This window comes from Flavobacterium kayseriense (assembly GCF_014305095.1).
Lineage (GTDB): Bacteria > Bacteroidota > Bacteroidia > Flavobacteriales > Flavobacteriaceae > Flavobacterium > Flavobacterium kayseriense.
On sequence record NZ_JACRUI010000001.1, the window covers coordinates 1 to 57,671 of the forward strand.

Below are 57,671 nucleotides of genomic sequence, written 5' to 3' on the forward strand. Positions count from 1 at the left end.
TTGTTGCGGGTGCAAAAGTAGCGAGTCTTTACCGGTAAACAATACTTTACAACACACTTTTTTTAATCTTTTTTCAATCTTGGTTTTAACAGACTGAAAAACAATATTATTACAGTTGGCGGAAATTTGTTGTTGCGTACGTTTGTAAGAAAAAAGTGTTGATTGCTGTAAGGGTATCTAGATTTTTACTAGAGTTGTACCTGGATAATCGCATTATTAATAGGTATGGGCACGTAGATAATGCGTGTTTTGACAAATTAGTGGTTGTAGCAGATGTTGACGAAGTAAGTTGGCACGCAGATGATGCCGATTTTAGCAGATTAGCGGTGCCTAGTATGCTTATTGGATTCTACTAGATACAGTATTGAGACTGTATACCTATATAATGTATAATTATACTTTTGAATGAATGTTGATTTGGAATGATGTAGATAGAGAATAGTAAACATTTTGATACTATGCTGTTCTACCATATATATAATGTGGTCTTTTTCGAAGGTTTATGTATTATCAGCAAACGCAATCCTTTCTATTAATTTACTAACGAGACCCTATACTATATAATGAAGTAGATTGTTATTGCAACTTTAATCCAGCGTAACATCCTTTTTAAAATGGATTGCAAACAAGAAGTGTATAAAAGTACCACTCCCCTAGCCCTGATAGCATTGGAAATCCTTTTATGGGAATTCTTTCTCCCATAAAAGATTGAAACGAATAGCAGGAATAAGCTCCTGAAAAAAGTGCAGTACTATTTAGTTATAAAAAATATTGTCACTCTATTTAGTTAAAGTTTCAAATCACAAACATTTTACTAGTCAAAGCGAATTGCTTTTACAGGGGAAATCTTGGTTATTATAAAAGATGGAATTAGTAAAACTAAAAAACAAGTAACTATGGTGCCTAAATTTAAGAGAACAATATACCATAGATTAAAATATACCGGAGCTTGTGATACATAATAATTAGCTGGATCTAAAGTGACTACTCCAAAATATTTTTGAATTAATAAAATTGCAATCCCAATGAGATTACCCCAAAATAACCCACGAATTATAAGATACGAAGCATTGTACAAAAAAACTTTCCTAACTGTCCAGTTATTCGCTCCTAATGCTTTTAAAATACCAATCATTTGAGTTCGCTCTAAAATTAGCACTAGCAACGCTACAACCATGTTTATGGTCGCCACTACTATCATGACGATTAAAATGACAATTATATTAAAATCAAACAGTTGTAACCATTCAAAGATGTAGCTATACTTTTCTATAATAGTCTTAGAGTCTAGGGTAGACCCTGTTTCCTTATACACTTGTTCGCCTATAGCACTCAAAGCATCAAAATCATTAACAAAAACCTCAAAAGCTCCTACTTGATCCGGCTTCCATTTATTAATTCGCTGGATATGTCTTATATCCCCCAATACATAAGTTGCATCAAATTCTTGAAAACCACTGTTAAAAATACCTACTATCGTAAATCGTCTACTGTTAGGCAACTTATTCTGACCTTCCTTCATAAAAAAGGTATTGAACTTTTCCCCTACTTTTAGATTTAAGCGATTTGCAAGAAATTGCGAAATCAGAACATCTTCGTTTAATTTGTTTTTATAATCAGGAATAACACCCGCAACCAGATATTCTTTTATATTATCCCATTTATAATCTGGACCAACACCTTTATACATTATCCCTTCGAAGGCAGTCTCCGTCCTAATAATACCCGCTTTACTCGCAATCGCTTGGATATGGTTTACTGAGGGAACACTATTGAATTTTGGATAAAACTTTTGAGTTTTAGATATAGGACTTAAAGTAGCATCAGATTGATTACTGTCGAAATTCGAAATTACAATATGTCCATTGAATGCTGCTATTTTCTCCCTAATTTTCTCTTGTAAACCAATACCAGTAGCAACAGAAACTATCATCATGATCATTCCTATGGCAATCGCCGAAATTGCTATTTTAATTATAGGTGCTGAAATACTACTCTTGTAGTCTTTTGCCGTGATAAGTCTTTTTGCTATGAAATATTCTAAATTCAAGAAAAGTTTATTTAATTAAAAAATCCTTATGTGATTTTTTGAAGTTGGGCTCAAAATTACATTTAATACCTTAATATCGATTAATTATTTAGCAGAGATTTGTGAAATAAAAACATGAACCCCTATTCACACTAAGTCTCACCTTATCTAAGGGTATGAAGAATAAAAGCACTAATACTAACATCCTAATTAGGCATAAACAACAGTATGTATAAGTAAAACATAGACAGAAGCTATAAGGGCAATTTCTTTTTCATTTCTTCTACAATATTATACGCTGCTGGGCACACAGGAATATTCTTTAAAGTTATATCAGTAATTTGTTGAAATTTCTTTCTGTCTGTATGAGGAAATTCGCGGCATGCTTTAGGGCGAACATCATAAATAAAACAGCTATTATCTGTATCTAAAAAAGAACAAGGCACAGATTGTAAAACGTAATCCTGATCTTCATCAATACGCAGGTATTGTTCTATAAACTGTTGTGGCTTTTGGCGCAGGTGTTTTGAAATTCGTTCGATATCAGCATAAGTAAATAAAGGACCTGTAGTTTTACAACAATTAGCACATTCTAAACAATCTGTTCGTTTAAATTCTGCAGTATGTATGTCCTGCATCACGTAATCTAAATTTTTCGGGCTTTTCTTTTTTAGCTTATCAAAATACTTTTTATTCTCTAGTTGCTTATCTTTGGCTAATTTTCCGAGTTCGTTTAAGGAGGGCTTAAGCATTTTGAGCTATTATTTAGATTAATTTTTAAGATGTGTCAAAATTACTCAAATCAACCAAACAATTTACACATTACACAACAAACTATCATGAAAGACTTATTTGGCCGAGCCATACTAGATTATCAAACAAGTAATTCGCCCCAAGACCTTATCACAGAAACCACGATCTCCGAAGAAGACGAAATGAGCGTTGCCTATTTGTTTCGAGAATATGACTCGATGCCCTTAATAGAACAAAAAGCACTTACATTGAGTTACGGCAAAACCCTAGATGTTGGAGCAGGCGCCGGGAGTCATAGCTTGTATTTACAAAATGAAAAACATCTTGACGTAACCGCAATAGATATCTCGCAACAAGCTATACAAACTTGCGCATTGCGCGGTGTGAAGAATGCTGCTGTTGCCGACATTCTAACTTGGGATACTGAAAAGTTTGACACTATTTTGTTACTAATGAATGGCACGGGGATTTTTGGTACTCTCGAGAAAACATCCCGATTTTTAGAAAAGTTGCGTTCCCTACTAAAACCAAACGGACAAATACTAATTGACAGTTCTGACATTATCTATATGTTTGACCAAGATGAGGACGGATCATATTCAGTACCCGCAGATACATATTACGGTGAATTAGAATTTACTATAAGTTACAAAGGAGAAAAAGAAGAATCATTTCCTTGGTTATATCTTGATTACAACACCTTACAGAACATAGCAGTAGCTAATAATCTAGCATGTGAGTTGGTAGCTGAAGGCGAACACTATGACTATTTAGCCCGGTTGACTCTATTGCACTAAAATTAAAAAGCAAGCAACTAACGTGCTTCTCTAAGACTAAATTCAAGTAGTAAACATAAAAAAAGGCTAAACACTTTCTGTTTAGCCTTTTTTCATAATAAGTAAAACCTACTTTATGGTATATTAAGATACTTGTGTGTTTGTAGTGAAACTCTCCATTTTGGGTTGTTCATCACGTAATCAACAATAAGCGGAGTCATTTCCTCTTTTTTGCTCCACTCAGGTTGTAAAAACAATATTGCACCTTTATTGACTAGTTCTGCTTGCTCTTCAGCGAAGATAAAGTCGTGCTTGTTATGAATAATAACCTTTAACTCGTGCGCAGCATCATATACTGTTTCAGTTGGTAATTTATTTTTCTTTGGCGAAAGACAAATCCAATCCCAAGTTCCAGATAATGGATAAGCACCTGAAGTTTCGATATGAACTTTACGTCCAACATTTTTAAGATTCTGTGTTAACAGACTCATGTCCCACATTAAAGGTTCGCCACCAGTCACTACAACCGTCTCAGCGTACTTACTTGCATTCTCAACAATAACACTTACGGCAGTAGGAGGATGTAACTCTGCATTCCAACTTTCTTTGACATCACACCAATGGCAACCTACATCGCAACCACCAATTCGTATAAAATAAGCTGCGGTACCAGTATGATAACCCTCACCTTGAATGGTATAAAACTCTTCCATCAAAGGAAGCATTGCTCCTTTATTTACTTCTAATTGTATTTCTTTTGATAACATTATCTAAATTTAAAATGCAAAGATAGTTAATTTGAAAGGGACTTAATTCATAAAAAAAAATGCAGTTTCTCAACCAAAATATAAAAACAAAAAACCGATAGCTAAAAGCTACCGGTTTCTTTATAATATAGTATTACTATTATTATTTGATTGTCTTCAAAGATTGTGTTGCATAAGCATTAGTTGGATCAATCGCTAAAGTTTTAGTGAAATACTCTCTAGCTTTTGCTTTATCAAAATTAACATATCCTGCAGCCATTGTATTGTAAGCTTCAATCAATTTAGCTTTCACAGCTGGCTTAGCCATCTCTTCAGCACCTTTTTCAGTTACTTTGTCAACATACATTTGATAGTACTTGATCATAGCTTCATCATTATCCATTAACGTATTAGTTCTTGCACGATATACATATGCATCGATAGTTTCTGGTGAAGCCTCAACAACATTTCCAAAAGCAATGTCCGCTTTAGCCAAAGCTTCCATATCTTTTACCACATCTGCTTTTGCATTTTCAAAATAGATAGAGTTACCTAGGTAGAAATTGTCTAACAAATAACTTTTTGATTCTTTGTTTGTAGTTGCAATTTCAAATATAAACGCTGCTTCTTTATATAACCTTTGCTCATATAATGATTTACCTAAATCTCCTAATTGACCTGCAAAATAGATATCCATATCTACTGCTTTCTTAATAAAAGAAATTCCTTCTTTATATAAAACTGGTTCAATCGTTGTACCATCAGCACTTGTCGCTTTTTTAATTTTTGCTTGACCTAAGTAAAAATAATCTTGAGCAATAATTTTATTAGAAGGAACACTAATGTATTCAGTCAATGAGCTAATAGCACCATCAATATTACCGTTTTCATAAGCAGCATATCCTAAATATCTTAAAATTCTAGGATTTACCTTGTCTAATTCCTTCATTTTCATAGCTTCAGCCTCTAATGCTTTGTAATCTTTCGCTAGGATAAGAAAATCAGCATGACGCATACGTGAAGCAAGAGAATAATCCGTTAGTTCCATGTATTTTTCATAGTAAGAAAGTGCTTGTTTGATGTACTGATCGTATCTACCAGGAACATTATTTGCCCAATAGTAATACGTTTCAGCTAATTCGCGATATACAGGACCATAAGTAGGGCTAACTGCGATAACCTCTTCATAAGCAGCAACTGCCTCATTATAGGCTTTAGCACCTTTTAGCAAAACACCTAATTGCATTTTAGCTCTAATCAAAGAAGCGTCTGCTTGATAAGCATTTCTGTAAGCAGAGAAAGCAGAATTTTGATTTTTATCACCATAATAAGCATCTCCCATAGCTAACAAAACTTGTGGCTCCATTGCGCTTCTATCCTTTGCAAGTTCTAAAGTAGCAAGTGCGCTTTTATAATCTGGCTTATTAGCATTCATGTAAGCACGTGCGATATACACATACTCTTCAAAGTCTTTTTTACGCATGTCCTTCTTAGCTAACTCAAAATTAGATTTTGCAGCAGCAACATTATTGTTATCTAAGTCGAGTTGACCTAAACCAATATAATTTAAGTGTGACTCTTTTTTGGCATTTAGACCAGCTTTATAAGAGATAGCAGCTGAGTCAGCCACATTTTGAGCAAGATAAACATTTCCTAAAAGAAAGAAAGCAGCTCCATTTGAAGAGTCGTCTTTTACTATCGATTTTAAAGTTGTTTTAGCAGTCTGAAATTGTTCAGCGTCAATTGCTTTTTTTACTTGGTTGATATCCTGCGCTTGCACGGAGCATACTGAAGCCAAAAGGGCAACACTTAAAAATTTTACTTTGTTCATTGTAACTTTATTTGATTTATTCATTTTCTTTTTCTTTTTTCTTATTTGTAATAAAATTAACTTTTCGGCCAGGAGTCCTAATAGGTAGTAAACCTGACTTTAAAATTATTCGTTGTCCAATGTCTCCTGCTACGAATGAGGCGAAGCCCATACCTAAACCAGAGTATCCCTGACAATTTATTATATACAAATCACGTGCCAAAGGGTATGTTCCCTCTGCTAGGTTATTTTGACTAGGCGCAAAATAGTCATTTTTTCCACTATCTTTAACACTTAATACATTAATATTTTTCAAATTACTAGCAACAGCTTCTGTAGGCTGATACAAATAATTCAAACCTACAAATCCGATCATTCCTTCGTTTTCAGCAATGAATTTTACCACCTCCTTATTGGTCTTGAATGAATATACATTTTTTGCAGGCAGCGCAGTTAATCCAGCTAGTTCATTCATATATCTAACTGTACTAGAATTTGGATTATCAAAAACTAATCCCTTAATCCCTTTAATTTCGCTACCGCGCATAAAGCTGATAACATCTTGCAACGCGATCAAAGTATCTTTGTTGCTTCTATTAGAAATAAGAGCTATTGCATCTTTACCTATCGGCGTCACTTTAGGTTTAATCTTTAATTGCTCAAAATACTTATTCTCATTCGCAGACAACACTCTTGACAAAACCACTATTCTACTAGTATCCTTAAGAAAGGATTGAATCAATTCGTTTTCTGATTTACCTTGCACTGTGATGTCAGCCTTGTATTTACTTTGAAATACCGTAACCTGATCCTCTATCAAAGGCAAGAAAGTCTCATCAACCAAAATAGTTGTCTTTCCTTTTAAGATAGTCTCTTTACCATCATCCTTGTTAGTCTGTTTACATGAGTTAGCAAAAGCTACAATCACCGCAATCATGAATAAGTAACCTATTTTCAATACATTCTTTCTCATTTTCAATCTCTGTTTTCATTAATCAAACGTACACCTCGGAAGGCAGAATACACCATGAGGAGTAATCCAAAAGCCCACCTATACTCCGTTGCCATATTGAGTGGGAAGTTATCCATAAAGATAATCAATATCCCTAGAACGAAATAAAACATAAAAAACAAAAATGCTATAACGAGAAGAAATCGCTCTCTAAGCGATTTCTTCTGAATATTTCTATAAATATTATCCAACATTAATCCGCAGTTTGAATAGTTATCGGCAGTGAGTAAAGTACTCTAACCGGTTTTCCATTTTGAACTCCAGGATTCCATTTTGGACATTTTTGCAAAACTCTAATAGCTTCTTTACCTGTCCCATAACCAATATCTCTTAAAACTTTGATATCAGTTAATGAACCGTCTTTTTCTACTACGAAAGTTACATAAACTTTTCCTTTCAATCCTTCTTCTTCAGGAGCACGGTAATTTTTTGATACATAACCATAAAATTTATCCATACCACCTGGAAACTCAGGCTTAACTTCGATACCAGCATTGTTATAAATTTGGTTATCTTCTTCAACAACTTGTTGTTTTGGACCATTTCCAACTGGAGCAACACTTAATACAGCATCTGGATCACCTTTAATAGTCTCAGCACCTAATTTTTTCTCCTTGATTTCAACAATCTTTGGTGGTTCTTCTGTAACCTCTGCCGCTTTCGCCACAACCGGTTTCACAAACTTCACTTGATCAACCTTCGGAGGAGGTGGTGGTGGTGGTGGTACAAATTTTTTCACTTCCTCTTTTTTGGGAGGTAATTTTATTGCAGTGATTTTTACATCTCTAACAACATCATCTTCCTCGCCTTTGGGAATCAGGTCTAAAATAAGAGGCGCACCAACAGCTAAACTAAAAAACACAGCACCAATAACAAGGGCCTTAATTGTAGTACTTCTGTTCGTTTTTCTCAACTCATAAGCACCGTAAACTTTGTTACGGCCCTCAAAGACGATTTCCAACCACTGGTTTTTAATAATATCTAATTTCATATTTCTTAATTATTAGGTTATTAAGAAAACAAGACAAGTCTTATTTTCCTTCTAACAATTTTAGTTCCGCAGGAGTAATGTCGTTCACAATTGTGTAAGTAGGAACACCTGATATCGCCATTTCATCTAAAACATCAACTACATTTTTGTAATTTGATTTTTTACTTGGTTTAATAATGACAATCATACCCTGGTCCGGTTTACCTTTAGCAGTTGAATAAGCTAGAACTTCCTCTTTTCTTTTCAACAATTCTTTACGAAGTCCATCTCTGTCATAGGAGATATCTTTCGGTCCACCAATCGGAGCCTCTAACAATCCCATGTAAAATGTCAACTTGTTGTTATCACCCAGCAATAAAGTTACCGTACGGTTTTCATCAACTTTAATATCAACATTTTTGTCATCGTCATTTTTATCTGGCAATCCCAAGTTCATCGATTGGGGTTTAGACAACGTCGTGGTTAGCATGAAGAAAGTGATCAATAAAAACGCTAAATCAACCATGGCAGTTAAATCTACCTTCGCATTCGCTTTTTTAGCTCTTACTTTACCACCTTTTTCGCCACCGCTGTCGGTATTTAATTCAGCCATTGTAGTATATTTTTGTTAATTAAAAATCTTTACCTCTTAAACCAGTAACCAAACTAAAACTGTTGATTTTCTGATCTTGACAAATATCCATTACCTTTCTGATTGCTGGATAGTCTTCCTTTGCATCACCTTTGATAGCGATTTGCAATTCCTTATCATTAACCTCGATATTAGCAATACGCGCATTATAAATCCAATCTTTCAATTGGTTATCTGTCGAATCCGAAGGAATACCTGGCTGTCCAGCTTTACTTCTGTCCGGAGCTTTCATCTCGATGATTTGCTTTAGACTAGTCATAGGGACACCAAAATCATCCATTAAAGAAAACATAGTCTTATCTGCATCAGAAAAAGTTACACCATATTTATCACTCATTAACTCCAATGTCTTGATACGAACTTCACGTCCTTTTAAATCAAAGAAAACTTTTCCATCTCCTACAATTATTGTAGCTAGATCCGTTTCCGGCAATTTAGTTTGAACAGTTGAAGCAGGCGTATCGACAGGAAGAGCCTCAGGGATCTTAGCTGTTGAAGTCATTACAAAGAAGGTAAGCAAAAGGAATGCAACATCACACATGGCGGTCATATCAGTAGACCCCGGATTTTTCTTTATTTTTATTTTAGCCATTCTTTTTGTTTTTTAATTGATATAAATATCAATATAATTATTGCTTCAAACTTCCTCTGAATCTTCTGTAAGAATTTACAATTGATACAGCAGCCTCATCGATTGAGTATGTTAAATCATCAATTTTAGATGTAAAGAAGTTGTAAGAGATAATAGCTACCGCTGAAGTTCCAATACCTGTTGCAGTATTAATAAGTGCTTCAGAGATACCTGCTGCAAGTGCTGCTTGATCTGGAGTTCCAGCTGCTGCTAGTGCACCAAACGCTTTAATCATACCCGATACTGTTCCTAACAATCCAATAAGTGTTCCTAAAGAAACTAATGAAGAGATAATCGTCATGTTCTTTTGTAACATTGGCATTTCAAGTGAAGTAGCTTCTTCTATTTCTTTGTGAATAGTTTCTGCTGCTTCTTCGCTATTAAATCCTTCTTTCTTAACTGCTTGGTATTTCAACAATGCAGACTTAATTGCGTTAGCAACTGAACCTTGTTGTTTGTCACAAGTTGCAATAGCCTCATCAATTTCTCCTTGTTTAATGCTAGCTTGAATTTTAGTCATGAAAGTATCTAAATTAGTTTTTCCAGCTGCTTTAGAGATAACAAAATATCTTTCAATAGAAAAAACAAGAACCATTAACAACATTCCTAACAAAACTGGTACAACTGCACCACCGTGATATACTTGACCTAATGTATTCAATGGAGTACCTGTTTCTATATTTCCTCCTTCGAAATTATCAGGATTTCCCATGATGAATTTCCAAATTACAACACCAACACCAATACATGCAGCAATAATAAGCCCTGAAACCATTCCACCACCGTTTGAAGTGCTTTCTTTTTTAACGTTTGCCATTTTTTTAAATTTTAATAGTTTTAAATAATTTCTTTTAGTTATAATAAACTTGTAGTCCCGCAAATTTATATGTTTAGTTCAAATAAAAAAATTTTTTTTAATTTAATTATCATTAATTTCAATTGAAAAAAATTTAAATCTCTTAATTATTTTATATTTAATCAAGATGTTATCGAAAACGATATCTTTTTACATAAATAAATCACTTTTTTAAGATTAAATCATGTAATTTTTCAATAATTAGATACCTTAGATTTTAGTTGAATATTTAACATTTGGCAATAAAAAAGGAATAAAATTACAGTTTGTACCAATTTTAGTTCTTTTCAGAAAATTATAATATCTTGCATTAAAATACAATACAGTAGTTACCATGAATAGTAAAGATTTATTTAAAAAACACATAAACGAAGGATACACATCTAAAGGAGAGAGTATTACACTAGGAGGAGCTATACTGGAAGGTGAAGCTATGGCTGACACTTTGGTAAAAATCCCTTTGAAAACTTTAAACCGCCATGGTCTAATTGCTGGAGCTACAGGAACAGGAAAAACTAAAACAATTCAAGTTCTATGCGAGCAGCTTTCCTCATTTGGTATACCAACATTGATGATGGACATAAAAGGTGACTTTAGTGGTATTGCTAAGGAAGGTGTTGAAAAGTCGTTTATAACAGAGCGTCATGCTAAAATAAACCTTCCTTACAGCATCGCTAAGTTTCCTGTAGAATTACTAACATTATCAGAACAAGGCGGAGTAAGACTTCGTGCGACGGTTTCTGAATTTGGACCTGTTTTGTTTTCTAGAATTCTAGACTTAAATGACACCCAAGCGGGAGTAGTATCAATCATCTTCAAGTATTGTGATGACAACAAAATGCCTCTTCTTGACCTAAAAGATTTTAAAAAAGTCATTAATTACATCACTGAAGATGGAAAAGATGAAATAACGTCAGAATATGGTAGGATATCAACTTCGACTACGGGAATAATTTTGCGAAAAGTAATAGAGTTAGAACAACAAGGTGCCGATTTATTTTTTGGAGAAATGTCCTTTGAAATCGATGATTTAATGCGAATTGATTCAAACGGAAAAGGATATGTTAATATTCTGCGTTTAACAGACATTCAAGATAAGCCGAAATTATTCTCGACTTTCATGTTGAGTTTGCTAGCCGAAATTTACCAACAGATGCCTGAAAAAGGAGATGCTGAACAGCCCGAGCTTGTGATTTTTATAGATGAGGCACATCTTATTTTTAAAGAAGCAAGCAAGGCCCTACTTGAGCAAATTGAAACTATTGTAAAACTCATTAGGTCAAAAGGAATTGGAATATATTTTATTACACAAAACCCAATGGATGTCCCTAGTGGCGTTCTGGCTCAGCTAGGGTTAAAAATCCAACATGCATTAAGAGCCTTTACAGCCAAAGACCGACAATCAATCAAACAAACTGCTGATAACTACCCTACATCCGATTACTACGAAACTAGCGAAGTATTGACTAGTTTAGGAATTGGAGAAGCATTCGTTACGGCACTTAGCGAAAAAGGAACACCAACACCCTTAGTTGCAACGATGCTACGAGCACCAATGAGCAGAATGGATATCTTAAGTGAAAGTGAAATACAGGAAATAAATACTAATTCCAAGTTAGTAAAAAAATACAGCGAACTTATTGATCGAGAAAGTGCTTATGAACTACTTAATAAAAAAATTGCAGTAGCAGAATCAGAAGCCGCGAAAAAGGAACAAGAAATAGCACAAGAAAAGGCCGCTGTAAAAACAACTAAAACCACTACCAAACAGGGTCCGAGTACCACGGAAGTACTAGGTAAATCAGTTTTAAAAGTACTTACTAGCGCTACTTTTATTAGAGGAGCCTTGGGGATTTTGTCAAAAATGTTGAAAAGTAAATAACATGAAGAAATACAGTATTCAAAAAAGTCCTTTTGTGGTACCAACCACAGACGGCAAACTAATAGAAGAACACCACGGATTAGCAGCCACTGCAAACCCTGCTATATCAATCGCTCATATGGTAGCTCCTCCTAAATGGAGCGAACCTTATCAGACACCTGAATTTGAAGAGTACACTTATATAATTAGAGGCAAAAAACAATTTATAATTGAAGATGAGACCATAATTCTCGAGGCTGGCCAATCTATCAAAATTGAAAAAAACACACGTGTTCAATATTCAAACCCTTTTGATGATGAATGTGAATATATTGCCATTTGCACACCTGCTTTTGATTTCACTAAGGTTCATCGAGAGGACTAATTAAATAAAAAAAGCCAACTTACTCAAATGACTAAGTTGGCTTGTTTTGAGAAGGAAGTAGCGTTACCCCAACAGTTCCAAGATTTTGTTTTCAACCTCTTTACTATCCCATATTTGTTCTATATCTTTAGTCAATAAGACTTTTTGCATAATTTCATTTTGAAAATCACCAATAGCAAGTGCCTCACTATACGGACGATCGCTAAACGTAACTCTACTGTATAACGGAATCCATTTGTCAGGATGTCTATCTGAAAACACTTTCTCTATTTTTTTCTGCAATAAAAATTTATCATCAGCAGTTTTTGAACTCATTTCTAGAAAATTACGATACGAAAGTTCTGCAATTGCATCTGCATTAGGCTTACGTGATTTTTCATATTCAGAAAAAACCATCTCCCAATCTTCCCCGTACTTTTCCATCATCTCGTACAAGATCGAGATATCTTCAAAACCAGCATTCATTCCTTGTCCATAAAATGGCACAATAGCATGACACGCATCTCCTATTAACGCAACTTTATCTCCGTAGGTCCAAGGAAAGCATTTCATAGTTACTAACGTACTAGTCGGGTTTTTAAAGAAATCTTCAGCTAATTCCGGAATAACTTCGATAGAGTCTGGAAAATTAGTTTCGAAAAAAGAGACTACATCTTTTCTCTCTCTTAACAAGTCAAAAGAATTTTCTCCTTCGAAAGGCATAAAAAGTGTACAAGTAAAACTTCCGTCTAAATTAGGTAAAGCGATCAGCATATACTCTCCTCTTGGCCATATATGAAAGGAGTTTTTATCTAATTTATGAGAACCATCTGGGTTAGCAGGTATATTTAATTCTTTGTATCCAATATTTAAAAATTCCTGAGAATAATTAAACATACTTTGACGCTGCATCCTATGACGAATTCTCGAGAAAGCACCATCAGCCCCAAAAACCATATCATATTTTTTGTCTTCCCAGGCTCCTCTTTCCGTCTCCCCAATATGTAACGTGGCATCAGCTAAAGTCACATCCCATATTTTTTGCTCGAAAAAAAACTCAGCACCAGCTTCTTCGGCTAAATCAATCATCTTACGGTTTAAAATACCGCGAGAAATCGAATAGATGCTCTCCCCTTCCTGACCGTAGTTCTGAAAATTAAGTTTGTCTACAAGATGAATTGCTCTCTTATCCATAGGAATTGCAATTTCGCGAACAGCATCGCCTATTCCTACTCCATCTAATGCTTTCCAACCTCGGTTAGACATAGCCAAATTAATAGAGCGTCCAGAAAATTGTATTTGTCTAATATCAGGACTTCTGTCATAAATATGTACTGTATGTCCTGCCTTGCGTAAGTAAATAGCCAATAATGATCCTACTAATCCAGAACCAACTACCGCTATTTTTTTTAAAGTTTGCATTGTATTGTATAAAAGTTAGGCTAAAATAATGATTTAATATTGTAGCGAGTTTAAAAACCTTAGTTTTTAGTGGGTTTAAAAATTAATTTTGTTGAAGATTGAATAATTTCTTCCTTGTTCATTTTCATCTTTCGAAACTTTCCTGCATTATATAAATCTGCTTGATCTTTGTAATGCGAACTGAATGGGTTACCCGATTGCCCAGTTGGCAAGATACTCCAACTATTTTCTATATCCGAAAAATCAACTATTCTTCGTGTTGATGGACCACCTTTAACTTCATAATTTGATTTGTCACTAAAATCATAAAATTGATTATTAATAACCTCGTTAGCTCCAGCTACAGCAAAAGGACCTACATTAAATAAGTGACGAAAAACTGCAATTTTACCAATAGGATGTTGGTATTCTACTAAGTGTACTTTGTCCCAAGTCCAATTTTCAATAGAAGTACCTAATTGATTTTCTAATGAAGCTACAGCTTCTTTAAATGACTTCGTAATGATATCAGAGCGACTTTCTTTTTTGCTTTTTGTATTAATGTTATCCCACCATAGAGATTGCTCTTTAGTAATCTGATTCGCTACAATTTGCTTCATTAGATGTGTTTCTAAAAAATGTTTGAAGCCTTCAGCACCAAGTTCGTCTTCGAAAGTGTTTTTTAGATAAAAATAAATCCATTTGTTATAAATGGTAGGAGCAACATCATTTAAGTTATTTGTCCCTTGCCATTTTTGCATGACCCCGATCGCATTTAATTCATTTTCAGAAAACCCATCCTGGTTTATAGTTGTAATGAGCGCTTTAGTAACAACCGGAGAAACCAGCGATGTATTATCGACCATCATTTTACTTACAGCCTCTTTATCCCAATTGGATTTTGAGTCTAATAATTGTGTAATTCTTTTTGCTCGATCTTCTGGCAAATAATATCCAGGATATAGGAAACCATCTACGGCTTCTGGCTGATTATTTGCGGAATAAACGTAACCCCACTCTGGATTTTCGGCTGAGGGATTTTTGGAGAAATCCAAAAATTTTGTAATATCATCGTCACCAGATGCGCCATCTAAAATAAAGTTAGTATTAACTCCCTCATTGTGCTTGTATAATTTCCCAGTTGCCCACCATGCGACATTCCCTTTAGCATCACCATACATAACGTTCAAACCCGGAGCTGCAATTAATGAAACTCCTTTTTGAAAATCAGCTTTACTTTTAGCATGCGAAAGTTGGTAGACCGCATCTAAAATATGTAAAGGCTGCTGAGTGTAGATCCATGACATTGCTACCGGTTTTTTCGAATCCAAACCATCAATTAAATCATTCATGATAGGGCCGTGACGAGAAGTTTTTACGGATAGTACAACATCACTCGAATCCTTAACTTTTATAGTCCTTTCAACTGAAACATAAGTTTCATAACCCGTCGGCGTCTTGTATTGATTAGCATCCGCAGAATTATTTTCTTCTTGATACAGATCAATGTCATCGTTTTCAAACATTGTCAAACCATAAGCGTAGTCTCTTGTATGTCCTAAAAGAGGGTAAGGAGTACCTGCTAAGTAACAACCATACAACTCCATTTCGGGCGTTACTATGTGTGCCTCGTACCATGTTCCCGGTTGTGAAAAACCAATATGAGGGTCATTAGCAAAAATGACTTTCTCATTCTTTGTTTTTTGGGGAGCAATAACCCAACTATTACTTCCCACAAAGGGAGGAATTGGAGAGTTATCAAGTAGTGCAGCTACTGCTTTTGAAATCGCCGCATATTCTTGCGGTTTCTCTTTAGCATTCTTGATTTGCAAACTTGTAAAAGATCCATCGAGCCCTAAGTCCTTCAAATATTCTACTCCATATTTAGTACGAATATCTGTCATTAATGGATCCGATTTTTGCGCCATTGCAAAACTAAAAGACATGTATCCATAAATATTATAAACATCTTCTATAGTAAACTTTTGTTTTTCGACTCCTATTAATTGAAATTCAATGGGAGTAGCGCCATTCTCTAAAAAATCATTAATACCATCAAGGTATGCCATAGTTAACTGGTAACTTTGACTGTTTTTATCTAAAGCAGCTATTGCCTTAGCAGATGCAGCTTCAATACCTAATCCGCTAAAAAATCTGTCGTTTTTTAGCGCTACAGAACCAAAAAGTTCAGAAAGACGTCCTGGCGCAATGCGACGCATTAATTCCATTTGCCACAAACGATCTTGTGCGTGAACGTAACCCAGAGCCGTCATAGCATCTTTATTACTTGCTGCATAAATGTGAGGTACCCCAAATTCATCAAAATAAACAGTCGTTTCCTTTTCTATATGTTGCAATGCTACCTCACCTTCATATTTAGGTTTTAAACACATGATATATACCACACCAGCTAACGCAGCTGAAATAATGATTACAACTAGCACTAAAACTATCTTTTTAACTATTTTCATAAGGTCTGAAATTTATATAACAAATATAATTTTTAAAACTGATTTAGGATAAAATAAGATTGTTTATTATTTTTGTACTTTTGTTAAACAAAACTATCAAATTATGATCGCAATTGCAACCGAAGAACTAGAAAATCTTGAAAAAGTAGAACGACTCAATTTAATTAATTCTTGCACCGGATACAAGTCTGCTAATCTACTGGCGACAATATCAAAAGATGGTGTTCCTAACGTAGCGATATTTAGCAGTATTACGCATCTAGGAAGTAGCCCAGCTATGATTGGATTTATTGTTCGTCCTACCACAGTACCTCGCGATACATATAAAAACATAAAAGAAATGGGTTATTTTACGGTTAATCACATAACCGAAGACATTATTGCCGATGCGCATCACACCTCTGCCAACTATGATGACAGTACATCTGAATTTGATAAGACCAAACTCGAAGCAGAATTTAAGGAAAATATCGATACTCCTTTTGTAAAAGGTAGTCCGGTACAACTGCATTGCAAATACATAAATGAATATTACATAAAAGAGAACAACACCATACATATCATTGCCTCTATCGAAAAACTTTTTTTTGATGAGAATTTAAAGCATCAAGATGGTTGGCTACAACTCGATAAAGGAAACGTTATTGCATTAAATGGTCTTGATGGTTATTGCTTACCTAAATTAGTAGATCGCTTCGAATACGCGCGAAAAGACACTCCTTCAAAATCGTTTTTCGAATGATAGCCTTATGATATTTATCATTATTTAAATGAATTTGTTTGCTAATCTTTGTCTCTGATTTAACAATAACAAAGATGACAAACAACGATTCAATACACAGTTTTCACATTCCAGTAATGGGATTAGCTTACACTATAGACACTCCTATACGTGTTGCACAGTATGGAATTTCATCGGTAGTTTCAATCGCCGATGATGAACTGATAGAAAAAATGAGAGTGTTTTACAATGAAAAATTCAAATATCCTTATCAAGAAATAACTCAAAAAATAGACGACTACCGTGCAAAAAGGATTAGCTCTTATTTAGATCTTATTGACACTATTGTAAAAGCAAAATTTGAAGATTTCAAAGTCGAATTAACCCAGAGCAAGACAGCCTTAGAGAATTTCATAGCCCTTTTGCCAAGCAAATCAGAATTGTTTCAAGAATTACAGCATCTAGCAGCAGATAGTTTTAATATTAGTGAAAACATTAAAAGTTTCCTAGATAAAAATTTAAAAGCTGGAACTATTGATGTCAATATAATGACTAAATTAGACAAAGATAATTACAGCAAAAATGTTCAATTACCTATTGAGTTTAATGATGCACACGCAGCTGTACGCGGCTTTGCCAAAAGTAAAGTTTCCTCTTCATTAGTGCTATCTGCAGGAATGAACCCAAGATTATATAGTTATATCGAAAACTTCAACGAATTCTATCCAAATAACTCTAACGTCATTAAAAAGAAAATCACTTTAAAAGTTAGCGACTTTAGATCAGCAATGATTCAAGGGAATTTTCTAGCTAAAAAAGGACTTTGGGTTTCTGAATACCGCATTGAATCTGGATTGAACTGTGGAGGACATGCGTTTGCTACAGATGGTTACCTGCTAGGCCCTATCTTGGAAGAATTTAAACAAAAAAAAGGACAATTGATGCAAAGCTCACATGAACTAATGATTAAAGCTTTAGCTCAAAAAGAACGCTTTGTCCCTGAAAAACCACTTGATTTAAAAATTACTTTTCAAGGAGGTGTGGGAACTGCAATGGAGCACGATTTTTTGCTTAACAATTATGAGTTAAATTCGGTTGGCTGGGGTTCTCCGTTTTTACTCGTGCCTGAGGCTACCTCAGTGGATCAGGCAACCCGAAATTTATTGGCTAAAGCCAAAGAGGAAGATTTGTATTTAAGTCAAATTTCACCCCTTGGCGTACCCTTTAACACCATTAAAGGAAGTACTAATGAACTTCTAAAACAGAAAAGAATCCAAGAAAGTAAAGCGGGTAGCTCTTGTCCTAAAAAATTCCTAGCACTTAATAAAGACTCTAGCGGAAATGCTATTTGTACGGCTTCAAAAAAATACCAAGACATAAAACTACAAGAACTAGACTCTAAAAAAGCAACATTAGCAGCTGTTGTTTATGAGCAAGCAAGAGATCGTATCACTGAAAAAGCTTGCTTGTGTGTGGGTTTGGCCAATGCTTCTTATTTAGAAAATGACATTAAAATAAAAGGACAAGATCAGGGAGTCGTTATTTGTCCTGGTCCTAATATCGCCTATTTTGACAAAGAAGTAAGTCTTTCAGAAATGTGTCAGCATATCTACGGAAAAAGCTCCACAATTCAATTGACTGATCGTTCTAATTTCTTGGTCAATGAACTAAAAATGTACGTTTCCTACCTAGATAATGAGATCACCAATACAATTGAAGAACTTACAATTGCAAAAATAAAAAAATGGGATCTATTTAAAAAAAACTTAATAGACGGAATTCAGTACTACAAGAAGTTATTAAATACATCATTACATTTTGAACATCAAAAAGACGAGATCCTACTGCAGTTAGAAAATTATCAATTAGAAATTCAACAGATTACTGTCCCTTCTATAACAGTTGTATAGACTAAAAAACCCATTGACTTTCACAAATAGTTTTAAGTCAATGGGTTTCAATTTATATTAATGTACTGATTGAATTCCTTGTTTTAGTATTTGTCCAAAGTCATACATATCTTCGAAAGAGCAGTACAATGGAACAGGTGCTAATCGAATCACATTTGGCTCACGCCAATCTGTAATTACACCATTTTGCATTAGATAATCAAATAAACTTCGGCCTTCACCATGTAAAAAAACCGAAAGTTGACAACCTCTTTCTGCCGGATTAGCTGGGGTTATAATTTCAAAAGTGCTATCGACCTCTTTGTCTATTTCCTGTAATACAAATTCAAGATAAGCGGTTATTTTATTCCTTTTTTCAATTATCGCATCCATACCTACCTCGTTAAACATCTCTACAGATGCTAAATAAGGGGCGAGAGACAAGATGGGTAAATTACTTACTTGCCATCCTTCAGCTCCTTTTACGGCATCAAATTGTGGCTCCATTTTAAAACGGCGTTCTTTGTTATGACCCCACCAACCAGCGAAACGCGGTAATGAAGCGTTGTGATGCTTTTCATGTATGAAACAACCCGATGCATTTCCCGGTCCTGAATTCATGTATTTGTAGCTACACCACGACGCAAAATCTACGTTCCAGTCGTGTAATTCTAATTTTATATTCCCCGCGGCATGGGCAAGATCCCAACCTACGATTGCACCCGCATTATGGCCTGCCTCAGTAATAGTTTTCATATCAAAAACCTGCCCTGTATAATAATTAACACCTCCTATAAGCACTAAAGCTAGCTCCTCTCCTACTTCATCAATTTTAGCCAAAACATCTTCGAGACGAATATTGTGCTCGCCCTCTCTACGTTTTATTTCGACGATAGCCTCATTTGGAGCATATCCATGAAAATCTACCTGACTCTGAAACATGTATTGGTCAGATGGAAACGCTTTTTCCTCGCATATAATTTTGTACCTAGTTTTCGTAGGGCGATAAAATGAAACCATAAGTAAATGTAAATTTACGGTTAAGGTATTCATTACTGTAACTTCAGATGGTAAGGCTCCCACTATTTTACTCAATGGTGTTGCAAAGCGCTCGTGATAATCCCACCAAGGTTTATCAGCATAGAAATGCCCCTCGACAGCAAGATTTGCCCAATCATTCATAACTTCATCAATATATGATTTTGTTCGTTTAGGCTGCAAGCCTAGTGAATTTCCCGTAAAGTAAATTACTTGTTTGCCTTTTACTTTAGGGAAGTGAAATTCAGAACGGTATTTATGTAAGTCGTCTTGCGCATCAAGTTCCTGAGCAAAAGATCTCGTATTTTGGAATTGCATAATTTGATTTTTGTTTTGTAAAAATAACAATTAATAATGGGCTAGCAAATTGGAATTTCAGCCTTTAACACAATCTTATTTTTATTTTGAGGATACTAAGTACTATTCCCGAATTTTTATTCGAAATACTATTGAAGTTAAGAGCAGCATTTTCGCTTGAGGGACAACAATGGGAATCCCTTTACAGAATGCAACGTAGCGGACTACTTAGATGATTGTAACATAAGGCCAGTTCGCCGCGACCAATATGCCCAAATTCAAAAACTAAAAAGACAAAAAAAAACCTCGCCATTTCTGACGAGATTCATTTAGTGAATTAACCTTATTTTGTATTAGATGATGAGCATGGCATCACCGTAAGAATAGAATTTATAAGACTCTTTGATAGCTTCTTCATAAGCTTTTTTCATTAAATCGTGTCCACAAAAAGCAGATACCATCATTAACAAAGTCGATTTTGGCGTGTGAAAATTAGTAATCATACAAGTAGGAATCGTGAATTCGTGCGGAGGAAAAACAAATTTATTTGTCCAACCATCGAATGGATTCAATGTGTTTTGTGACGAAACTGAACTTTCAACAGCACGCATTGAAGTTGTTCCTACTGTACAGATGCGTTTTTTCTTAGCTTTGGCACTGTTTACAATATCACAAGCTTCTTGAGTAATTTTAAGCTCCTCAGAATCCATTTTGTGTTTTGATAAATCCTCTACTTCAACTGGATTAAAAGTCCCCAAACCAACATGAAGTGTAACCTCAGCAAATTTGATTCCTTTGATCTCTAACCTTTTTAATAAATGTTTAGAGAAGTGCAAACCTGCAGTAGGTGCTGCAACAGCTCCTTCTTCTTTAGCATAAATAGTTTGGTAACGGTCTGCATCTTCAGGAGTTACTTCTCTAGAAATGTATTTTGGTATTGGAGTTTCTCCTAGTTCCGTTAATTTTTTTCTGAATTCTTCGTACGAACCGTCGTATAGAAAACGTAAAGTTCTACCACGTGAAGTTGTATTATCAATAACCTCAGCTACTAAGGAGTCATCATCACCAAAGTATAATTTATTACCAATTCGGATTTTACGAGCTGGATCTACTAAAACATCCCAAAGGCGTTGCTCAGCATTCAGTTCTCTTAGTAAGAAAACCTCAATTCTAGCTCCCGTTTTTTCTTTGTTCCCGTATAGACGAGCAGGAAAAACTTTAGTATTGTTTAAGATTAAAACATCACCATCATCAAAATAGTCTATAACGTCTTTGAATAATTTATGTTCAATTGTTTGTTTTTTGCGATCAATAACCATTAGACGTGCCTCATCTCTATTCTCAGATGGGTATTCGGCTAAAAGTTCTTTCGGTAGATCAAATTGAAAATGTGATAATTTCATCTGTACTTTTTTGTTTAAGTTTAAAGTTTCAGATAACGAGTACGTTACCTAAACTAAGCGGCTGCAAATATACGACTGTGAGATAGGCGATGTCAAGTGTTTTGCTATTTAATTTAAATTTATTATTGAAAACTAGTTTCAACACCTCCCTACCTAGCCGTAAACGCTGATAACTAGGAAATAATTTCGGACACTTTGTACCCTAATTTTTCCATGTCGTCCCAAAAATCAGGATATGATTTAGAGACAACATTCGCATCAGCGATAATAATAGGTACTTTTAACGCTAGTGGTGCAAAAGCCATTGCCATCCTGTGATCATTATAAGTAGCTATTTTCACATTAGAAGTTATAATTGCGCTTGGCTCAAGAGTAAGTGAATCATTAGTTACCGTAATATTTGCACCAAGTTTTGTAAGCTCAATTCTTAAAGCCTCTAGCCTATCTGTTTCTTTAATCTTTAAAGTATGTAAACCTGTTAGGTGACAACCTACTCCCAATCCTAAACAAGTTACAACAATTGTTTGTGCAATATCTGGTGTGTTGTTCAAGTCAAAGTTAATTTCCTTTGGTTGAAAATCTTTTTGTTTTGTGAGAATCAAAGTATTATTTTCAAAACGGGAATCAACTCCCATTTCTTTGTACAATGCTACTAAAGCAGAATCTCCTTGTAAGCTGTTTTCTTTATAACTAGTTAAGGTGATGGAAGCTGTCTTTGATAGAGCTACCAAACTAAAGAAATAGCTAGCAGAACTCCAGTCAGACTCTACAGTCATTATTTTTGAAACTACTTGATGTTGTGGTTTAACTACAATTTTATTACCAATAAAACTTGTTTCAATTCCTAAATCGGTAAGCAATGCTAAAGTCATTTTAATATATGGAACAGAAGTTATTTCGCCTTCTAGCGTTAATTCTATTCCGTTTGCTAGCTTTGCGGCTACCAACAATAATGCTGATATGTATTGACTACTAACATTAGCAGCCATTGTCACTTTAGAATTCGATATTTTTTGGCCTTTAATTTGAATAGGTGGATAACCTACTTCCTTTAGATAAGTGATTTGAGCACCTAATTGTTCTAAAGCTTCGACCAGTATTTTCACGGGACGTTCTTGCATCCTACTTGACCCCGTTAGGGTCACAACTCTATCTTGCTGAACTGCAAAATAAGCAGTCAAAAAACGCATTGCAGTTCCTGCATGATGTATATCAATTAATTCCTCACTTCCAGTTAAAGCCATCTGCATTACTTCACTATCATCTGAGTTAGAGGTATTGGCTAGCGTAATATTAGGAAATAGAGCTTGTAACAACAATAAGCGATTCGTTTCACTCTTGGAGCCGGTAACAGCTATGTGAGCCTGTAAATCAGTAACAGACGTTTGCAACAGTAAATTCATGGGAAAAAGATTGATGAGTGGTTTGTGGCAAATTTATCTGAAAAATAAGCATTTACCAAGAGCTTTCGCTACTTATAACATTATTTCAGTTTCTCGTTGTTTTTATGACGATCCTTATCTCTCAATGATTTTAAATCCATTTTCTTATCAAAAGCTGCTTGAAGATCGATACCTGTTTGATTAGCAAGGCATAAAACCACAAAAACAACATCGGCTAGTTCCTCGCCTAAATCTTTGTTTTTATCGCTCTCTTTCTCTGATTGCTCTCCATACCGACGAGCGATAATACGAGCTACTTCGCCAACTTCCTCAGTAAGTTGTGCCATATTAGTTAATTCGTTAAAATAACGAACACCATGCTCTTTTATCCAATTATCGACGTCTAGTTGGGAATTTTTTAAGTTCATTTTTATGTTTTCATTTTATTCAAAGATACAAAGTCCTGTCTGTTATTATATTTTCCTCAAAACAATTTTTTCGTTTTGTTTATCTGTTAGCTTTTGATAGTATTCTTTTAGTGTAATGTAATGATCTGCAGCTACTATAGGAGTATTCATTTGGTTAGTAACCATCATCTGAATTGTATTCCCTGAAACACTTGTCATGCACTTAAAACTAGCAAAACTATTATCCATGACTAGATTTATAGCTTCTGGAATTTTTTCAACTTCATATCCCTCAGGAATAGTAATATTTATAACATATTTATCCATAAATGGAAAACCAAAATCAACTGGATATAGTCGGTTTTCTTGTCTAAACGGATTTTCAGAACTAGCAAAAGAAAGCAAAGGTCTTATATAAATAGTACTACCAATAATCTCACTGAAATTACTTCCAATAAAAACAATTGACTCTACTAGAGGCATTTGCAACTCTTTTTCATTAGTTCTTTTATAGTCTTGAATTTCTATCTTATTGTTATCATTTTCTAATTTTTCTAAATACGACTCTTCCTTAATGCTCTTGATTGCATTTCTAGAAATCATGGCATTATAGTTGTCTTGTTGACGTCTATATTTTCCAGACACCATTCCTTTGTCGTCGATAGCATAAGACATAGTAGTAAGGTCATTAGATAGGCTCGAAGGCATTAAATCGATAACATCAGAAGACCCATCTTTTCGAATTAATCTCCCTAACCAATTCAATGCACGAAACGGTAAAACGTTTGGAATAGAATAGACATCTGAAGCATCCAATAAAACGGTACTTCCGCCATTTTGTACGGCTACAATAACATAATTAAAAGCATTTCTATTTGGAAATAATGCAATTCCATTTGACCTTGTGCTTACTAGGACAGGATTAGCATCAAATCCAGCATAGCGTAACATAGCTGTGAGCATCAAATTTATTTCGGCAATATTTCCTGTTTTATCTTTATACGCCTTTTTTACACCATCATTACAAGAATAACCATAGTAATCATTCCATTTAACTGTGGTCTTTACGTGTTTAAAGATAGCATCTATTTTAGATTCAGTTGTTGTTAAACCAGTTAAGACTACTTTTAAATCATCTTCAAAATATCCAGTCTTACTAAGTTCTGGACCAAAATCATCATAGTCATAAATCGTTTTAACGACAGCATTCCAATCTGTTGCATAAAACTTAGCTGGTTCATTAGGATATTTAGTCATTGAAAGCTCTTGGACTAAACTAACAACGTAATTATCTGTATTATTCACGAAAGACTCCTCTTTCAATGCTGGTACATTTTCAATAACATAAGTAGTTCTTGTTTCACTAAAATCGATCTTATCCTGAGAAAAAGTAGTTTTAGTTGTATAACCAAAAGACTCTCTTTGTTTCGAATTTAAAACTACTGAATTATCACCTTTTTCAGTTGTTACTTTTGGACTTAAGAACCCTTTTAAACTAGCATTGTAAACAAAATATTCCGGTGTATTAATTTTATATTCAGAATAATTGACAGGAATACTTCTTTGAAAATACCAATCTCTAGGACTGCTAATACTTGTAGATCGTAAAGTATAAGAAAACTCAATTACAGAGCCTTCTTTAACATTAGGCATTGTAATCTTCTTTTCCTTCCAATATTTGTTGACCACTTCATCAAATTCACCGTCGCTTTTTAATTTTGTCTTTTCTATTTTTCCATCAACTACATTGTAGGTTACTGCATCTGAAAACGAAACTCGGTCTTTTGAATAATTCCCGCCGTAGTAACGTACACTTTTATTAGCCCATTCATACCCTTGTTTTTTGTAAATTTTTATTCGTACATTAACTTCTGTAACCAAAATAAAGCCATCGCTTTGAGAGTACTCAAAAGTATTTTTCCCTTTTTCAAAAAGAATAGCAGCAACAGCTGCCGAATCTGTAGGATGTCTTTTCTCTTCTAATTCATTTAATGACACTTTTCCTAATTCAAAATTCTGAGCATTTGCTTTCACAAAAAGTAAAAAGCAAATAAATAAAAGTAATTTTCTAAAAGTCATAGGTTATTTATTTTGGGTTAGAATTAATTTAGCATTGTCATATTTAGAAATCTGCTCTATAAATAAGCGGTACTCATCGTACTCAGTATTGGAATACAATCCTTTTTTAATTGACAGAGTCCGATTATATAGTAAGGTACTATCATCATTTTTGATAAACGCTGCAGCATACTCACCAAATTTACTTTTGAGCTCGTAGCTGGTGGGCATAAACTCAATCGTAAAACCTGCTGGTAAAGTAATCGTAATTAAATCAGTATCTAGAAAACCTCTTTGTATTTCAAAAGAATTTTTCCTGTTTCTGATTCGTTTTACACTTGCTAAGTACTGATTATAAGCATTTGCTGCAAACATCATTTTTCCATCCGAAAGATTACCATAATTTGTAGCACTTAGGGTTATTTTCTCTGTAAAACTGACAACTTCCTTATCATTTTTAAAATCAATTGAATTAATTTTAAGATTATTAATATTTCTCCAATAGGATTTATAGTGATTGTCTTGCTCTGTTGGGTGGGTATTTGCTAAAGATGCCTTGGAAACAAATTGGGAACCTCTGGAAACAATAACTATATTTCCATTTAGATCTCCGCTTGTAGATAATGTATAACTACCTGTACTAAATTGAGTATTGTTACCCTCATAAATATCCGTGTGTACAATCTCGCCTCCTCCTGGCTTTACAACCAATACATCCCTATCGTCTGTAAAGCTGCCTTGAAAACCAAAAGGATCATCTTGGCTCGTGCACTCGAGCCAAGTATATTTGTTTCCATTGGGAATTGCTAAAATCATATGATTGCCTTGCATAGAAACGAAGTCAGATTCTATATTTTTTTTTGAACTATCTCCATATAAAATAACATTATAAGAAGGCACATCAACTGCTGCCAAAAGTGCTTTTGTATAGTTGGTCAATGCTTTACAGTCTCCATATCCAAGTCTATCGACATCAGTTGCAAGCATAGGTTTCCAACCACCAATTCCAACTTGAATACTTATATATCTTGATTTTTTCTGCACATAATCATAAATTAACTTTGCTTTTTTTATTGGATCTTTTTCGTCTCCTACAAGCACTTTCATCTTAGATTTCGTTTCCTCTGATAATGCAGTTGTTCCTGCTAAAATTTCACTGGAGTACCACTCTCCAAACTCCTGCCATGTTTTGGCTTTACCATCAACTGATTCCAAGTGAAATTGCTCCAATCCCATCATAACTTTTGGAAAAAAAGTGCTAAACGCTTGCGAGTAATCTTCGAACTTCTGTACGGGTAAATTACTAGCCGTATAAGAAAGCTGAGTAGATGTGTCTAGGGTTTTAATAATATTAAAATTCGCAAAATTAAATTCCTTTTTCTTAAAACCTAGAGTAGCAGGATAAGTAACGTTAAGGATGCTTTTTTCGACACTGACATAATAATTAGAAACAGGATACCATTGTGGAATAAAAGCAGTTGTAGAGGTTTGTAGTTCACTTTTATAAACCATCGTAAACGGATATTGAGTAGGTGTGTAGTCTAAATACAAGTACCTACTATCTGAAAACAAAGTACTCCCCCCTACTGCACTTTGGTCTTTAAAGTCTTTACGTTTTATTTTTTTTATTTCTTTACCAAAACCATCGTAAATAGTAGCTTCAATGTCTTTTATGGTAGTTGTTTTATTGTAATTTTCGATAGCATCAATAGCCGAAAGTCCTTTTTCATTGAGGACTGTAATTGTGCGTACTGTACTAATTGTCATGTCTCGTTGAGACAATACATCAATAGCGACTTGATTTAAACGAACAACTGCATTTGCATTCTGCTTAAGGCTATCTGCTATATTAAAAGCAGTATATTCTGTTTTTTGTGCCAAAATAGTCAGTGGGAAAAAGACTATCAATAACAGTAAAGTATTTCTTATTACCATATTTATTTATAAAGTGATTACCAAATATTTGGTGCAAAATTATGAGAACCCTTTCAAAAGGTTCTTGAACTTTGTTTTTGGTAATCCTTTATTTGTGGCCTTCAAAAATAAAAAAAAACTTATGATAAAAAAATAATTCCTTATCTATTTTTACTATCCATCATGATGGTAACAGGGCCATCATTGACTAAGGCAACTTTCATATCTGCACCAAAAACACCTGTTTGAATTTTCTTTCCAAGAGCGAACTGCATTTTATGTACAAAATTCTCGTAAAGAGGAATGGCAATATCAGGCTTAGATGCCTTTATATAGGAAGGACGGTTTCCTTTTTTTGTGGTGGCATGCAAGGTAAATTGACTAACTACAATAATTTCACCATCAATATCTGCAACTGACAAATTCATAACATCGTTCTCATCTCCAAATATGCGAATATTTATGATTTTACCCACTAGCCAGTCAATATCTACTTGTGTATCGGTATCTTCAATCCCCACTAAAACCAACAGTCCTTTTTGGATAATAGCCACGATTTTATTTTCAATAGTAACTGAGGCTGACGAAACTCTTTGCAATACTACCCTCATAAACCTCTCGTCTTATCGCTTTCTTTACGATCTTCGTCATAATTATCTGTACGGTAGTTTTCATCATCACCTTCTAACAATTTAAGATAACTATTGTAACGTGACCAGGCTATTTCATCTTTTTCTAATGCGTTTTTCACAGCACATTTAGGTTCATCCTTATGTATGCAGTTATTAAATTTGCACTGATCTTTCAATTTGAAAAATTCAGGAAAATAACCGCTAATTTCCCCCGGCTCCATATCTACAACACCAAAACCTTTAATTCCGGGTGTATCTATAATTCGGGCTCCAAATGACAGGTCATACATTTCAGCAAATGTAGTTGTATGTTGCCCTTGCTTACTAGCCTCAGAAATAGTTTTAGTTTTAAGATGCAATGAAGGTTCCATAGCATTGACTAATGTTGATTTCCCAACACCGGAGTGTCCCGAGAACATACTCACTTTATCAACCATCAGTTCTTTTAACTTTTCTATTCCCTTCATTTCTGTAGACGAAACTCGAAGGCATTTGTATCCAATTTCCTGATACACATGCTGCATATACAATTGTTCATCCAAAGTCGCTTCGTCAAAAGTATCTATCTTATTAAATACTAAAATAGTTTCTATACCGTAAGCTTCAGCAGTTACTAGAAAACGATCGATAAAATTGAAAGTTGTAGGTGGATTATTAATAGTAATCAATAAAAAAACACGATCAATATTACTGGCAATTATATGCATTTGATGCGATAGATTAACCGACTTACGTACGATGTAATTTTTTCTTTCCTGAATATTAAAAATTGTTCCTGTAATCGTATCTGATGTCTCGTCTATTTCATAATCTACGATATCTCCAACGGCAATTGGATTAGTACTTTTAATTCCTTTGATTCGGAATTTACCTTTAATACGGCATTCAATAAAATTCCCCTCTGTAGATTTTACGGTATACCAACTTCCTGTAGATTTGTAAACGAGTCCTGTCATGCCACAAAGGTAAATTTTTGTTTGAAGTTTGAAGTTCAAATTTTAAAGTTTTTTAAGCGGTATAAAAACGAAAATCCCTTCAGCTTAAATAAGCCGAAGGGATTTCTATATTTTTAATGGACGGATTATTTCTCGTAGGGAAAATTTCTTCCTACTTTACGCATCATTCTTTCCATCATTGCTGATGGGGAACTCATCACATCCTCTGCCATTTGCTTGTAAAAACGCCAAACTAAATCCCCGTCTACACCATTATTAATTTGCATCGTTAATCATCCCGTTGCCACTTTTCCCGTTCCAAAACCGATTAGTAAGGTTTTAACAATAGTAGCACCTTCACTCCCGGTTTTTTCATAAGCATAAGAGCATTTTATTACTGCATCTACTCCTAAAACCTTTGCAATGTCTTCTGGTAAAGCCTCATCTAATTTATCAAAAAGATTCGCTTTTTTTAATAGCGAATTTGTTTTTTCGACATCTTGCACTTGAACTGTATAATCATCCGATTTTCTCAAAAGATAGGTATAAAGTCCGCTTTGCATTTGCGTCCCCATCGCTAACTCTTCAACTTTTTTTGCCTCATCGCTGTATCCTTTTGGTAATTTTTTATATGCGATGGTAGCTTTAAACGGCAATATCGCAACTGTTTTGTGTCCCTCAATTAACTGCTTCATGTTAGGGCTTTCAAAAATCTGCTTTTCTTGCGAATAGCCTAACAAACTTAATAATACTACCGATAATACGAATAAATTTTTCATAAAAGATTAAAAATAAAGTAAAGATTTTGATTAAATTCAGCTGCAATATTACAAAAAAAACCTACATGTATGTAGGTTTTTTATTATTTATAAAATTTATTTTTTTATGCATTCAGTACTTTATCTTGGTGACTAATACTTTCTTGGTGAATTGCTTTAAACATCCTTAAGATAAACTCTTCAGTCAATCCTTTTTTCTCTCCTTCTAGAATCATTTTTCCAAGAATTTCATTCCAACGCTTGTTTTGCAATACAGCAACATTTGCGTCTTTTTTAACTTGTCCTATCTCATCAGCTACTTTCATTCGTTTTCCTAATAATTCTAACAAGTTAGCATCAAGCACATCAATTGTCGCTCTTAGTTTTGTCATTTTAGTAGTATATTCATCTGAATCTACACTTACATTACGTACTCTTAAATCCTTAAATATTTGTTTTAATGCATCTGGAGTTACCTGTTGCGCTGCATCACTCCAAGCGTTATCTGGATCGATGTGTGTTTCTATAATCATTCCATCGTAATTCAAATCTAAAGCTTCTTGTGTCACTTCTAAAATCATTTCACGATTACCTGTTATATGCGACGGATCGATGAATAAAGGCAAATCAGGAAATTTATTTTGCAACTCAATAGGAATTTGCCATTCTGGAATGTTACGGTATTTTGTTTTTTCGTAAGTTGAGAATCCCCTGTGTATTACTCCTAAATTTTTAATTCCTGCAGCATATAAACGCTCTACGCCACCTAACCATAAAGCCATATCAGGATTTACAGGATTCTTGATTAAAACTATTTTATCTGTTCCTGCAAGTGTATCAGCAATTTCTTGCACTGCAAATGGATTTGCGGTTGTTCGTGCACCCACCCATAATACATCAATATCATGCTCAAGCGCTAGTTTACAATGTGCCGCAGTGGCTACTTCGGTACCCATTAATAAACCCGTTTCGGCTTTTGCTTTTTGCAACCATTTTAACCCTATTTCCCCAACACCTTCGAATCCTCCTGGACGCGTTCTTGGTTTCCATATTCCTGCTCTAAAAACACTTACATCAGAATCTTTTAATTCATGTGCTATTTTCAACACTTGATCTTCTGTCTCAGCACTACAAGGTCCTGCTATCACAAATGGGTGAGTTAAATTAAATTCATTCAACCAATTTCTCATTTCTTTCTTGTTTTCCATCTTTCTAGTTTTTATTCTTTAATTTTTAGTTTTATCTCTTTACGTTCATTCCGTTTAATATTCCTTTTATTTTATTTACGCTTTGCATTTCTTCATATATAGCGTCATAATCTTCCTTTATTAGTAACTCCTTAAAATGAGTCAAATTAGAGATATATTCTTCTAATGTTTCTATTACCTGCTCCTTGTTTTGCTTAAAAATAGGTGTCCACATTGCCGGAGAACTTTTCGCTAAACGTACCGTACTTTCAAAACCGGAACCCGCCATATCAAAAATATCTTGTTCGTGTTTTTCTTTCTCAATTACTGTTTTCCCAAGCATAAAAGCACTAATATGCGATAAGTGCGATACGTAAGCGATGTGTTTATCATGCGAATTAGGATCCATATATCTTATTCTCATTCCCATTGCTTTAAAAAGCTCAAGTGCTTTCTCTTGCAGCTTAAAAGCGGTACGTTCTACCTCACAAATAATATTTGTTTTCCCTTCAAACAATCCTAAAATTGCCGCAGATGGTCCTGAAAATTCAGTCCCCGCAATAGGATGCGTAGCAATATAATTTCTTCTCTTAGGATGTAAAGCTATCACTTTGCAAATAGGCGCCTTAGTCGATCCCACTTCAAATACAATCGTATCATCACCAATCAAATCTAACACCTGTGGCAACACAACAAGTGCACCATCAACAGGGACTGATACAATAACAAAGTCAGCCGTGTGTAAATCAATCATACTTCCCGCCGCATCAATAACACCTAATGCAATAGCTTCTTGTAGATGAATCTCATTCGTATCGATACCATAAATTGTCGCTTGCGGATGCATTTTTTTTATGTCCAACACCATGGAACCTCCTATCAATCCAATTCCTATAACAAATACTTTCATTTTTTATTTTTTTGTAGCTATTCCTGCTATCCGTTTCAATCTTTTTTACCTCCCATTAACATGGGTTCGGCATAAAAGGATTTCCACTGCTATCAGGGCTAGGGTAATCTGTTTCTAACAGCTTTATCTCTACTATCATTTTTTATCATTCTCTACTAAAAAAGCAATCTTCGCAACGATAGAATCTAATTAAGATTCCTCCTTTATCGGAATAACTGTCTAAGGCAAAAATCGATCAATGGCTTCTTGTATTTTTTCTTCTTTTACGCACAATGCAAACCGAATATAACCTTCACCATTACTACCAAAAATTGTTCCTGGAGTTATAAATAGATGCTTTTGATACAATATGTCATTTATAAACGCTTCTGCTGATGCAATTCCTTCCGGTAACTTTGCCCAAACAAACAATCCAACTCCTTCCTTGTAGACCTGACAACCTAGTTTTTCAGCTAATTGCTCTGTTAAACCTCTACGTCTTTTATAAATCAAATTCATACCTTGAAACCAAGACTTATCGCTCTTTAATGCTGCAATAGCTCCTTTCTGAACTGGATAAAACATACCACTATCCATATTACTTTTTACTTTTAAAACAGCATCAATACAAGCTGCATTTCCAACTACCATTCCCACGCGCCATCCTGCCATGTTAAATGTTTTACTCAAGGAATTCAGTTCTAAAGCCACATCCACAGCTCCTTTCACTTGCAATAAACTCATAGGGTTATCATTTAAAACAAAACTATATGGGTTATCATTAACCAACAAAATTTGATGTCTTTGCGCAAAAGCGACTAATTTTTCAAACAAGACTAGATTTCCTCTAGACCCTGTAGGCATGTGGGGATAACCTATCCACATTAACTTCACCTTTGACAAATCTAATTTTTCAAGAGCTTCAAAATCAGGCTCCCAATTACTGTTTGCAGTTAAATCATAATACACTGGAATTGCTCCAACTAAATTCGTAACTGATGTATAAGTAGGATAACCTGGATTAGGAATAAGTACCTCATCACCTTCGTTTAAAAAAGCCATCGAAATATGCATAATTCCTTCCTTCGACCCCATTAAAGGTAAAATTTCCGTTAGCGGGTTTACTGCAACACCATAATTATTTAAATAAAAGTCGGCAACTCCTTGACGCAATTCTGGCAGTCCTTGATAACTCTGGTATTGATGCGCATTGTCATCGCGCATGGCACCGACAATAGCATCAATTACATTTTGTGGCGGACTCAAATCTGGACTTCCAATCCCCATATTTATTATAGGTTTACCTTCAGAAGCTAGTTGCCTCACTTCTCTTAACTTACTAGAGAAATAGTATTCTTCAACGATATGTAGGCGTTTAGCTGTAGTAATCATAGTGTGCTTTATTATTAATTCTTTTTTTGTGATATCAATCTCCTACTATTGTTTAATTAAGGCTTGCTGTTTTTATATTCCCCTAAAACCTTTAGGTATTCAGCCATAATTTCTAGTAGTGACTTTGCTTTTGCGTAATCTTCATATTTATCAAAAGTAACATCTACAAAAAAGGAATATTTCCAAGGTGTTTCAATCTTAGGCAGAGACTGTATCTTAGTTAAATTCATTTTACAGTCACTAAGTACATTTAATACTGCCGCCAAACTGCCCCTTTTATGATCTAGTTCAAATTTCAATGACGCTCTATTAATTTCTTCTTTTGACACAAATGAATTTTGTTTTTTTAAAATCACAAATCGTGTCATGTTATGATTAATAGTTTGAATCTCGGGAGCTAAAATTGCTAACTCATACATTTTTGCTGCTGTTGTACTAGCAATCGCAGCGATTCCTTTAATTTTGTTTTCTTGAATCCTTCTAGCTGTTTCTGCGGTATCCTTGTCTTCGACTAATTTAACATTCGGATATTTTTTAAGGAATTCCATGCATTGGAGCAAAGCCATCGGATGAGAATGTACTTCAGTGATATCCTCTATTTCCTGCCCCTCTAAAGCCATTAAGTTCTGATGAATTCGCAAGTAATGCTCTCCTATAATGTGTAAATTATTCTTGTCGATTAAAGCGTAATTCGGAATAATAGGTCCTGCAATAGAGTTCTCAATTGCCATAACAGCTTGATCTGTCTTGCCTGACAAGATGCTATCTACTAATTCATCAAAAGACAAACACTCATCTACTTGAACATTTTCTCCAAAATACTCCTGCGCTACTTGATGATGAAAAGAGCCTTTTATTCCTTGTATTGCGATTTTTACTTCCATTTACTCCAAAAAAAAATCCCGATTTTCATCGGGATTGTATATTTATAATTATAATTTAATTCTATCAATTAAATAACCATATAACAATCCCTATCCTCTTTCCAGAAGAAATAATAAGTATTGCTAAAATAAAATCGGTTAATTATCATCGGTATGCTTTTGTTGTAATTCTAGGCTAATGTATTAATAATTTTTAAGTGCGTCAAAATAAAACGACCTTTTTACAAACTAAAAATGAATTCTCTAAAAAACTAGCTTTAAATTACATAATACCTAAAAAAAGAAGATTAAAACATTCATAAATGAATGCGCTTTTGAAATAATTTTATTCTTGTTAACACAAATAAGTTAGAAAGCTTTAAAAACCTCCGCAAATAGAATATTGTTATAAGCTGTTCTCTTTAAATTAAGTACCATTCTACATTATTGAACCAAGAAATACTATTAATCAATCTTTTTCTTTTTACTTTTGTTTCAAATAGCTCATCATGTCAATAGAAGTTCAGAACATCTCTAAAAGTTACGGTGCTCAAAAAGCATTAGACAATATATCCTTTTCAGTAAAGAAAGGAGAAATCGTTGGTTTTCTTGGTCCAAATGGAGCAGGAAAATCTACATTGATGAAAATATTAACCACCTATTTATCAGCAGACGAAGGCACTGCTACTGTTAACGGAAAAGATGTTAACTCGAATCCAAAGGAAGTACAACAATCAATAGGATATCTACCAGAACATAATCCGTTGTATTTAGATTTGTACGTTAGAGAATATTTAGCCTTTAATGCTGATGTATATAAAGTTTCAAAAGATCGAATTGAAGATGTAATTATACTAACTGGATTAACAGCAGAAAGTAATAAAAAAATAGGACAGCTATCAAAAGGATATAGACAGCGAGTGGGCCTTGCTAATGCGCTGCTTCATAATCCAGACGTCTTGATTCTTGACGAACCCACTACTGGTCTAGACCCTAATCAATTATTAGAGATTCGCACAGTAATTAAAAATGCTGGTAAAGACAAAACGGTGTTTCTATCCACTCATATTATGCAGGAGGTTGAAGCAATATGTGATCGTGTTATCATTATCAATAAAGGACAAATAGTTGCTGACAAAAAACTAGACAACTTAATAACCGCAGATAAAGAACAAATAATCGAAGTTGAGTTCGATTATAAGATTGAAGAGCAGGCTATAGCTAGAATGCCTCATCTAAAATCTTTTAAAAACACACATGATTTTTCATGGGAATTGGTTTTTTTAGCTGACAAAGATATGCGTCCCACCGTATTTGATTTTGCTCATGACAACGGCTTAAAAACATTACAACTCAATCAGAAAAACAAAAACCTAGAAGCCGTTTTTAGGGAGATTACAAAATAGAACTGAGAATTAAGACTTTAAAAATAAATTATAAAAAAAATTGCCATCTTTAATGAATATCGAAGATGGCTTTCTTTTTTTTTAAAATATGTTTTTTAAAATATGTTTTTTAAAATAGTGAAATAATTAAACTGTAGTTCCTGATTTAATTATTTGTCAGTTGATAATAGTGCTGGCAACGCTGATGCCCCGTTTTGATCTTGTGCTACAACCGTGTTTTCTATTGTTGCTTTTGAATTGAGAGGTGCACCAACAGCTATATCACATCTATGATTTTTCTCTCCATGGGGAGGATTCATTCCTTTTGGAGTTACTTGCTGAACGACAGGAGCTTGTGTATTTGATTGAACAGGAGTACTAGAAACAGTTGTCGCTTGCGATTGACCTGCGCCATTTGCACCCGTATTTAGTGGTGCTCCCACCGGAATATCACATCGATGATTAGGCTGTCCATGCTCCGGATTTACGGCTGAGGCTACTGATGATGATGCAGTATTGTTATTATTCTCGCGAAATAAATTATGATTTTGAGATGCTTCAGAACTTAGCTCTTGGCTCTGAATTCCACCTCCTTGTTGTGTAAAAGGGACAACTTGCCTAGAGTCGCCTGCAGACGTCGTTTGCTCTTTTTTACAAGAAGTCATCAAAACAGTCACACCAAACAGTAAACTAAGAGAATATTTCATTTTAAGATTGTTATATTACTATCCTCAAATATAAGGTTAAAAAAGGAATCATCAAAAATCTTCCACTTTCATTAATACTTTTCATGGTTCAATATTCAACTTCCTATTGAACCATAATCTTGAACACCAATTCTATCCCTAGCCCAGATGGTAGCGGCATCCTTTTTATTTTTTCTTTAAAAATAAAAAGATATAGCGAACAGCTGGATAAAGCTCCTAGAAAAGCGCACTCGCAATTTGCCTAATATTTTCTGATTTTCCCATAGAGTAATAATGCAATACTGGAACTCCAGCTGCTTTTAGTTCCTTTGATTGCTGTATTGCCCACTCTATACCTACTTGTCTTACATCGGCATTTGTTTTGCATGCATCTACTGCGTCAATCAAGTCCTCAGGCAAATCGATACGGAAAATTTGTGGCAAAATTTGCAAATGTCTTTGTACGGCAAGCGGTTTAATTCCTGGGATTATAGGAACAGTAATTCCCATTTCGCGTGCCTTTGCCACAAATTCAAAATACTTAGCGTTGTCAAAAAACATCTGAGTAACTACATAATCAGCACCCGCATCTACTTTTTCTTTCAGTCTTTTTAAATCCGATAAAAGAGAAGGAGATTCTAAATGCTTTTCAGGATAACCTGCAACACCTATACAGAAATCAGCTTTGTTATCTACATGTATAACATCATGCAAATACTTGCCTTCATTCAATAATTTTATTTGCTGAACTAAATTGATCGCATAACTATTCCCTCCTGCTTTAGCAACAAAAGATTGTTCCTCTTTCATAGCATCGCCACGCAAAGCCATTACATTATTAATTCCTAGATAGTGACAGTCAACTAATAAATATTCTGTCTCTTCTTTTGTAAATCCACCACACAACACATGAGGAACTGTATCTACATTGTATTTGTGGGTTATGGAGGCGCAAATCCCCAAAGTACCGGGACGCATTCTTGTTAGTTTTTTATCTAACAAACCATTCCCTTTGTCGACATAAATAAACTCCTCTCGGGAGGTAGTTACGTCAATAAAAGGCGGTTTGAATTCCATTAAAGGATCTATATTATTGTATAATTCCTGAATACTTTTCCCTTTTTGTGGCGGTATAATTTCGAATGAGAATAACGTCTTCCCATTTGATTCTTCTATATGTTGTGTTACTTTCATTTTAAAGTCTTAAAGTTTGAAAGCCGAATGTCGAAAGCCGTTCCCTTGGGACTTGATGACTTTTAACTTTACGACTGATATTAATCTGCTATATTCGGGTTCAGCCATTTCATTGCCATGTCAGTAGAAATACTTCTACGTTTAGCATAATCTATTACTTGGTCTTCTTTTATTTTTCCAAGTCCAAAATATTTACTTTGCGGATTCCCAAAATAATATCCCGAAACTGATGATGCTGGCCACATTGCCATGCTCTCTGTCAAGGTTACTCCTATCTCTTTTTCGATATTTAGTAATTTCCAAATTGTTGGTTTTTCTAAATGGTCAGGGCAAGCAGGATAACCTGGAGCTGGACGAATTCCTTTGTACTCCTCTGCAATCATAGCCTCGGTACTCATGTTCTCATCAGAAGCATATCCCCAAATTTCCTTACGAATTTTTTCGTGCAAATATTCAGCGAAAGCTTCTGCAAAACGATCGGCTAATGCTTTAACCATAATCGAATTATAATCATCTAAATCTTTTTCGAATTCAGCCGCCCATTCATCAACACCAAAACCAGTAGTTACACAAAAAGCACCCATGTAATCTGTTACTCCATTGTCTTTTGGCGCAATAAAATCAGATAAAGCAATGTTTGGCGCTCCTTTAGTTTTTTGAGATTGTTGGCGCAATGTCAAGAACGTTTGTAATGGTTTTCCGTTTTCGTCCGTTAATTCAATATCATCATCGTTGATTTGATTCGCAGGGAAAATTCCGTAAATTCCTTTGGCAGTCAATTTTTTTTCTTTCAAGATCACGGCTAACATTTCCTGTGCATCCGCAAAAACTGAAGTCGCTTGTTCCCCAACTACTTCATCTGTTAAAATTGCTGGATATTTCCCGAACAACTCCCATGTTCGAAAAAAAGGTGTCCAGTCTATGTAAGGAACCAAAACATCCAACTCTACTTCAATAACTTGCTCCCCAATTAGATTTGGTTTTACTGGAGTAAAATTTTCCCAGTCTAATTGCAATTTATTTTTACGCGCTTGCTCAATAGTCAAGAAATTCTTGTCACGAGAACGGTTTAAAAACGTTTCTCTAAACGCATCATACTCCGCTCTAATATCACTCGCATAGATTTTTCTATCCTTGTTCAACAAACTTCCAGCTACGGTAACCGCTCTCGAAGCATCATTAACATGAATCACAGTTTCTCTATATTGAGGTGCAATTTTCACAGCAGTATGCGCGCGCGAAGTCGTTGCTCCACCTATCATCACCGGAATTTTCATACCGCGTTTGTCTAGTTCTTTGGCGAGATAAACCATTTCGTCCAGCGATGGGGTAATCAAACCACTTAGTCCTATAATATCAACATTGTGTTCTATGGCTGCAGCAATGATTTTCTCTGGAGCTACCATCACTCCTAGATCCACAATTTCATAATTATTACAGGCTAACACCACCGAAACAATATTTTTACCAATATCATGTACATCTCCTTTTACAGTTGCCATCAATATTTTTCCATTCCCCGATTTATCTCCTACTTGCTTAGCCGCTTCTATAAAAGGCAATAAATACGCCACTGCTTTTTTCATTACACGTGCCGATTTTACCACCTGCGGCAAAAACATTTTCCCTGAACCAAACAAATCACCCACCACATTCATTCCCGTCATCAAATTGATTTCGATCACTTCAATAGGTTTGGTTGCGGCTTGCCTCGCTTCCTCAACATCTAGTTCAATAAAAGCATCTATTCCTTTTACAAGCGAGTGCGTAATTCTTTCTTGTACCGTACCTGATCGCCACTCTTGAACTGCTTTTTCATTGCTCTTTACATCTCCTTTAACATTTTCGGCAAAATCTAACAAGCGTTCTGTAGCATCATCGCGTCTGTTTAAAATAACATCTTCAACGCGTTCCAATAAATCTTTTGGGATATCATCATAAATCGTTAACATCTCTGGGTTTACAATTCCCATTGTCATTCCGTTTTGAATGGCATGATACAAGAAAACCGAGTGCATCGCTTCCCTAACCGTATCGTTTCCTCTAAATGAAAACGACACATTACTTACCCCACCACTAATGTGCGCATGTGGCAAATTCTCACGAACCCACTTAGTCCCTCTAAAGAAATCCAAAGCGTTCAAGCGATGTTCTTCCATTCCCGTAGCGACTGGAAATATATTCAAATCGAAAATAATATCCTGAGGTGGAAAATCCACTTTGTTCACTAATATATCATACGAGCGTTGGCAAATTTCTACTCTTCGTTCGTAGTTATCTGCTTGTCCAACCTCATCAAAAGCCATGATAATCGCCGCAGCACCGTAGCGCTTAATCAATTTAGCATGGTGGATAAATTGTTCTTCCCCTTCTTTTAACGAAATCGAATTGACCACACTTTTTCCTTGCACAACCTTCAATCCAGCTTCGATAATATCCCATTTCGAACTGTCAATCATGATAGGTACACGCGAAATATCTGGTTCGGCAGCAATTAAATTTAGGAATTTTGTCATGGCATATTCGCCATCCAGCATCCCCTCATCCATATTAATATCGATGATTTGTGCGCCACCTTCGACTTGCTCCTTGGCAATACTCAGTGCCTCTTCGTATTTTTCTTCCTTGATTAATCTCAAGAATTTTCTAGAACCCGTCACATTGGTACGTTCCCCAATATTCACAAATACGCTATCTGGCGTAATGATTAAAGGCTCTAATCCCGATAATACCAAGTTTCTTCTAGTTTCTACTACTGCCATTTTTATATTTCATTTACTTAATCTCTAAAAACCTTTGAGTCTAAGTTTTGTTATATTCTTCTTTTTTTGGGCGTGACCCTCCGTAAAACTGCGGGTCGGGCTATACGCTACAAGTCCTCGACTAATTCCGCTTTCGCTTCATTTGTCTGTGGGCTTTTCACTACTATCCCTCACGCGGATTTTTTGCTCCCAAACCATTGCGAGGAACGAAGCAACCTCACTAGTGTAAGAACTAAACTTACAGTGCAATTTTATCATTCCGACGGAGAAATAATTTCCTTTATGTGAGCAACTTGCTAAGATTCCTCCTTCGTCGGAATGACAAATTCTAATAGTTCCACTAAGCATTACATCACCGCCGTCGAAACTCTTGGTTTGTAATCCTTGGCGATATCTGCAATTAACCTGATGTGTTCTGGGGTTGTACCGCAACAACCACCTATGATGTTTACCAAATTATCGTCGAGATATGTTTTTATTTGTGATTGCATTTCTTCTGGGGTTTCATCGTATTCCCCAAAGGCGTTGGGCAATCCTGCATTAGGATGCGCCGATACATTGAAAGCGGTATTTTGTGACAATGTTTGTAAGTACGGTTTCAATAAATCGGCTCCAAGAGCGCAATTGAATCCTACACTCAACAAAGGAATGTGCGAAACTGAAACTAAGAACGCTTCTACCGTTTGTCCAGAAAGTGTTCTTCCTGAAGCATCAGTAATTGTTCCTGAAACCATGATAGGAATATCAATATTGCGTTCGTCTTTTACTTCTTCTATGGCAAAAAGTGCTGCTTTGGCATTTAGTGTATCGAAAATAGTTTCGACTAATAACAAATCACTTCCACCGTCAATTAAAGCTTCTACTTGTTGCTTGTACGCTATACGCAAATCATCAAAAGTTACGGCTCTATATCCCGGATCGTTTACATCTGGTGACATACTTGCCGTTCTATTTGTTGGTCCTATCGAACCGGCTACAAAACGAGGTTTGTCTGGGTTTTTAGCTGTCCATTCATCGGCTACTTCGCGGGCTAGTTTAGCCGACTCATAATTTAATTCGTATACGTATTCTTCTAGGAAATAATCAGCCATTCCGATGGTGGTTCCTGAGAACGTATTGGTTTCGACGATATCAGCTCCAGCCTCAAAATACGCAGCATGCACCGCTTTAATCGCTTGAGGTTGTGTGAGTGATAATAAATCGTTGTTCCCTTTTAGAGAATGTGGAAAATCTTTGAAACGTTCTCCACGGAAATCTTCTTCAGAGAAATTGTACCGTTGCAACATAGTTCCCATGGCTCCATCGAGGATAAGTATGTTTTTTTTAATGGCTTCGTGAATGTTGGACATATCTTTTTATTTCTTGTAAATCACAATCGGAATTGGGATTTTTACTTTTGATTAATAGTTCTAAAAGTTCACTATTATTTCTCTTTAGCCCTGATGGAAGCGGCATCCTATTGTGCCGGTGTTCGGCGCAATAGATATAGCGTACAGCAGGAAGGATCGTGGTTAAAATGCACCGTTGATCTGCTCTAAAAAAAATATCGATATGTTGTCAAGAAAATTGTTGAGAAATACTGTAGAAGTATTCTTGTGTTATCTATCTTAAATACTGAATTCAGTATAAAGTAGAATGTAGCACCTTCTTTAAAGATAAAGGGTTGCTAAGGTTTCATTGGGTCTTTCCCTCCGCCTTTCGTGATAACTTTCAATAAATATAGGAACACTACAAAGAAAAGACAAAGCGCTAATACTCGCAAGTATTAGCGCTTAATTTTTTAACTTGTATAGGTGAATTTGTTAAACTATTGCTTTAACAACAGCTTTTGGCGCTTCTTTACGAGTTCCATCAAATCCGTCAACTCCTGAAACTGTAGTGTATTTCAACACATAACGTTTCCCTGGATTGATGATTTGGTAGGCCGCTTGACACATCAATGTCGCCTCGTGGAAACCACACAAAATCAATTTTAATTTACCTGGATAGGTATTCACATCTCCAATGGCGAAAATTCCCGGAATATTCGTTTGGTAATCTAAAGCGTTGTTTACTTTGATAGCATTTTTTTCAATTTCTAATCCCCAGTTGCCTATAGGACCTAATTTTGGCGTAAGACCAAAAAGCGGAATAAAATAATCAGTGTCAATTGTGCGATTAGCTCCGTTTTCCTCGATTACAATCGATTCAATGTGCTCGGCTCCGTTTAATCCCACTACTTCAGCTGGTGTGATCATGCGAATTTTCCCAGCATCTTTTAGTTCCTGTACTTTTTCTACAGAATCTAAAGCACCACGGAATTCATTACGACGGTGAATCAACGTCACCTCGGAGGCGACATCCGTCAAGAAAATACTCCAGTCAAGGGCTGAATCTCCTCCACCGGCAATAACTACTCTCTTATCTCTAAACTCTTCTGGATCTTTGATAAAGTATTTGATTCCTTTGTTTTCGTAGAAATTAATTCCGTCGATTAATGGTTTTCTAGGTTCAAAACTTCCTAACCCTCCAGCAATAGCAATTACCTTGGCGTGGAACTTAGTTCCCTCATTTGAAGTTACAATAAAACTTCCGTCTTCTTGTTTTTCAATCGTTTCAGCGCGTTCTCCAAGTGTAAATCCTGGTTCGAATTGCTTGATTTGTTCCATTAAATTATCGACTAAATCTCCTGCTAATACTTCAGGAAAACCTGGAATATCATAGATAGGTTTTTTAGGATATAACTCTGATAACTGCCCACCTGCTTGTGGTAAAGCATCTAGTATATGGCATTTTAATTTTAATAAACCTGCTTCAAAAACTGCAAAAAGACCTGTTGGGCCGGCTCCTATTATTAGGATATCTGTTTCAATCATGTTGTAATTAATTAATCCTTGACCTTCTTACAGAGGGTTTAAGGGAACGTTTTATTTGTTTACAATTTACAAAGTAACGAAGAAATTGAGCTTAAACAAATGATAAATATCATTCAACTTCTTGTTAATTTTATTTTATTTTATTTCTGAAATCACACTACTGTTTTTTAGTTAAGGTCGCTGTAATCTCATTCATTTTTTGAACTTTCTCTTCAAAATCCCCTTTTAAGGTTTTGCGATATTCATTCAGATTTTCGACCATTTTATTGATGTCCTCCGGAATTACTTCTTCAAAAAACTCTCGCAAGCGCTTGGCTGTTGTAGGTGATTTTCCGTTAGTCGAAATCGCAATCTTAACATTCCCTTTAGTTACTATTCCACCCAAGTAATAATCACATAGCGGCGGTGTGTCAGCAATATTACAAATCAAATATCGTTTTCTGCACAAGTCATAAATCCTTTTATTGACTTTCAAATCATCGGTACAAGCAATTACCATATGGCGTTTGCGAAGCATCCAGCGATTGAATTTCCTTGACGTTAACTTTACTGAATCGTGTTTTGCTGCTAACAACTCCAACTCTGGCAAAAAACGCGGAGCAACCACCTCAACGTTAGCATTTGGACTGGATTTTAGTAAAAAGCTTAATTTCTCTAATCCTACATTTCCTCCACCTACAATCAATACATTGAGGTTATTGAGTTTTAGAAAAATGGGGTACAACTCATTCCTTTCCATACACTGCTTGTTTGTTGCTAATCGATTTTAACTCTTCGTAAAAACGATCGCTTTTCATGCAATCTCGAACCACTTCTCCAATTACAATAATGGCTGGGGAACTTAATTTTTGTTCAAAAACGACTTGCTCAATTGAGTTTATCGTTCCCATTCCTATTTTTTCCTCTGGAGTGGTTCCGTTTTGAATAATTGCAACGGGAGTTTCTCCTTTGGCCTCTTTTTGAAAAATAGCTACGATTTCATTCAGCTTACTTATTCCCATCAACACCACAACTGTTGCAGATGATTGCGCTGCTAAAGCTACATCTGTCGATAGTTTTCGTGCCGAAGTTGTTCCTGTTATTACCCAAAAACTCTCTGACACGCCTCTTTTTGTCAAGGAAATTCCATTAGAAGCTGGAACAGCGATCGAAGAGGAAATTCCAGGGACGACAAAGGTAGGAATTCCAAAACTTTCTACATAGTCTATTTCTTCACTCCCTCGTCCAAAAATAAAAGGATCACCTCCCTTTAAACGAACAACATGTCCATATGTAAGAGCATTATCTACAATAAGTTGGTTGATTTGGTCTTGTGTATACGCGTGACATCCTTTTCTTTTTCCGACAAATATTTTCAAGGCACGCTTGGGAGCGTAACTCAACAACTCTTCATTTGCTAAAGCATCATATAAAACCACATTGGCTTCAGCGAGTGCTTTTGCTCCTTTTATAGTTAACAAGTCTGGATCACCAGGCCCTGCACCTACTAAAGTTACTATGGGTTTTACTATTTTATGCATCAGCGATATCTTTTGATCTGTACGTTTCTATGTTTTGAAAAAAGGCAATTGCCTCCTCAATATATTTTTTGGCGAAAGCCTCCGAAGGTTCGTTTTGATTGATTTGGTAAACCAAATCTTTAAAGGTAGAATCTAAAGTGATTTTATTACTCTCTACAAAAACGGTATCAAACAAATTAATTATTCCGGCGTGGTGGTTTGTTTTTTCGTTCTCAGCCAATAAAATAGCTTTAGCGCCATTTACAAAACCGGCATAGGCTAAGTAAATAGCATCAGCCCATTTTTTATCTTCGAAAGCTTCTTGAGCAAAAGTCAGTTTATCTTTAGCTTCCAAAATTAAAGTCGCTACCAAGTCGATTACAACTCCAGCACATTCTCCTACTCCAACTGCTTTTACATAATTGTCTGCATTTCCCCAGTCGATAAAATCTTCATCTGTAAGATTAGTTACATCAGCCAACGGTTTTAAGAATTCGTAAAAATACTTCTCGCCTTGAGCATCGTAATAATCTAAAAATGATAATCCGTTCGCATTTGCTTCGAAATCATTTAAGATAAATCGCAAAGCATCTGGTCCTCTACGACTAGGAATCTTTATTACTTTATCAGAAAAACGACCTTTCCCATCTCCTAAAATTCCTCCACCTAGCAATACTTGCAAAGCTGGCGCTACTAGTTTCCCCGAGTTGATTGACATTCCTTGAAAACCAATTGATGACATGTTATGTTGTCCACAAGCATTCATACAACCACTAATTTTGATGGTGATTTCGCGATTCTCTTTGTACTGCGGAAACTCTAATTTTAAAACTCTTTCCAATTCTTCGGCAATTCCAGTACTACTCGCAATTCCTAAATTACAAGTATCAGTTCCTGGGCAAGCGGTGATGTCATTAATAGTATCATAACCAAGAGTAACAAAATCTAGTTTGGCTAATTCTTGGTAGAAAAAAGGTAAATTTTCTTCTTTTATATTTCTCAGCACAATGTTTTGCTTAAGCGAAAAACGCAATTCATTGGCGCCGTAATTTTTGATTAATTCGGCTAAAGCTCTTGCTTTGTCGGTATAAAAATCTCCTAAAAGCACTTTGATACCAATCGCAACATAGCCCGCTTGTTTTTGTGCGATTACATTCGATTTTTTCCAAGCTTCAAAAGTAGCCGTGTCGTCAATTGATACTGCAGGCACTTCTAACAAGGTTGCTGGAATAGCAGCATCAAAATCAGTTGTATCTATTTCGTATGACTGATATGACAATGCTTTTTTCTCTTCGTCAACTAAGCGTAAAAATTCATCGCGACCGATATCTTTGATTAAGAATTTCATACGTGCTTTTAAACGTTTGGCTCTTTCGCCAAAGCGATCAAAAACTCTTAAAACGCCCTCGGTAGTTGGGATGATTTGGTTTACGGGAATGAATTCTGAAAGCAACTCTGCATGATGTGGCTGAGAACCCAATCCTCCACCAAGCATTACTTTAAATCCACGTTCTCCGTTTACAATTTTTGGAATAAATCCTAAATCGTGTAAATAACTCAAGGCCGTATCTTTAACCGAAGAAGAAAATGACATTTTAAATTTACGTCCCATCTCTTGACAAATAGGGTTTCTCAAGAAAAACTGAAACATCGCATGTGCATATGGCGACACATCAAAAGGTTCGTCAACATCAACACCAGCTAATTCACTTGCTGTGATATTACGCACGGTATTCCCGCAAGCTTCACGAAGTGTAATATCGTCTTTAGCAAGGTTTGCCCAAAGCTCCGGAGTTCTATCTAAGCTCACATAGTGAATTTGGATATCCTGACGTGTTGTAATATGCAAACGTCCTGTTGAATACTCATCAGACACTTTAGTAATACGCACTAATTGCTCGCTAGTCACCTTACCAAAAGGCAATTTGATACGAATCATCTGCACACCTTCTTGACGCTGACCATACACTCCACGCGCTAAACGCAAACTACGAAAACGCTCGTCATCAATTTTACCATCTTTGAATAACGCAATTTTTCTTTCTAAATCGATTATCTCTTTTTGAACAATCGGATCTTCTATTTCGGTTCTAAAACTTTCCATTTCTTATAAGCTATTAGCTATTAGCTTTTGGCTTTTAGCTGTTGATGATTTTATTTTACAAGCTTTTGGCACTTGACTGTAAGACTTTAGTTATTTCTAATTATCTTTTTTTTGCTGAAGGCTAAAAGCTAAAGGCTATCTTATAAATCCTACTCCTGCTGTTGTATTGGTTGCTGCATCGATTAAGATAAAAGCACCGTTTGATTTATTGTCGTTGTAAGCATCAAAATAAATTGCTTTGCTTAACTTGATATTTACTTCGCCTATTTCGTTAATTGCTAATTGAGATGCTTCTGTAGTTCCAGAAAAATCGGTTGCAATAACGTTTTTCACGCTGTCAATTTTCGCTAAAACTCGGTTGGTGTTGTGTTGCACAAAATATTTTGCACCTGGAACTAGTTTTTTACTATCCATCCAACAAACTGTTGTATTGATATCTTTCTCCACTTTAGGCAACTCAGATGATTTTACAATCATGTCTCCTCTAGTTACATTGATATCATTTTCTAATTCGATTGTGATCGACGAACCTACTGAAGCTTCATCAAATTGTTGATTGAAAAAGTGAATGTTCGTCACTTTCGACTCTGTTAAAGAAGGTAATACTGTTACAGCATCTCCTACTTTAATATTGTTCCCATATAATTTTCCAGCATAGCCTCTAAAATCGTGGTACTCTTCTGTCTTTGGACGAATAACGGTCTGTACCGGGAAACGTGCTTTTCCTTTTTCGTATACATCTGCAGGCTCTAAAGCTTCCAGGTGTTTTAGAATCGTTTGCCCTTCGTACCAAGGCATTCCGCCTAAAGATTCTACGACATTATCACCAGTTAAAGCACTCAACGGAATGTAACTAACGTTTTGTTCTTTAAAAGTACTTTTTGCATTTAGCGCTTCAAAATCGGCTTTGATTTTATTATAAACTTCTTCAGAATAATCAACTAAATCCATTTTATTAACAGCAACAATTACTTCTTTTACTCTCAATAAATTATTGATGAAAAAGTGACGGTACGTTTGCTCAATAACTCCTTTACGCGCATCAATTAAAATAATCGATACTTGTGAAGTTGAAGCACCTGTAACCATGTTACGCGTGTACTCTACATGACCTGGAGTATCAGCAATAATGTAACTTTTCTTAGCAGTAGAAAAATAAATATGAGCCACATCAATCGTAATTCCTTGTTCTCTCTCTGCAACTAAACCATCAGTAGCCAAAGAAAAATCTAAATAATCATATCCTTTTTGTTTGCTGCTCTTTTCGATTGCTTCCAGTTTGTCTGTAGTCAAAGATTGTGTATCGTATAATAATCTCCCGATTAATGTACTTTTTCCGTCATCTACACTTCCTGCTGTTGCTATTTTTAAAACTTCCATTATATATTTTTTGTTTAAATCCTCCCCCCAACCCCCTCCGAAAGAGGGGGAGTCGAAACGTTAATTTATTGTCTTATTATTTAATTCCCATCAGAGAATATCTTTTAAATCTTAACCTTATGGATAAAACTAAATCGTATAATATCTCTATTAAAATAATCTACCCCATTTGATCTTTCTTGGAAACTATTTAAGTAACCTAATTCTAACGCAATGGCCGGACTAACTCCCACTTGAACTGCTGCGTAAATTCTGTTTTGATCGAATGTGTTTTTTATAATTTTGTTCCCGCCATTAATCATTATTTCATCCGATAGAATTCCTTTTAGATAGTGTTTTTCTTTCTTCCAAAAAGTGTAATCTCCTTGAATTCGGTATCTAAATCTCAAATAAAAAGTAGTTCCATCTTCAAGCATTATTTTACTTGCATTATGAACAAACCGTTCTTCTATCATATACCGATGTGTCAAATTCACTTTTCCTAAAGTCTGTTTCACCGTTGCATCTTGTTGCAAACGATATTCAGGAATATGAAAACCCGTTTTAACTTCAGGATCTTGTGTCGCCACTGAGAAGTAAGCAAAACCTGCACCTAACTCCACCTTATCAGTTATCTTACCTCTCAGTTGAACCCGACTCACAAAAGTGTTTTGGGTTACTGGATTTATAAAAATTCGATTATCAATCTCAGTATGTACAGACCATTTATTATTTAATTCCAACTGATTGTAATATCTAGACCAAAGTAAACTCTGCTTGTCGACATTTTTTTCAGTTTGCGCTTGTATTCCAATACTAAACAGCAATACACCCAAAAGAAATTTCACGGACTTCATTCTAAAAGTACCCTTGTTGTTTTCTTTTCTCCATGGCTGCCTCAGAGCGTTTATCGTCAATTCGAGCACCTCTTTCAGATATTGTTGAAGCTCTAATTTCACCTACTACTTCTGATATTGTTGCCGCATAAGAATCAACTGCTGCCGTACAACTCATATCCCCTACTGTTCTAAAACGGACAATGCGTTCTTCAATCTCTTCGTTTTCTTCTTGGTATACATAAGGAGAGTGTGACCAAATCATTCCGTCTCTCAAGAATACTTTACGTTTGTGTGAGAAGTAAATTGATGGAATTTCGATTTGCTCTTTTTCGATATAACTCCAAACATCTAATTCAGTCCAGTTCGAAATAGGAAAAACACGTACGTTTTGTCCGTTTTCAATTTTACCATTCAATAAATCAAATAATTCAGGACGTTGGTTTTTTTCGTCCCATTGACCAAAGTCATCACGAACAGAAAAAATACGTTCTTTTGCTCTCGCTTTTTCTTCATCACGACGAGCTCCACCAATACAAGCATCAAACTTGAATTCGTCAATCGCATCTAATAAAGTAGTAGTTTGCAAACTGTTTCTACTAGAGTATTTACCAGTTTCTTCAACAACCTTTCCTTCGTCAATTGCATCTTGTACATTACGAACGATTAATTCCAATCCTAATTCTTTCACCAATCGGTCTCTAAATTCAATAGTTTCCGGAAAATTATGACCTGTGTCAACATGTAATAATGGAAAAGGAATTTTAGCTGGAAAGAATGCTTTTTGCGCTAACCTCACCAATGTAATGGAATCTTTTCCTCCAGAAAAAAGCAAAACCGGCTTATCAAATTGAGAAATTACTTCTCTAAAGATGTATATCGCTTCGCTTTCTAATGCGTTTGTTTTTAATATTGAACTCATGTTTTTTGTTTAAAAGTTTCAGGTTTAAAGTTTCAAGTTATTGCAACCCAAATAAACCCCTTAACTATTTATATTTTTTTCTAATTACTCTTTACTATTCACTAATTACTACTTCTGGTGCAAACCACATTCTTTATGGCTTGATTCCCACCACCATCTACCGGCTCTAATGTCTTCACCTTCGGCGATTGCTCTGGTACAAGGCGCACAACCTATGCTCACGAATCCTTTTTTATGAAGAGCATTTTGCGGAACATTATTTAGCTCTATATAATCCTCTACTTCTTTCAAGGTCCATTTTAGCAGCGGATTGAACTTGATGATTTCAAATTTCGAGTCATATTCAAAAAGATGTAAATCATTTCTGTTTTCTGACTGCTCTGCTCTCAATCCTGTAATCCAAACTGAGTTTCCTTTTAATGCTTTAGTCAATGGCGCTACTTTTCGAATAAAACAACACTCTTTTCTATTTTCAACCGATTCGTAAAAGCTATTTGGACCTTTTGTATTCAATAAATTCTGCACAGCAGTCGCTTCAGGAAAATAAACTTCAATGTGTTTTTTATACTTCTTAAGTGTCTTATGAAAAACATCATAAGTTTCTTGGAATAAACGCCCCGTATCTAAAGTGAAAATATTGATCGCAGTATTACTATTTGCAATTAAAGCTGTAATCACCTGATCTTCTTGCCCAAATGAAGTCGAAAAAACTACTTTATTTTTATATTCATCTGCCAAAAAAGCAAAAGTCTCTTCAATCGAAAAGTCTTTTGTTTTCTCTATTAATGCTTGTACTATTATTGTGCTCATTTTTCTTTCTAATTATAAAATCTATTACCCTATCGGCTTAGTAGATTACATCGCAAAAGTACTACTTATTTCTAAACCACAAAACAAAAACTTACTTTTCTGCGCCAAAAAGAGATAACAAGTTAACGACTCATAGAAAGCACAATAGCACTCGAGGAGTTAAACTTATTAAATAAAAGATTTATCTTAATTCCACTATTATTATTCATAAATAAAGTCACTAAACCCTAATAATTATTAAATTTTTCAGATATATCTCTATATAGTCTATCTAGCCCATAGGATTATTATAATTTACTTTCTACTTTTGTCAAAAATTAATTAGTTATGGATTTTCAATTAGGCTTTATAGTTGCCGGATTACTAGTAGGCTTTATTGTGGGCTTGACAGGTGTAGGAGGCGGCTCTTTAATGACTCCTATTTTACTTTGGTTTGGTATTCCTCCAACCACCGCTGTAGGTACCGATCTATTATATGCTGCCTTTACTAAAATGGGAGGAGTATTTGTACATCACAAGAAAAAAAATATTAATTGGTCAATTACAGGCTGGCTTTCTCTAGGTAGTGTTCCTGCTGCTTTATTGACCTTATGGATTTTAAACAGTATTAAAACCGATATTTCATCTATAAATTCGATCATAAAATACAGCCTAGGTTGGGCTTTGCTTTTAACATCTATTGCCGTTCTCTTCAAAAAGAGATTACTTGTTTTATCTCAAAAGCATTCTGGTGATAAGTTTCATAGCGAAAGTAAAACACGAAATATTTTGACAGTGGCTATTGGGGTTTTACTTGGAGTAACCGTTACGTTAACATCTATTGGTGCTGGAGCATTAGGTACTGTTACTCTATTTTTTCTTTTTCCGTTACTACCAACTCCCAAACTCGTGGGTACTGAGATTGCTCACGCAGTACCACTAACACTAGTTGCAGGACTAGGACACGCCTCTATGGGGAATTTAGACCTAACATTACTCGTTCAGTTACTTATGGGTTCATTACCTGGAATTTTCATGGGTAGCATGCTTAGCGGTAAAGTTCCCGATTTATTACTTAGGAACGCTATCGCAATCATGTTGTTTTTTGTAGGCTACAATCTCGTTTTCTAGAACGACTGTACACCTAATAAAAAATCCCTTTCCGTACAAAAATGTATGGAAAGGGATTATTTATTTTTCGTTTTTCTACTCAAAAAGCGATATCAGCCAAACTATTATTTTCTAAAATCTGAAGTGTATTATCTCTAACCTCAGTCATTAGTTTACGTACCGCACAAGCTGCTTCATCTTGACAGTCATCACATTTTTCATAGAAATTATGAGAAGCACATGGCAGTAAAGCAATAGGACCTTCTAATATTCGATAGACCTTAGCCATGTTGATTTCCTCGGGCTCTTTGATTAAATAATACCCGCCGCCTTTTCCTTTCTTAGCACCTAAAAACCCTGAATGGCGCAAAAGCAACAAAATACTTTCTAAGAACTTTACCGAAATATTTTCACTCTTTGCAATATCTGCGATAGCAACAGGAGTTTGATCTTCTTGGCGCGCCAAAAATGTCAAAGCTTTTATTCCATATTTTGTTTTCTTTGAAAGCATAATTTAGTAACTAATATATATTTAATAATACCAAATCTACAATCAAAATTCGTCAATCACAAATGTCGCTTTTAACCTAAGGCTTGCTCCAAATCGTTAATGACATCTTGTACCGTTTCTAGTCCCACTGAAACACGTACTAATCCATCAGTAATACTCACAGACAATCGCTCGTCAACAGATAATTTACTGTGTGTTGTTGATGCTGGATGCGTTACAATAGTTCTAGTATCTCCTAAATTTGGCGAAAGGGAACACAATTGAATCTTGTCTAAAAAGTTACGTCCTGCTTCTAGTCCGCCTTTTATTTCAAAAGCTACAATGCTACCACCTGCTTTCATTTGCTTTTTGGCAATTTCATGTTGTGGGTGCGATTTCAAGAACGGATATTTCACCTTATTTACATTAGGATGCGTTTCTAAAAACTCAGCAACCTTCATTGCATTTTCGCAATGTCTATCCAGACGAATGGCCAAAGTCTCTAAACTTTTAGACAATACCCAAGCATTAAAAGGCGATAAAGAAGGTCCTGTCAATCTAGAAAACAAATATATTTTCTGAATCAGTTCAGGATCTCCCACAGTAATTCCTCCTAAAACCCGACCTTGTCCGTCCATTAATTTGGTAGCAGAATGTACCACCAAATGTGCTCCCCATTTGATTGGCTGCTGCAAATAAGGCGTTGCAAAACAGTTGTCAATAACCAAAATCAAATTGTGTTTTTTGGCGATATTCCCTAGCAGTTCCAAATCGATAATATCAACCGCTGGATTCGTTGGCGATTCAGCAAAAAGAATCTTTGTTTGTGGAGTTATAAAACTTTCAATAGTTTCCGGTTTGTTGATGTCGAAATAGGAAGTCTCGATATTCCACTTTGGAAAATAGTTTACAAATAAGGAATGAGTCGCTCCAAAAACACTACTCGAAGATACAATATGATCATCAGATTTCAATAAAGCAGCCATGGTTGAATACACCGCAGCCATCCCAGAAGCAAAAGCAAAACCTGCAGTAGCACCTTCCATTTTGCATACCTTTTCTACAAATTCATTTGTATTGGGGTTGCTATAACGGCTATAAATATTGCGATCTTTTTCTTCGGCAAATGAGGCACGCATATCTTCAGCATCTTCAAATACAAAACTTGACGTTAAGTACAAAGGAACCGAATGTTCTAAATATTGCGTGCGTTCTAATTGGGTGCGGATGGCTTCGGTTTCAAAACCAAATTCTTCTTCGTTCATTTTATGTTGTTTTAAAAAAAGTGTTTCGCAGAGATTCACAGAGAATACTCAGCGATACACAAAATATTTTTTTAATTATTATTAAATTATGAAAGTGGCTAGTTTAAATCTTTTCTAATTCAACTCCATTCAAAACTACCTTATAATGTATTGTTGCAGTTGGTTCTAAGGTTTTAGAAACCGAGCAGTATTTTTCAAAAGAAAGTTGAGCCGCTTTGGCTGCTTTGTCTTCTTTAATGTTTCCTTCTAAGTAAAAAATCAAATGGATGTCTTTAAAAGGTTTTGCTTCGCCTACTTGAACACGTTCTCCCTCAACCTCAGCTTTAAAAGATTTGATTTCTTGACGTTGTTTTTTTAAGATCGAAATCATATCAATTGCGCTGCAGCCCGCCACTCCCATTAATACTAACTCCATCGGACTTACTCCTAAATCATTTCCGCCAAATTCAGAACGGTTATCAACTTTTACAATATGCCCACGTTCGTTTTTTAATTCGAAATGGAAATTGTCGTTTACTCTATTTAATTTAATTTTCATAGTTATGTATTTATTTGAACGCGAGTAACACGGATTTGCTTTCGCAAAAACACGGATTTAAACGCTGATTTTTTATTTATTTTAATTTAATAATTCGTTACAATACCAGTAAGAATAGCCAAATTGAAACGATCCAAAATATACTATTGAACCAACCATCAATGAATAAAGATCGATCTATTGTCCAATAGGTATCAACACTTTTTCTTTCATATTTTAGATAGAATAATTTACTTAAAACATAATAGACAATCTGGGCAAGCAGTGGTACAAATAATGCATTAATAGCAGTATTCTGTCCTAAACCAATCAACAGACTTATCGAAGCAATTAAAAATAATATGATATTTAAAATTATTAGTTTAAGAAACCATTCTTTGCTATCTAATTTACTTTTATCAAACAAGAATATCAATGACACATTCATTCCTATTAAAATAAAAATAATATCCATATAAAATTCTTTTTGCTTACCGATCACTGAAAACTGGTTACTATTCACTAAAAACTGTTCACTTCAACTACCCTTTATCCGATAACCTCAAAATATCACCAAAAACTCCTCTGGCAGTCACTGCAGATCCCGCTCCGGCTCCTTGAATGACAATTGGACGGTCTCCGTAAGATTCCGTGTAAATTTCGAAGAAAGAATCAGATCCTTTTAAGCCTCCCAAAGCGGTATCCGAAGGTACGGAAACTAATTTTACTTCCAAAATTCCTTTATCGTGTTGCAAATCACCCGACAATTCTCCGATGTATCTCAACACGTGATTTGGTTTTTGATCTGATTTTATTTTATCATAAATAGGATCAAATTCTTTAAGCTTCGTTAAGAAATCAGCAGCACTACCTTCACGTAAGTGCTCCGGAATCAAATTTTGAATAGCCACTTCTTCAAATTCATTTTGTAAATCTAATTCTCTAGCAAGTATTAATAATTTTCTCCCTACATCATTACCGCATAAATCTTCTCTTGGATCTGGCTCTGTGAATCCGCTATCAATCGCTTCTTTTAATATTTCGCTAAACGGAACACCTTTGGAAGAGAAATTATTAAACAAATAGCTTAATGTTCCTGAGAAAACACCTTTAATTTTAGTGATGTTTTCACCTGAAAGATGCAGTAATTTTATCGTATCAATTAATGGCAACCCTGCTCCTACGTTTGTTTCGTACAAATAGTTCTTCTGGTTTTCAGCAAGTACCTTTCTTAAGTCCTTATAAAAACCATAACTCAAGGTATTGGCAACTTTATTAGACGAAATCAAATCAAAACTATTCTCAGCAAGCGAAATATAGTTTTCTACAAACGTAGCGCTCGCCGTATTATCAACGGCAATTAAGTTTTCTAGATGATGTTCATTTGCATAAGCGATCACATCATCAATTGTATACGAAACTCCATTCGTTTGGATTTCGTTTTTCCAGTCTGTTGAAACTCCGTTTTTATTTAAGAGTATGCTTTTAGAGTTTGCAATTGCAAACACATTTAACTTAACGTCTTTTCTTGTTTCGATGGCTTTGGCCGATTCTAAAATTTGATTAATCAAAGTTCCACCTACTAATCCATGACCAAATATGGCAATATTAATTTTCTTGGCCACACCAAAAATCTCACCGTGAATTACGTTCAGTGCTTTGTGAAGTTCAGACTTTTTAACCACCAAACTCACATTCTTACCCGTCACAGTATTGTTAAATAATATCGGAATAATTTTGTTTTTTATTAACGCTGTATAAGGCTTGTGAAAAGTGCTCAAATCTTGTCCAATTATCGAAATAACAGATACATTATCAACCACCTTAATTTTATTGACATCTTTAGAATAGAAATCATTTTCGAATTCCTTTTCTAACTCGATCATCGCTTTTGAAGCTTTATCAGCGGCCACAACAAGACCAATTCCTCGCTCTGAAGAACCTTGAGAAATAATACTGACACTGATATCATTATCTCCCATCACTCTAAAAATACGAGCATCAACACCGGTTTTCCCAAGTAGTCCTCTTCCTTCTAAATTTACTAAGGAAACATTTTCTAAAACAGAAAGCGTTTTAATTCCCGACGCATTAGAGTTAGATGTAATTAAAGTTCCTTTGTTTTCATGGTTGAACGTATTTAAAATTCGAAGTGGAATATTTTTTTCTAATAGCGGAATGATTGTTTTGGCGTGTAAAATATTTGCGCCAAAATTAGCCATCTCATTCGCCTCGTTATAAGATAGTGTTTCAATTTTTTTTGCATCAAGTACTAGCTCCGGATTGGCAGTATAGATTCCGTCTACGTGCGTGAAATTTTGTAATTCTTCAGCATTGATGTAATTTGCAATTAGCGAAGCGGTGTAATTGCTTCCGTTTCTACCTAAAGTGGTCGTTTCTTGTTTATTATTAGAACCTATAAAACCCGTAAGTATTAGAATTGAATCTTTATTTTCTTTAAAAACTTGGATCACATTTTTCTTAGAAATTGTATCTAAAGGTTGTGCATCACCAAAATTGGAATCCGTCACAATCAACTCTCTTGTATCGGCCAATTTTGCAGAAATATTTTTTTGATTCAGCAGAAAAACCAACAATTTAGCAGCAAGCACTTCTCCTTGTGCCAAAACTTGATCCTGAATTTTTACACTATAATCACCAATCAAACTTACACCTTCAAACAGTTTATCTAGTTTATCAAATTCAACTGAGAAATCAACAGCATCAAAACCATCTTTTTGATAGGTTTTAAAACTTTCCAATAAGGGCTTGTAATTCCCGTTTTTGGCAGCAATTGTCAAGATATCACCCAGTTCATCTGTCGCTTTTGCACGAGCAGAAACTACTACTGCAAATTTTTCGTTTTGCTTTACCTTATTTTCGATAATATGTAAGACTGCATTTATTCCTTCGCCGTTAGCCAAAGATTTACCACCAAATTTTACTATTTTCATCTGCTTTTTATTTTTGAAAACAACTTCTAGTAAATTGTCTAATTGTTCGTATTCCATTAAAAAAGCGTCATGACCATGCGCAGAGTCAATTTCGCTATAGAACACATTAATTTTAAATTTTTTAATTTCGTTATAGGTCTCTCGATTCTCTTTTGCGGTAAAAAACAAATCAGAATTAATTCCCACGATATAAATATTCGCATCTACTTTTGAAATGATTGATTCCAATGACTCATGATTTCTAGTAATATCAATTGTTTTCAATAATTGATTCATCATTTTGTAAGCCGCCAGCTGAAATCTTTTTTCTAGTTTCTCACCGTGGTAGTTTAACCAACTTTCCACTTGAAAAGTTTCGAGTTGTACATTGATGTCTCTATTGAATTTCTCTTTAAATGACTCTGGCGTGCGGTAACACAACATGGCGTGTATGCGTGCGTCCTCGATTGGTTTTTTAGAATTGTTTAATATTTGCTCTTGTAAATAACAATTGGCAATCAACCAGTCTGTAGCTTTCCAATCTGTAGCAATGGGAATAAAGTTTTGAGCTAGCTTAGGCTCTAAGGCCAAAATTTCCCAGGCAATGCCTCCACCTACAGAACCGCCAATGAGCGCAAATAGATTATCAATCTTTAAGAACTTTAGTCCTTCGATAAAAATTCGAGCAATATCTCTGGCAATAAAATCTCTGTAGTTCTCGATGGTAGCCGAGTTGAAGCCGTTACCAGGAACATCAAAAGAAATAATGGTATATTTTCTAGTATCGATTGTTTTGTCAATTCCCACGATATCATTCCACCAACCGGACTCTCCAATAACTTGAGAGTTTCCCGTTAAGGCATGATTA

49 protein-coding genes and 1 riboswitch (1 of these 50 running past the window's edge) are annotated in these 57,671 nt (G+C 35.1%); of the genes, 7 read left to right on the top strand and 42 right to left on the bottom strand.

What is annotated here, in order from left to right; genetic code table 11:
* Positions 1-814: 814 nt before the first annotated feature.
* Both H8R22_RS00010 and H8R22_RS00015 read right to left on the bottom strand, forming a co-directional pair.
* Complete coding sequence (locus tag H8R22_RS00010) at positions 815-2,050, bottom strand: ABC transporter permease (protein ID WP_187009565.1); 1,236 nt, start codon at positions 2,048-2,050, stop codon at positions 815-817.
* Positions 2,051-2,283: 233 nt separating this feature from the next.
* Positions 2,284-2,781 carry a YkgJ family cysteine cluster protein gene (locus tag H8R22_RS00015; protein ID WP_187009564.1) on the bottom strand — a complete coding sequence of 166 codons (498 nt, stop codon included), beginning with the start codon at positions 2,779-2,781 and terminating at the stop codon, positions 2,284-2,286.
* An 87-nt stretch (positions 2,782-2,868) separates the two neighbouring features.
* On the opposite strand from H8R22_RS00015, the gene H8R22_RS00020 reads away from it, so the two are divergent.
* Positions 2,869-3,579 carry a class I SAM-dependent methyltransferase gene (locus tag H8R22_RS00020; RefSeq protein ID WP_187009563.1) on the top strand — a complete coding sequence of 237 codons (711 nt, stop codon included), beginning with the start codon at positions 2,869-2,871 and terminating at the stop codon, positions 3,577-3,579.
* 113 nt (positions 3,580-3,692) lie between these two features.
* Here the strand turns inward: H8R22_RS00020 and H8R22_RS00025 are convergent, their stop codons facing one another.
* The 7 genes from H8R22_RS00025 to H8R22_RS00055 all read right to left on the bottom strand — a co-directional run bounded on the left by H8R22_RS00025 (position 3,693) and on the right by H8R22_RS00055 (position 10,196).
* Positions 3,693-4,325 carry a 7-carboxy-7-deazaguanine synthase QueE gene (locus H8R22_RS00025; RefSeq protein WP_187009562.1) on the bottom strand — a complete coding sequence of 211 codons (633 nt, stop codon included), beginning with the start codon at positions 4,323-4,325 and terminating at the stop codon, positions 3,693-3,695.
* Between the two features lie 142 nt (positions 4,326-4,467).
* Positions 4,468-6,135, bottom strand: coding sequence for a tetratricopeptide repeat protein (locus H8R22_RS00030; protein ID WP_187009561.1), 1,668 nt, complete (start codon positions 6,133-6,135; stop codon positions 4,468-4,470).
* Positions 6,136-6,151: 16 nt separating this feature from the next.
* Positions 6,152-7,087 carry a PstS family phosphate ABC transporter substrate-binding protein gene (locus H8R22_RS00035; RefSeq protein ID WP_225875991.1) on the bottom strand — a complete coding sequence of 312 codons (936 nt, stop codon included), beginning with the start codon at positions 7,085-7,087 and terminating at the stop codon, positions 6,152-6,154.
* A 232-nt stretch (positions 7,088-7,319) separates the two neighbouring features.
* Positions 7,320-8,117, bottom strand: coding sequence for an energy transducer TonB (locus H8R22_RS00040; protein ID WP_187009560.1), 798 nt, complete (start codon positions 8,115-8,117; stop codon positions 7,320-7,322).
* A gap of 40 nt (positions 8,118-8,157) precedes the next feature.
* Positions 8,158-8,709, bottom strand: coding sequence for an ExbD/TolR family protein (locus H8R22_RS00045; protein WP_187009559.1), 552 nt, complete (start codon positions 8,707-8,709; stop codon positions 8,158-8,160).
* Between the two features lie 19 nt (positions 8,710-8,728).
* Positions 8,729-9,340: an ExbD/TolR family protein gene (locus H8R22_RS00050; protein ID WP_187009558.1), complete on the bottom strand. Its 612-nt coding sequence runs from the start codon at positions 9,338-9,340 to the stop codon at positions 8,729-8,731.
* Between the two features lie 37 nt (positions 9,341-9,377).
* Entirely contained in the window at positions 9,378-10,196 is an 819-nt protein-coding gene (locus H8R22_RS00055; protein WP_187009557.1) for a MotA/TolQ/ExbB proton channel family protein, read from the bottom strand.
* Positions 10,197-10,569: 373 nt separating this feature from the next.
* On the opposite strand from H8R22_RS00055, the gene H8R22_RS00060 reads away from it, so the two are divergent.
* Positions 10,570-12,117, top strand: coding sequence for a helicase HerA-like domain-containing protein (locus H8R22_RS00060; protein ID WP_187009556.1), 1,548 nt, complete (start codon positions 10,570-10,572; stop codon positions 12,115-12,117).
* Position 12,118: 1 nt separating this feature from the next.
* Complete coding sequence (locus tag H8R22_RS00065) at positions 12,119-12,481, top strand: cupin domain-containing protein (RefSeq protein ID WP_187009555.1); 363 nt, start codon at positions 12,119-12,121, stop codon at positions 12,479-12,481.
* 63 nt (positions 12,482-12,544) lie between these two features.
* Here the strand turns inward: H8R22_RS00065 and H8R22_RS00070 are convergent, their stop codons facing one another.
* Positions 12,545-13,882, bottom strand: coding sequence for an FAD-dependent oxidoreductase (locus H8R22_RS00070; protein WP_187009554.1), 1,338 nt, complete (start codon positions 13,880-13,882; stop codon positions 12,545-12,547).
* Positions 13,883-13,941: 59 nt separating this feature from the next.
* A complete protein-coding gene (locus H8R22_RS00075) occupies positions 13,942-16,332 on the bottom strand; it encodes a penicillin acylase family protein (RefSeq protein WP_187009553.1) in 2,391 nt (796 codons plus the stop codon).
* A gap of 103 nt (positions 16,333-16,435) precedes the next feature.
* On the opposite strand from H8R22_RS00075, the gene H8R22_RS00080 reads away from it, so the two are divergent.
* Positions 16,436-17,074 (top strand): flavin reductase family protein, encoded by a 639-nt coding sequence (locus tag H8R22_RS00080; protein ID WP_187009552.1) that lies wholly within the window; start codon positions 16,436-16,438, stop codon positions 17,072-17,074.
* 74 nt (positions 17,075-17,148) lie between these two features.
* On the top strand, positions 17,149-18,963 hold the full coding sequence (locus H8R22_RS00085) for a hypothetical protein (protein ID WP_225875990.1): 1,815 nt from the start codon (positions 17,149-17,151) through the stop codon (positions 18,961-18,963).
* Between the two features lie 57 nt (positions 18,964-19,020).
* Here H8R22_RS00085 and kynU read toward each other — a convergent pair whose 3' ends face one another.
* The 14 genes from kynU to H8R22_RS00150 form a co-directional block, all read right to left on the bottom strand.
* The gene (kynU, locus tag H8R22_RS00090) at positions 19,021-20,298 is read right to left on the bottom strand and encodes a kynureninase (RefSeq protein WP_187009551.1); all 1,278 of its coding nucleotides are present in this window, start codon (positions 20,296-20,298) and stop codon (positions 19,021-19,023) included.
* Between the two features lie 332 nt (positions 20,299-20,630).
* A complete protein-coding gene (queA, locus tag H8R22_RS00095) occupies positions 20,631-21,680 on the bottom strand; it encodes a tRNA preQ1(34) S-adenosylmethionine ribosyltransferase-isomerase QueA (RefSeq protein WP_187009550.1) in 1,050 nt (349 codons plus the stop codon).
* 173 nt (positions 21,681-21,853) lie between these two features.
* Positions 21,854-23,083 (bottom strand): 3-phosphoshikimate 1-carboxyvinyltransferase, encoded by a 1,230-nt coding sequence (aroA, locus tag H8R22_RS00100; protein WP_187009549.1) that lies wholly within the window; start codon positions 23,081-23,083, stop codon positions 21,854-21,856.
* A gap of 80 nt (positions 23,084-23,163) precedes the next feature.
* On the bottom strand, positions 23,164-23,490 hold the full coding sequence (locus H8R22_RS00105) for a nucleotide pyrophosphohydrolase (protein ID WP_187009548.1): 327 nt from the start codon (positions 23,488-23,490) through the stop codon (positions 23,164-23,166).
* 45 nt (positions 23,491-23,535) lie between these two features.
* The gene (locus tag H8R22_RS00110) at positions 23,536-25,548 is read right to left on the bottom strand and encodes a DUF3857 domain-containing protein (protein ID WP_187009547.1); all 2,013 of its coding nucleotides are present in this window, start codon (positions 25,546-25,548) and stop codon (positions 23,536-23,538) included.
* Positions 25,549-25,551: 3 nt separating this feature from the next.
* Positions 25,552-27,462 (bottom strand): DUF3857 domain-containing protein, encoded by a 1,911-nt coding sequence (locus H8R22_RS00115; protein ID WP_187009546.1) that lies wholly within the window; start codon positions 27,460-27,462, stop codon positions 25,552-25,554.
* A 140-nt stretch (positions 27,463-27,602) separates the two neighbouring features.
* The gene (gene dtd / locus H8R22_RS00120; RefSeq protein ID WP_187009545.1) at positions 27,603-28,052 is read right to left on the bottom strand and encodes a D-aminoacyl-tRNA deacylase; all 450 of its coding nucleotides are present in this window, start codon (positions 28,050-28,052) and stop codon (positions 27,603-27,605) included.
* Positions 28,049-29,029, bottom strand: coding sequence for a ribosome small subunit-dependent GTPase A (gene rsgA / locus H8R22_RS00125; RefSeq protein ID WP_187009544.1), 981 nt, complete (start codon positions 29,027-29,029; stop codon positions 28,049-28,051). The genes dtd and rsgA overlap by 4 nt, the downstream gene beginning before the upstream one ends.
* Positions 29,030-29,154: 125 nt before the next feature.
* Complete coding sequence (locus H8R22_RS15565; protein WP_222616893.1) at positions 29,155-29,295, bottom strand: hypothetical protein; 141 nt, start codon at positions 29,293-29,295, stop codon at positions 29,155-29,157.
* A 6-nt stretch (positions 29,296-29,301) separates the two neighbouring features.
* Positions 29,302-29,787, bottom strand: a complete 486-nt coding sequence (locus H8R22_RS00130) for a hypothetical protein (RefSeq protein ID WP_222616892.1) — start codon at positions 29,785-29,787, stop codon at positions 29,302-29,304.
* Between the two features lie 104 nt (positions 29,788-29,891).
* The gene (locus H8R22_RS00135; RefSeq protein WP_187009543.1) at positions 29,892-30,974 is read right to left on the bottom strand and encodes a bifunctional 3-deoxy-7-phosphoheptulonate synthase/chorismate mutase type II; all 1,083 of its coding nucleotides are present in this window, start codon (positions 30,972-30,974) and stop codon (positions 29,892-29,894) included.
* A 31-nt stretch (positions 30,975-31,005) separates the two neighbouring features.
* Positions 31,006-31,863 carry a prephenate dehydrogenase gene (locus tag H8R22_RS00140; protein WP_187009542.1) on the bottom strand — a complete coding sequence of 286 codons (858 nt, stop codon included), beginning with the start codon at positions 31,861-31,863 and terminating at the stop codon, positions 31,006-31,008.
* 219 nt (positions 31,864-32,082) lie between these two features.
* Positions 32,083-33,234: a pyridoxal phosphate-dependent aminotransferase gene (locus tag H8R22_RS00145; RefSeq protein ID WP_187009541.1), complete on the bottom strand. Its 1,152-nt coding sequence runs from the start codon at positions 33,232-33,234 to the stop codon at positions 32,083-32,085.
* 56 nt (positions 33,235-33,290) lie between these two features.
* Positions 33,291-34,118, bottom strand: coding sequence for a prephenate dehydratase (locus H8R22_RS00150; RefSeq protein WP_187009540.1), 828 nt, complete (start codon positions 34,116-34,118; stop codon positions 33,291-33,293).
* Between the two features lie 488 nt (positions 34,119-34,606).
* On the opposite strand from H8R22_RS00150, the gene gldA reads away from it, so the two are divergent.
* Positions 34,607-35,503, top strand: coding sequence for a gliding motility-associated ABC transporter ATP-binding subunit GldA (gldA, locus tag H8R22_RS00155; RefSeq protein ID WP_187009539.1), 897 nt, complete (start codon positions 34,607-34,609; stop codon positions 35,501-35,503).
* Between the two features lie 149 nt (positions 35,504-35,652).
* Here the strand turns inward: gldA and H8R22_RS00160 are convergent, their stop codons facing one another.
* From H8R22_RS00160 to H8R22_RS00215, 12 genes are all read right to left on the bottom strand, one after another.
* A complete protein-coding gene (locus H8R22_RS00160; protein ID WP_187009538.1) occupies positions 35,653-36,189 on the bottom strand; it encodes a hypothetical protein in 537 nt (178 codons plus the stop codon).
* Positions 36,190-36,405: 216 nt separating this feature from the next.
* Positions 36,406-37,362, bottom strand: a complete 957-nt coding sequence (metF, locus tag H8R22_RS00165; protein WP_187009537.1) for a methylenetetrahydrofolate reductase [NAD(P)H] — start codon at positions 37,360-37,362, stop codon at positions 36,406-36,408.
* An 80-nt stretch (positions 37,363-37,442) separates the two neighbouring features.
* Positions 37,443-40,124 (bottom strand): methionine synthase, encoded by a 2,682-nt coding sequence (gene metH, locus H8R22_RS00170; RefSeq protein WP_187009536.1) that lies wholly within the window; start codon positions 40,122-40,124, stop codon positions 37,443-37,445.
* A 347-nt stretch (positions 40,125-40,471) separates the two neighbouring features.
* Positions 40,472-41,473, bottom strand: coding sequence for a homocysteine S-methyltransferase family protein (locus H8R22_RS00175; RefSeq protein WP_187009535.1), 1,002 nt, complete (start codon positions 41,471-41,473; stop codon positions 40,472-40,474).
* Positions 41,474-41,719: 246 nt separating this feature from the next.
* Positions 41,720-41,834: riboswitch (SAM riboswitch) on the bottom strand.
* 92 nt (positions 41,835-41,926) lie between these two features.
* A complete protein-coding gene (locus H8R22_RS00180; RefSeq protein ID WP_026708320.1) occupies positions 41,927-42,979 on the bottom strand; it encodes an NAD(P)/FAD-dependent oxidoreductase in 1,053 nt (350 codons plus the stop codon).
* A gap of 157 nt (positions 42,980-43,136) precedes the next feature.
* Complete coding sequence (locus tag H8R22_RS00185; protein ID WP_187009534.1) at positions 43,137-43,718, bottom strand: precorrin-2 dehydrogenase/sirohydrochlorin ferrochelatase family protein; 582 nt, start codon at positions 43,716-43,718, stop codon at positions 43,137-43,139.
* Positions 43,705-44,499: a uroporphyrinogen-III C-methyltransferase gene (cobA, locus tag H8R22_RS00190; RefSeq protein WP_187009533.1), complete on the bottom strand. Its 795-nt coding sequence runs from the start codon at positions 44,497-44,499 to the stop codon at positions 43,705-43,707. Before cobA ends, H8R22_RS00185 begins: the two co-directional genes overlap by 14 nt.
* Positions 44,492-46,582, bottom strand: coding sequence for a HEPN domain-containing protein (locus tag H8R22_RS00195; RefSeq protein ID WP_187009532.1), 2,091 nt, complete (start codon positions 46,580-46,582; stop codon positions 44,492-44,494). The genes cobA and H8R22_RS00195 overlap by 8 nt, the downstream gene beginning before the upstream one ends.
* Positions 46,583-46,717: 135 nt before the next feature.
* Positions 46,718-47,962, bottom strand: coding sequence for a sulfate adenylyltransferase subunit 1 (locus H8R22_RS00200; protein ID WP_187009531.1), 1,245 nt, complete (start codon positions 47,960-47,962; stop codon positions 46,718-46,720).
* Between the two features lie 104 nt (positions 47,963-48,066).
* Positions 48,067-48,798, bottom strand: coding sequence for a DUF2490 domain-containing protein (locus H8R22_RS00205; RefSeq protein ID WP_187009530.1), 732 nt, complete (start codon positions 48,796-48,798; stop codon positions 48,067-48,069).
* 1 nt (position 48,799) lies between these two features.
* Entirely contained in the window at positions 48,800-49,699 is a 900-nt protein-coding gene (gene cysD, locus H8R22_RS00210) for a sulfate adenylyltransferase subunit CysD (protein WP_187009529.1), read from the bottom strand.
* Positions 49,700-49,807: 108 nt separating this feature from the next.
* Positions 49,808-50,509: a phosphoadenylyl-sulfate reductase gene (locus tag H8R22_RS00215; RefSeq protein ID WP_187009528.1), complete on the bottom strand. Its 702-nt coding sequence runs from the start codon at positions 50,507-50,509 to the stop codon at positions 49,808-49,810.
* A 327-nt stretch (positions 50,510-50,836) separates the two neighbouring features.
* Between H8R22_RS00215 and H8R22_RS00220 the strand changes: the two genes are divergently transcribed.
* Positions 50,837-51,619 carry a sulfite exporter TauE/SafE family protein gene (locus H8R22_RS00220; protein ID WP_187009527.1) on the top strand — a complete coding sequence of 261 codons (783 nt, stop codon included), beginning with the start codon at positions 50,837-50,839 and terminating at the stop codon, positions 51,617-51,619.
* A gap of 79 nt (positions 51,620-51,698) precedes the next feature.
* Here the strand turns inward: H8R22_RS00220 and H8R22_RS00225 are convergent, their stop codons facing one another.
* The 5 genes from H8R22_RS00225 to thrA all read right to left on the bottom strand — a co-directional run.
* Positions 51,699-52,109, bottom strand: coding sequence for an RrF2 family transcriptional regulator (locus H8R22_RS00225; RefSeq protein ID WP_187009526.1), 411 nt, complete (start codon positions 52,107-52,109; stop codon positions 51,699-51,701).
* Positions 52,110-52,180: 71 nt separating this feature from the next.
* Entirely contained in the window at positions 52,181-53,353 is a 1,173-nt protein-coding gene (locus H8R22_RS00230; RefSeq protein ID WP_187009525.1) for a trans-sulfuration enzyme family protein, read from the bottom strand.
* A 103-nt stretch (positions 53,354-53,456) separates the two neighbouring features.
* On the bottom strand, positions 53,457-53,891 hold the full coding sequence (locus H8R22_RS00235) for an OsmC family protein (RefSeq protein ID WP_187009524.1): 435 nt from the start codon (positions 53,889-53,891) through the stop codon (positions 53,457-53,459).
* Between the two features lie 97 nt (positions 53,892-53,988).
* Positions 53,989-54,372, bottom strand: a complete 384-nt coding sequence (locus H8R22_RS00240) for a hypothetical protein (RefSeq protein WP_187009523.1) — start codon at positions 54,370-54,372, stop codon at positions 53,989-53,991.
* Positions 54,373-54,412: 40 nt separating this feature from the next.
* A protein-coding gene (thrA, locus tag H8R22_RS00245) for a bifunctional aspartate kinase/homoserine dehydrogenase I (RefSeq protein ID WP_187009522.1) crosses the window boundary here: on the bottom strand, positions 54,413-57,671 show its 3' portion. It continues 128 nt past the right edge of the window; 3,259 of the gene's 3,387 nt are visible here — the last part of the coding sequence; its start codon lies beyond the right edge, outside the window — the gene reads right to left on this strand; its stop codon occupies positions 54,413-54,415.

Excerpts from the sequence above, each read along its gene's own strand:
- H8R22_RS00015 (WP_187009564.1), bottom strand. The coding sequence starts at position 2,781 with ATGCTTAAGCCCTCCTTAAACGAACTCGGAAAATTAGCCAAAGATAAG.
- H8R22_RS00020 (WP_187009563.1), top strand. The coding sequence starts at position 2,869 with ATGAAAGACTTATTTGGCCGAGCCATACTAGATTATCAAACAAGTAAT.
- H8R22_RS00025 (WP_187009562.1), bottom strand. The coding sequence starts at position 4,325 with ATGTTATCAAAAGAAATACAATTAGAAGTAAATAAAGGAGCAATGCTT.
- H8R22_RS00030 (WP_187009561.1), bottom strand. The coding sequence starts at position 6,135 with ATGAACAAAGTAAAATTTTTAAGTGTTGCCCTTTTGGCTTCAGTATGC.
- H8R22_RS00035 (WP_225875991.1), bottom strand. The coding sequence starts at position 7,087 with ATGAGAAAGAATGTATTGAAAATAGGTTACTTATTCATGATTGCGGTG.
- H8R22_RS00040 (WP_187009560.1), bottom strand. The coding sequence starts at position 8,117 with ATGAAATTAGATATTATTAAAAACCAGTGGTTGGAAATCGTCTTTGAG.
- H8R22_RS00045 (WP_187009559.1), bottom strand. The coding sequence starts at position 8,709 with ATGGCTGAATTAAATACCGACAGCGGTGGCGAAAAAGGTGGTAAAGTA.
- H8R22_RS00050 (WP_187009558.1), bottom strand. The coding sequence starts at position 9,340 with ATGGCTAAAATAAAAATAAAGAAAAATCCGGGGTCTACTGATATGACC.
- H8R22_RS00055 (WP_187009557.1), bottom strand. The coding sequence starts at position 10,196 with ATGGCAAACGTTAAAAAAGAAAGCACTTCAAACGGTGGTGGAATGGTT.
- H8R22_RS00060 (WP_187009556.1), top strand. The coding sequence starts at position 10,570 with ATGAATAGTAAAGATTTATTTAAAAAACACATAAACGAAGGATACACA.
- H8R22_RS00065 (WP_187009555.1), top strand. The coding sequence starts at position 12,119 with ATGAAGAAATACAGTATTCAAAAAAGTCCTTTTGTGGTACCAACCACA.
- H8R22_RS00070 (WP_187009554.1), bottom strand. The coding sequence starts at position 13,882 with ATGCAAACTTTAAAAAAAATAGCGGTAGTTGGTTCTGGATTAGTAGGA.
- H8R22_RS00075 (WP_187009553.1), bottom strand. The coding sequence starts at position 16,332 with ATGAAAATAGTTAAAAAGATAGTTTTAGTGCTAGTTGTAATCATTATT.
- H8R22_RS00080 (WP_187009552.1), top strand. The coding sequence starts at position 16,436 with ATGATCGCAATTGCAACCGAAGAACTAGAAAATCTTGAAAAAGTAGAA.
- H8R22_RS00085 (WP_225875990.1), top strand. The coding sequence starts at position 17,149 with ATGACAAACAACGATTCAATACACAGTTTTCACATTCCAGTAATGGGA.
- kynU (WP_187009551.1), bottom strand. The coding sequence starts at position 20,298 with ATGCAATTCCAAAATACGAGATCTTTTGCTCAGGAACTTGATGCGCAA.
- queA (WP_187009550.1), bottom strand. The coding sequence starts at position 21,680 with ATGAAATTATCACATTTTCAATTTGATCTACCGAAAGAACTTTTAGCC.
- aroA (WP_187009549.1), bottom strand. The coding sequence starts at position 23,083 with ATGAATTTACTGTTGCAAACGTCTGTTACTGATTTACAGGCTCACATA.
- H8R22_RS00105 (WP_187009548.1), bottom strand. The coding sequence starts at position 23,490 with ATGAACTTAAAAAATTCCCAACTAGACGTCGATAATTGGATAAAAGAG.
- H8R22_RS00110 (WP_187009547.1), bottom strand. The coding sequence starts at position 25,548 with ATGACTTTTAGAAAATTACTTTTATTTATTTGCTTTTTACTTTTTGTG.
- H8R22_RS00115 (WP_187009546.1), bottom strand. The coding sequence starts at position 27,462 with ATGGTAATAAGAAATACTTTACTGTTATTGATAGTCTTTTTCCCACTG.
- dtd (WP_187009545.1), bottom strand. The coding sequence starts at position 28,052 with ATGAGGGTAGTATTGCAAAGAGTTTCGTCAGCCTCAGTTACTATTGAA.
- rsgA (WP_187009544.1), bottom strand. The coding sequence starts at position 29,029 with ATGACAGGACTCGTTTACAAATCTACAGGAAGTTGGTATACCGTAAAA.
- H8R22_RS15565 (WP_222616893.1), bottom strand. The coding sequence starts at position 29,295 with ATGCAAATTAATAATGGTGTAGACGGGGATTTAGTTTGGCGTTTTTAC.
- H8R22_RS00130 (WP_222616892.1), bottom strand. The coding sequence starts at position 29,787 with ATGAAAAATTTATTCGTATTATCGGTAGTATTATTAAGTTTGTTAGGC.
- H8R22_RS00135 (WP_187009543.1), bottom strand. The coding sequence starts at position 30,974 with ATGGAAAACAAGAAAGAAATGAGAAATTGGTTGAATGAATTTAATTTA.
- H8R22_RS00140 (WP_187009542.1), bottom strand. The coding sequence starts at position 31,863 with ATGAAAGTATTTGTTATAGGAATTGGATTGATAGGAGGTTCCATGGTG.
- H8R22_RS00145 (WP_187009541.1), bottom strand. The coding sequence starts at position 33,234 with ATGATTACTACAGCTAAACGCCTACATATCGTTGAAGAATACTATTTC.
- H8R22_RS00150 (WP_187009540.1), bottom strand. The coding sequence starts at position 34,118 with ATGGAAGTAAAAATCGCAATACAAGGAATAAAAGGCTCTTTTCATCAT.
- gldA (WP_187009539.1), top strand. The coding sequence starts at position 34,607 with ATGTCAATAGAAGTTCAGAACATCTCTAAAAGTTACGGTGCTCAAAAA.
- H8R22_RS00160 (WP_187009538.1), bottom strand. The coding sequence starts at position 36,189 with ATGAAATATTCTCTTAGTTTACTGTTTGGTGTGACTGTTTTGATGACT.
- metF (WP_187009537.1), bottom strand. The coding sequence starts at position 37,362 with ATGAAAGTAACACAACATATAGAAGAATCAAATGGGAAGACGTTATTC.
- metH (WP_187009536.1), bottom strand. The coding sequence starts at position 40,124 with ATGGCAGTAGTAGAAACTAGAAGAAACTTGGTATTATCGGGATTAGAG.
- H8R22_RS00175 (WP_187009535.1), bottom strand. The coding sequence starts at position 41,473 with ATGTCCAACATTCACGAAGCCATTAAAAAAAACATACTTATCCTCGAT.
- H8R22_RS00180 (WP_026708320.1), bottom strand. The coding sequence starts at position 42,979 with ATGATTGAAACAGATATCCTAATAATAGGAGCCGGCCCAACAGGTCTT.
- H8R22_RS00185 (WP_187009534.1), bottom strand. The coding sequence starts at position 43,718 with ATGGAAAGGAATGAGTTGTACCCCATTTTTCTAAAACTCAATAACCTC.
- cobA (WP_187009533.1), bottom strand. The coding sequence starts at position 44,499 with ATGCATAAAATAGTAAAACCCATAGTAACTTTAGTAGGTGCAGGGCCT.
- H8R22_RS00195 (WP_187009532.1), bottom strand. The coding sequence starts at position 46,582 with ATGGAAAGTTTTAGAACCGAAATAGAAGATCCGATTGTTCAAAAAGAG.
- H8R22_RS00200 (WP_187009531.1), bottom strand. The coding sequence starts at position 47,962 with ATGGAAGTTTTAAAAATAGCAACAGCAGGAAGTGTAGATGACGGAAAA.
- H8R22_RS00205 (WP_187009530.1), bottom strand. The coding sequence starts at position 48,798 with ATGAAGTCCGTGAAATTTCTTTTGGGTGTATTGCTGTTTAGTATTGGA.
- cysD (WP_187009529.1), bottom strand. The coding sequence starts at position 49,699 with ATGAGTTCAATATTAAAAACAAACGCATTAGAAAGCGAAGCGATATAC.
- H8R22_RS00215 (WP_187009528.1), bottom strand. The coding sequence starts at position 50,509 with ATGAGCACAATAATAGTACAAGCATTAATAGAGAAAACAAAAGACTTT.
- H8R22_RS00220 (WP_187009527.1), top strand. The coding sequence starts at position 50,837 with ATGGATTTTCAATTAGGCTTTATAGTTGCCGGATTACTAGTAGGCTTT.
- H8R22_RS00225 (WP_187009526.1), bottom strand. The coding sequence starts at position 52,109 with ATGCTTTCAAAGAAAACAAAATATGGAATAAAAGCTTTGACATTTTTG.
- H8R22_RS00230 (WP_187009525.1), bottom strand. The coding sequence starts at position 53,353 with ATGAACGAAGAAGAATTTGGTTTTGAAACCGAAGCCATCCGCACCCAA.
- H8R22_RS00235 (WP_187009524.1), bottom strand. The coding sequence starts at position 53,891 with ATGAAAATTAAATTAAATAGAGTAAACGACAATTTCCATTTCGAATTA.